This window comes from Bradyrhizobium tropiciagri (assembly GCF_018130505.1).
GTDB lineage: Bacteria > Pseudomonadota > Alphaproteobacteria > Rhizobiales > Xanthobacteraceae > Bradyrhizobium > Bradyrhizobium tropiciagri_B.
In genome coordinates, this window is record NZ_JAFCKH010000005.1 from 453176 (window position 1) to 508365 (window position 55190).

Below are 55190 nucleotides of genomic sequence, written 5' to 3' on the forward strand. Positions count from 1 at the left end.
GCAACTGCCGTTCGCGCTCGGCTACGTTTCGCTGATCGGCGCGCTTTTGGTGATGCCGACCACGCTGGTCACGGCGCCGCTCGGGGTGAGAGCCGCGCATGCATTGTCAAAGCGCGCGCTGGAGATGGCGTTCGGCGCGTATCTCTTCATCGTCGGCGGACGGTTTGTGATCAGTCTGTTGGGCGGCAAATAGCCCGTCGCGCGTAGCCCGGATGGAGCGAAGCGTAATCTGGGTCCAGTCTCTCCGCCGGCAAGAACCCCGGATTTCGCTTCGCTCCATCCGGGCTGCGGCACGTCAATCCGGCTTCAACCTGACCTCGCTATGTCGCCACCTACGGAGATCGCCTTGGCTTTCGAAGCGCCCCGCCTCGACCAGTTCCTGAATGCGCGCAGCGAAGATTTCGTGAGCAATTTCTAAGTCCAGCTCTTTGCTTCGCTTGCCCGCGTCCCCGACGACGCGGGCCATCTTTTGCCATCGAGGTACGATGCACGAGGTGACGATCTCATCGATCTGAACCTCGGAGACCGATGGTGGAAGTTGAACCTGGTCCCACGCGAGCGAGCTGCTGATTTCGGGGAATTCGTCATGCGGGACCAAATCGGGAAAGCGCTCATAAAGCGCGTCAAGCAGCTCGGAGTTGAGCCGGACGACAAGCTCATGGAGAGAGGCGGCATCCCCGTCCCGATCTCTGAGAACTTCCGCAGCGGCTCTTGCCTCGTCGAGTTCGAGCGCGGCGTTATACAGATAATCGGCAATCTCTTCGGCCTGCTCGCGATCCATGACACCTGCCCCAGTAGGTAGCCCGTAGCCCGGATGGAGCGAAGCGTAATCCGGGGCCGGTCTTTCCGCCCGCAAGAACCCCGGATTTCGCTTCGCTTCATCCGGGCTACGGAATTACTTCGCGTAGATATCCTTATACGTATCCCGCAGAATGTTCTTCTGCACCTTGCCCATCGCGTTGCGCGGCAGTTCGTCGACCACGAACACGCGCTTCGGCATCTTGAACTTGGCGAGCCGCCCGTCGAGCGCCTGCAGCACCGATGCCTCGCTGACAGCCGCGCCCTTGGTGCAGACCACGACGGCGGTGACGCCTTCGCCGAAATCGGCATGCGGCACGCCGATCACGGCCGACTCGATCACGCCGGGCATGGCGTCGATCTCGCTCTCGATCTCCTTCGGGTAGACGTTGAAGCCGCCCGAGATCACGAGGTCCTTGCCGCGGCCGAGGATGTGGACGTAGCCCTTGCCGTCGATCTTGCCGAGGTCGCCGGTGATGAAGAAGCCGTCGCCGCGGAATTCGGCCTTGGTCTTCTCCGGCATCCGCCAGTAGCCCTTGAACACGTTCGGGCCCTTGACCTCGATGACGCCGATCGTCTCCGGCGCAAGCACCTTGCCGGTCTCGGGGTCGGCGACCCGCACCGAGACGCCGGGCAGCGCGAAGCCGACCGCGCCGGGCACCCGGTCGCCGTCATAGGGGTTGCTCGTGTTCATGTTGGTCTCGGTCATGCCGTAGCGCTCCAGCACGGCATGGCCGGTGCGCGCGGACCATTCGCGATGGGTGTCGGCGAGCAGCGGCGCGGAGCCCGAGATGAACAGCCGCATGTGCTTCGTCGCCTCCTTGTTGAGGCCGGGGTTCTGCAGCAGGCGGGTGTAGAAGGTCGGCACGCCCATCATCACGGTGGCACGCGACATCAGCTTGATGATCAGGTCCGGATCGAACTTCGGCAGGAAGATCATCGAGGCGCGGGCGAACAGCGTCACGTTGCTCGCCACGAACAGGCCGTGGGTGTGGTAGATCGGCAGCGCGTGGATCAACACGTCCTTGTCGGTGAAGCGCCAGTAATCGACCAGCGAATACGAGTTCGATGCCAGATTGTCGTGCGACAGCATCGCGCCCTTGGAGCGGCCGGTGGTGCCCGACGTGTAGAGGATCGCGGCGAGATCATCATTGCCGCGTGGAACGGTCGCAAACTCCTTGCTCGCCTTGTCTGCGGCGTCCGTGAGCGAACCCTTGCCGGACGGGTCGAGCGTCTCGACCTTGGCGCCGACCTTGGCCGCGATCGCCTTGATGCCCTCCAGCTTGGAGGGATCGCAGACCACCAGCGACGGTTCGGCGTCGGTGATGAAGTATTCGAGCTCGTTCAGCGTGTAGGCGGTATTGAGCGGCAGATAGACCGCGCCGGCGCGCACGGTGGCGAGATACAGCACGAGGCCAGAGACTGACTTCTCGGTCTGCGCCGCGACGCGATCGCCGACCTTCACCCCGCGGTCCACCAGCACATTCGCCATCTGGCCGGCGCGCGCGATCAGATCGCCATACGTGATGCGGCTACCGTCGAGCTGCTCGATCGCAAGTCGGCCCGGGTCGTCGAGGCCGTCGAACAGGCGGGAAAACAGGTTGGCGTTGGTGGTCGTGTTCATGCAACATCCCCCGAGGGGCGAAAGGGCCGGTAAGAGTCCGGCTGGATTAGCAAAAACGCCCTTCGGAAAGCAACGGAGACAGATTGCATGACAAACAATGGGAAACGCGTGGCCTGGGTCACCGGCGGCGGCACCGGTATCGGCGAATCCGGGGCCGAGTTCCTGGCCGCGGACGGCTGGACGGTGGTGGTCTCCGGCCGCCGCAAGGAGGAGCTCGACCGCGTGGTGGGCAACATCACGAAAAAGGGCGGCAAGGCCGAGGCGATTGCGCTCGACGTCAGCAGCAAGGCCGACGTCACCAAGGCGGCGGACGCGATCGTCACCAGGCATGGCCGCATCGACCTGTTGGTCAACAGCGCCGGCATCAATGTTCCGAAGCGGAGCTGGGCCGAGATGGAGCTGGAAGGCTGGGACAAGCTGGTCGAGATCAACCTCAACGGCGTGCTCTACTGCATGCGTGCGGTGCTGCCGACGATGCGCAAGCAGAAGGACGGCTGCATCATCAACGTCGCCTCCTGGGCCGGCCGTCATGTCTCGAAGATGCCGGGCCCGGCCTACACCACGACCAAGCACGCGGTGCTGGCGCTGACCCATTCCTTCAACATGGATGAATGCGTCAATGGCCTGCGCGCCTGCTGCCTGTCGCCGGGCGAAGTCGCCACCCCGATCCTGAAACTGCGGCCGGTGGTGCCGAGCGAGGCCGAGCAGGCCAAGATGCTGCAGCCCGAGGATTGCGGCCGCACCATCGCCTTCGTCGCCAGCATGCCGGCGCGGGTCTGCATGAACGAGATCCTGATCAGCCCGACGCACAATCGCGGCTTCATCCAGACCCCGGCGAACCGGGACTAAGCTCTGCCTTCGTAGCCCGGATGGAGCGCAGCGTAATCCGGGACGGTGTCTCCACGGAGAAGCTATCCCGGATTTCGCTGCGCTTCATCCGGGCTACGGTTCACGGCTCACTCGATGATCTCGTTCAGCTCCTTGCCGGAATGCTCGGGCACGAACAGGAACACACCGATCGCCATCGCGATCATCAGCACGGGGATGCAGAGGAACGCCAGCGCGAACGATCCGGTGTGCTGCTGGAGCGCGATCGAGACGAACGGGAACAGCACGAAGCCGACGAAATAGGCGATCGCCCAGACCACGCCATTGGCGGCGCCGCGGATCCGGGTCGGGAACACTTCGGCGGTCAGCGTTGTGCTCGGGCCCCAGAAGCCGAGGAAGCCGAGGCACCAGAGCAGCCCGAACGTCCACAGCAGGACGCGATCCTCGGAATAGACCCAGAGCGTCATGAAGATCGCGCCCTCGATCAGCGTGATGATGAAGGCGCGGCGGCGGCCGATCCGGTCGATCAGCCAGCCGACCAGGCATAGTCCGACGAAGCCGCAGAGGCCGTAGAACACGTAGAACAGGCTGTATTCGGCCGTCGACCAGTGCTTCTCGGTCGAGAGATAGAGCGGCATCCAGGCGCCGACGGTGCCGTAGATGCAGGTCGAGGCGCAGGCCACGAACAGCGCGACCAGGGTCGCCGGCAGCACGTCGGGCATGAAGACCTGGCGGATGCCGACCGACTTCGCCTTGCCGAACCAGGCGCTATCGTCGGCGCTGACGGTGCCGCCACGCGCCAGCGTCTCCGCGATACGCCGCTTGCGGTCCTCCGCACGCACCCAATAGGGTGATTCCGGACAGGTGGAGCGGACATAGATCGCAAGCAGCGCGATCACGCCGGGTACCATGACTGCGACGCGCCAGCCGAAATTGGCGGCGACGAGCCCGGTGATGGCGCCGGCGAGCGTGGCGCCGAGGCACCAGGCCGATCGCGTGATGGTGATCACCCGCCCGCGCAGCCGCGCCGGCCAGGTTTCGGCCACCAGCATCGAGCCGAGCGACCATTCGCCATTGAGCGCGAAGAACAGCAGCGAGCGCGCGATCACGAAGACGGTGAAGGTCGGTGACAGCGCCGCGACCGGCATCAACAGCGAGAACATCGCGATGTTGACGGCGAGCAGTGTGCGGCGGCCGAAGCGGTCGGCGAGCCATGGCCAGAAATACAGGCCGGCGATGCCGACGAAGAGCGCGATCTGCATGCCTGAGCGATATTCAGGCAGGCTCAGCGAGAACTCCTTGATCACCATCGGCGAGACCAGCGCGAAGATCACGCCGTCCATGCCGTCGAAGCCCCAGCCGAGCGCGTTGGCGGTGGCGATGTGCCAGTGGGTTTTCGTGATCCCGGTGCTGCCGGCGACGGCGCGGTAATTGGCGTATTGCAGGTGGTGCTGCTCGAGCGGGCCGGTGTCGCCGGCCTGGTCCACCGCAGACGCGGCGTGTTGGTCCGCCGTCATGCTGCTCATGATCGCCTCCCATCGCAGCCGCCTTCTCTGAGGCGTGCCGCAACCTCAGGCTGAAGCAATTGCCGCATGTCGGCAAGCAAATTGCTCGCGGCGGTGCACTGTTCTTTCCGTCGAGTGGAATGCCGGTGCCGCGCGGGTACGCAAGGCATCATCAGCGGTTTCAGGAATCACAAAGAATTATTTCCGGAAACCGCGCGGGAAACTCCCCGTAGCTCGGCCAACGACGACGCATTCACCGACCACCGCGCCGTTGTTGCCCTTCATCGCCGGCGCAAAGCCGCCGGCAGCACCCTCTCTGGGAGACGAAACCATGTCGAAGCGTATTGCCACTCTCGCCGCCGCTGCCTTCAGCGCGCTCGCCATCACCGCCACCGTTATCGCGCCTGTGCGCGCCGAGGAGAAGACCGTGATGGTCGGCGGCGCCGCGATGTTCCCGTCCAAGAACATCATCCAGAACGCCGTCAATTCGAAGGACCACACCACGCTCGTCGCCGCGGTGAAGGCCGCCGGCCTGGTCAACACGCTGGAAGGCAAGGGCCCGTTCACGGTGTTCGCGCCGACCAATGCCGCGTTCGGCAAGCTGCCGGCCGGAACCGTCGACAATCTGGTCAAGCCCGAGAACAAGGGAACGCTGACCAAGATCCTGACCTACCATGTGGTGCCCGGCAAGCTCGAGGCGTCCGACCTCACCGACGGCAAGAAGCTGAAGACCGCCGAGGGCGAGGAGCTCACCGTGAAGAAGCAGGACGGCAAGGTCTGGATCGTCGACGCCAAGGGCGGCACCTCGATGGTGACGATCTCGAACGTCAACCAGTCGAACGGCGTCATCCATGTGGTCGACACCGTCCTGATGCCTGCGACGTAACACCGCCCCGCTACCTTTAGTCCCTGACCGGACGAGCGAAACGGCGAGCCGGGGCCCGCACCCCGGCTCGCATTTTTGTGACCGCCATAGGCGGCGTGCATTAAACTGATAGCCATCGGTCTGGTAACGGAACGCCGGTTCCGGGCGTATAAACCGGTAACGATCCCAAGCAGAGAATGCCCATGTCGAGTCTTGCCGTAAGCAACGACCATGCAGACGCCGCGACGCCGGCGAAGGCGATCCAGCCCGCCTGGGTCCGCGTGGTGCACTGGATCAACGCGCTCGCGATGATCCTGATGATCATGTCCGGCTGGCAGATCTACAACGCCTCGCCGCTGTTCAACTTCAGCTTCTCGCGCAGCATCACGCTGGGCGGCTGGCTCGGCGGCGCGCTGCTGTGGCACTTCGCCGCGATGTGGCTGTTGATGGTCAACGGCCTGATCTATCTCGCCCTCGGTTTTGCCACCGGCCGCTTCCGCAAGAAGCTGCTGCCGATCACTCCCGGCGGCGTGATCTCCGACACCAAGGCGGCGCTGACCTTCAAGCTGTCGCATGCCGATCTCAGCAAATACAATTCGGTGCAGAAGCTGCTCTATACCGGCATCATCGTCGTCGGAATCGTCATCGTGCTGTCCGGCCTGTCGATGTGGAAGCCGGTGCAGCTGCATTGGCTGGTGTCGCTGTTCGGCGGCTACGACGTCGCGCGTTACGTTCACTTCACCTGCATGGCGCTGATCGTCGCATTCCTTGTCATCCATGTCGCGCTCGCGGTGCTGGTGCCGAAGAGCCTGCGCGCCATGATCATCGGGCGCTGAGAGAGGAACTGATCATGGGCCGCCTCCGCAAACTTCTGATCCCCGGCGTCGACAAGAAACTGCTGGTTCGCGACGCCGTTAAGGTGATGCCGGATCCGACGCGTCGTCGTTTCCTCACCACGGGCGCAAGCCTCGGCGCGCTGACGCTGCTGACGGGCTGCGACGTGCTCGACTCATCTTCGGCCGAGGAGATGCTGAAGAAGGTGTCGAAATTCAACGACGCGGTGCAGTCCTGGATGTTCAATCCGAATGCGCTGGCGCCGACCTTCCCCGAGAGCATGGTGACAAAGCCGTTCCCGTTCAACGCCTATTACGATCTCGACGATGCGCCCGACATCGATGGCAAGGACTGGAAGCTCGAGGTGCGCGGTCTGGTCGACAACAAGAAGTCCTGGACCATCGACGAACTCTACCAGCTGCCGCAGGTCAAGCAGGTGACGCGGCACATCTGCGTCGAGGGCTGGAGCGCGATCGGCAGCTGGACCGGCACGCCGCTGCGCGATTTCCTCAAGCTGATCGGCGCCGACACGCGGGCGAAATATGTCTGGTTCCAGTGCGCCGACAAGGACGGCTACAACTCGCCGCTCGACATGGAGAGTGCGCTGCATCCGCAGACCCAGATGACGTTCAAATTCGCCGACCAGATTTTGCCGCGCGCCTATGGCTATCCGATGAAGATCCGAGTGCCGACCAAGCTAGGCTTCAAGAACCCTAAATATGTGATCTCGATGGAAGTCACCAACGACTACAAGGGCGGCTACTGGGAGGACCAGGGGTATAATTCGTTCAGTGGAAGCTAGCTCGCTGTCGTCCCGGCCTGCGCTGGGACGACAGCTACGGCCCGACCTTCCGTTGAAACGCCGACAGCACCGCACCGAGCGCCAGCATCGCCGCCGAGACGTTTAGCGCAAACGATAGGCTGCCGACGGCGTCGGTGATGGCGCCGACCACGATCGGGCCCAGCGTCTGGCCGATGCCGAAGGCGATCGTCATCGCGGCGATCGCGGTCGGCCAGGATTCCGGTGGGTAGTTGAAGCGGACGAAGGCGGTGGTGGAGCCGACCACCGCGAAGAAGGCGACGCCGAACACCAGCGCCGAGAAGGCGAGCAGCAGCGGCGAATGGCCGAAGATCGGCAGTGCGGCGCCGAGCGCATTCATGCCGAGGATGATCGTGGTGGCGAGCCCGCCGCGGTCGAGCGCCAGCACGCGCCGCCAGACCCAGGGCGTCACGAAGGCGCTGAGGCCGATCAGGCTCCAGAATGCGCTCTGTGCCGCCGCACCGCCGCCGCCGTCGCGGACATAGGCGATCATGAACGTCATGTAGGCGATGTAGCCGGCGCCGAACAGGAAGTAGCCGGCGAGATAGATCAGCACCGGCATGACCGCGAACTGCGTCCGCACGATGCTGCCGGCGGCGGCGCCGGCATGGAACGGCGCCAGCAGCAGCGGCGCCGTCATGATCGCGGAGAGCAAGGTCATCGCCCACCACACGATCCACCACGAGCCCGCGCCGAAGCCTTGCAGCACGAACGGGGCGATGAGGCCGGATGCCAGGATGCCGATGCCGGGCCCGGCATAGAACAGGCTGAGCAGGAAGTTGGCGCGTTCGGGACGCGACTGCGCGATGGTCGCGGCCAGCGCGCCGCCGCCGACGAAACCGATCGCAGCGGCAAAGCCGGCCAACAGGCGGGCGAAGCTCAGCACCGTGAAATTCCCTGACAGGGCGCACAGCGCCAGCGACAGCACGCAGGCCAGCGTCGACCATCGCACCGAGGTCGCAAGCCCGAAGCGCTGGATGATGCGCGAGGCCAGCAGTGCGCCGACCAGGTAGCCGGCGGCGTTGATCGTATTCATGAAGCCGGCGGCCGAATAGGACCAGGCCAGCGAGTCCCGCATGTCGGGCAGCACCAGCGAGTAGGCAAAACGGCCGATGCCGAGCCCGACGGTCGGTGCCAGCGACAGGATCAGGATCAGCTGCGCGGGATGCGGGTAGGACGGGGTTGGCGCTCTCACAATTCACTCCGGCAAGGCGGACATTCTGGCAGGCCACGGCGATCCTGCCCAGCGCTCAAGCAGCAACGGTGTCTTGCACATCAGGCAATCAGCACCAGCGCCACGCCGATCACGGTCAGCCCGGTTCCGAACACGATCCGTCTGGTGATCTGGATGTGCTTGAGCATGACCGCGCTCAGCAGCACCGTGACCAGCGGGTAGATCGCGGCGATCGGCGCCACCAGCGTGATCGGGCCGTGGCGGACCGCGGCGAACAGGCTGAGCGCGCTGAGCCCGTTGCTGATCCCGGTGAGCGCGAACCAGAAGCGGCCCTCGCGCGGCGCTTGCACGATGAAGCTACCGGTGCGGATCCGCTGTACGGTCAGCACCACCAGCGACGACATCACATAGCCGATCAGGCAGGCCCATAGCGGGCTCGGCCAGATCGCAAGTCCGAGTTTTGCAATAGGCGGTACGATGCCCCGTACCAGCGCGCTTGCCAGCGGCAGCAACAGCGCCCAGCTGCGCCAATGGCCGAGATCGCGCGGCCGCGTCACGGTGATGATTGCGGCTCCCGCCACCGCGACGATGAGGCCGATCAGCTGTTGCGGCTGCAACGGCTCCTGCAGCAGCAGCACTGCGGCGGTGACCGAGAACAGCGGCGCGAGATTGCCGAGGGTCGAGGTGATGACCGGGCCGAGCGCCCGGTTCGAGGCGAAAGTCAGCAGCGTCAGCGAGGCCGGGAAGAACAGGCCGATCGCCATGAAGATCGGCAGCGCTCGCCACACCACCGCCTCGCCCTGCAGGAGCAGCGGCGAGGCCAGCAGGAACAGCAGGGTGAAGGAGGGTACGCTGATCGCGGCGCCCGACAACGGCTCGACCGTGCGCAGGCCAAGCTGCGCCAGCGCCACCCCGGCGCCGAGGAGAATGGCCGAGGCGAAGGCGTAGACGATGGCTGCGGTCATGAGGTCCGTCTTGTTGGCTTCTTGGGGCGCGGATGGCTTTTCGGGCCATTTTGGCCCTGCGCGGGGTGCCTTGCCAATCGGTGCCGGGCGTTTTAGCACTCCGGCCGGATTTCCCTAGCTCGTCATGCTCGGGCTTGCCCCGGGCATCTGGATTGCCGGCGAAACTCCGGCAATGACAACAAACCGCACCTTCGAGGTAACGACCATGGCGACCCATAAACTGCTGCTTCTCCCCGGCGACGGCATCGGCCCCGAAGTGATGGGCGAGGTGCAGCGCCTGATCGACTGGCTGAATGCGCAGGGCATTGCGAAATTCGAGACCGAGCAGGGCCTGGTCGGCGGCTCCGCCTATGACGCCCACAAGGTGTCGATCTCCGAGGGTGACATGGCCAAGGCCACCGCGGCGGACGCCGTGATCTTCGGCGCGGTCGGCGGTCCGAAGTGGGACAGCGTTCCCTATGAACAGCGGCCCGAAGCCGGCCTGTTGCGCCTGCGCAAGGATCTCGGCCTGTTCGCCAATCTGCGCCCGGCGGTGTGCTACCCGGCGCTGGCGGAAGCCTCGAGCCTGAAGCGCGACGTGGTCGAGGGCCTCGACATCATGATCGTGCGCGAGCTTACCGGCGGCGTCTATTTCGGCGAACCGAAGACCATCACCGATCTCGGCAACGGCCAGAAGCGCGCGGTCGACACCCAGGTCTACGACACCTACGAGATCGAGCGCATCGGACGCGTCGCCTTCGACCTGGCGCGCAAGCGCAAGAACAAGGTGACGTCGATGGAGAAGCGCAACGTCATGAAGTCGGGCGTGCTCTGGAACGAGGTCATGACCCAGGTTCACGCGCGCGAATACAAGGACGTCACGCTGGAGCATCAGCTCGCCGATTCCGGCGGCATGAACCTCGTCAAGGCGCCGAAGCAGTTCGACGTCATCGTGACCGACAATCTGTTCGGCGACATGCTGTCTGACATCGCGGCGATGCTGACCGGCTCGCTCGGCATGCTGCCGTCGGCTTCGCTCGGCGAGATCGACGCCAAGACCAAGAAGCGCCGCTCGCTGTTCGAGCCGGTGCACGGCTCGGCGCCCGACATCGCCGGCAAGGGCCTCGCCAACCCGATCGCGATGATCTCCTCGTTCGGCATGGCGCTGCGCTACTCGTTCGACATGGGCGCGCTCGCCGACAAGGTCGACGCGGCGATCGCAGCCGTGCTCGCCAGCGGCCTGCGCACTGCCGACATCAAGTCGGAAGGCACCACGGCTGCCAGCACGACGCAGATGGGCGAGGCGATCCTGAAGGAATTGCAGAAGCTGCACGTGTGACGCCCACGCCGTCATTCCGGGGCATCGCGCAGCGATGAACCCTCAGGTGCGCAATTGCGCACCGAGAATCTCGAGATTCCGGGTCTGGTCCTTCGGACCATCCCGGAATGACAGCCAAAACAAAAATGGCCGGGCCCGGCCATTTTCGCGTCGGCAGATCGCCAAAAATATCAATACAGCGGGAAATTCCGCGGATAGCCGCCGAGATCGCCGGGCGGGCTGAGCGGCTGGCGATCGATCGGCTGGTTCTTGTTCTCGCGCGCGAACGAGGGATAGCCGACGTCCGCCGGGAAGGCGTAGTCGTTGAACTTGCGGTCGCCCGGCAGTACTTCGGTGCCGGCATCGAGCCACGAGCGGGTGGTGACGTAGACGCGGGTGCGCGGGCCCTGCTGGTAGACGCGGTTCGGACCCTGCGCGCCGTAATAGCGGCGGCCGTCGCGGTCGTACTGCTCCTGCTGCTTGCGCTTGCTCGGCGACTGCGCGCTGGCGGCGGTGACACTGAGCGCGGTTGCGGTGACGGCAGCCGCGGCAAGCAACACCACGAGCTTGTTCGCGGCAGGGAATTTCAAGGTCATCGCATCCTCGTCAGTACGGCCCCGGATCGGGGCTGGCGCGTTCGCCAAAATCACTTGGAACATATTGTAGCCGCGATGGGCGGGCCGTCACTAGGTCAATTGCGCCACACCGCCGGACATAATGCGGCGGGAAGCGCAAAAGTTTCATGAAAACCAGTACGTTGCCCAGGGCTCCGCCATGGTGTTGCCATCAAAAGGCGCCGCGCAGCCGCGGGTTCTCGCTGCCCATCACCCAGTCGGACGACAGCGCCGGCGCGCCGGAGGTAACGCAGTCGGTGCGCTTCAGCTCGGCATGGGCGAACAGCCCGGCCAGCCGCGGGTCATTGCCGGCCGCCAGCAGGGTCAGCCGGTTCAGCATGCAGGCGATCGCGGCGCGCTGGGCCGGCAGGCCGGCGCCCTGGCAGGTCCAGCCGGAGATCCGGATATCGGGCGCGTCGACCTGCTTGAGGAAGCCGAGGCAGGTGCGGCCACCGTCGCGCTGGGCCGGGCGCAGCAGCGTCACGCTGCCGAACTTGCTGTCGATGATCCCCGCCGCCTCGAGCTCGCGCGTGCCGCCTGGGTCGAGGCGCGCGGCGATCTCGGCGATCGCGGGACCCGCGGCCTCGCCGCCGGGACGGTAGATTTCCAGCTCGGCCGCCGGCGCGCCGGCGGCGTCGGCCCAACGGAGGACGTCCTTGCGGCCGCCCTCGGGATGCCGGAGCACTTCGTAAGTCTCTGGTTTATCTCGCGGATCGAGCCGGCTGATGGCGAAGGCCGGTGCCGGACGGCTGGCCGGGCTCCAGCCCGCGGCGGCGGCCGGCGCCGCCATTGCCGTTGCGTCCGGCAGTTGCTTCCATAGATAGTTGCCAAGGGCGACGAACAGCGCGAGCACGGCGACATAGGCGAACAGCCGGGAGAGCGTGGCGTAGACCTCGTCGACGAGGCCCGTCAGTGCCGACGCCATTCCCGTATGATGGGGTGCGGCCGGATCGGCCTGAAATAAACGCATTAAAACGCTCAAATGCACGCAACGTTGTCTTGACGGGCTTTCTCGCATAGAAGCGCTGCCTCTTCCCTTTCCGCTGCTAGCGGGGGAGCAGGCATTTTTCGTCGGAGAGTGAACGATGGGTTACAAAGTCGCGGTGGTCGGAGCGACCGGCAATGTCGGGCGCGAAATGCTCAACATTCTCGACGAACGCAAATTCCCCGCCGACGAGGTCGTCGTGCTGGCCTCGCGCCGCAGCGTCGGCATCGAGGTCTCCTATGGCGACCGCACCCTGAAGGTGAAGGCGCTCGAGCACTATGATTTCTCCGACGTCGACATCTGCCTGATGTCGGCCGGTGGCTCGGTCTCGAAGGAATGGTCGCCCAAGATCGGCGCCGCCGGCGCGGTCGTGATCGACAATTCCTCGGCCTGGCGCATGGACCCGGACGTGCCGTTGATCGTGCCGGAGGTGAATGCGGATGCCGCCGCGGGCTTCACCAAGAAGAACATCATCGCCAACCCGAACTGCTCGACCGCGCAGCTCGTCGTCGCGCTGAAGCCGCTGCACGACAAGGCGACCATCACCCGCGTCGTGGTCTCGACCTATCAATCGGTGTCGGGCGCCGGCAAGGATGCGATGGACGAATTGTTCTCGCAGACCAAGGCCGTCTACACCAATGACGAGCTGATCAATAAGAAATTCCCGAAGCGCATCGCCTTCAACGTCATCCCGCACATCGACGTCTTCATGGAAGACGGCTTCACCAAGGAAGAGTGGAAGATGATGGCGGAGACCAAGAAGATCCTCGATCCGAAGATCAAGCTCACCGCGACCTGTGTGCGCGTGCCGGTCTTCGTCGGCCATTCCGAGGCCGTCAACGTCGAGTTCGCCGATCCGATCAGCGCCGACGAAGCGCGCAACATCCTGCGCAACGCGCCAGGCTGCCTCGTGATCGACAAGCACGAGCCGGGCGGCTACGTCACGCCGTACGAGGCCGCCGGCGAGGACGCCACCTATATCAGCCGCATCCGCGAGGACGCGACGGTGGAGAACGGCCTGTCGTTCTGGTGCGTGTCGGACAATCTGCGCAAGGGCGCTGCGCTCAACGCCGTGCAGATCGCCGAAGTCCTGATCAACCGCAAACTGATCACCGCGAAGAAGCAGGCGGCCTGAGGCTTAACAGCCATGCGCCGATTGGCTCTGATGACTGCCCTGGTTGGTGCGGGTGTTGGTGGATTGGCAATGGCGGAAAGTCCGACAGACGCGCAGGTACGCGAGTATCTTGATCGATCCTACCCGTTCATCGAACAGAACGCCCCGCCGCCGGGACGCTGGACGTCGTATGAAAACAACCAGCCCGGACGAAAATGGACCGGCGCGTCGCGGTGGAGTGTTCGGCACGGCGAAGCGGTTGTTCGATGGAGCCTTGGAGAGCCTCACTATGTGACTGGCGCCAAATTGGCCGACGGCGCGCTCGTCAATGCCAGCCGAGTGGATAGCGACAATTGGCGCTATCAAGTCTCGGAAAAGCCGCGCCGTTGGGTGCATGGTACGATTGATATTGGTCCGGATCGCGTCGTCTTCACACCGGGGAAACAGCCGGGATATTCGACGCCTGTTCCGCACCAATATCCCGACCTCGAAGTCGATCTTGCCGGAGACGAGGCGCTTCGAGCACGCTTGCTGGATGAGGACTTCGCGGACGCATTGTACGCCTATTTGAAGAACCAGAGCTTCTTCAAGGAGGGCGGCGATCGAATCCAATCGATGGGGTTGTCCGGAACGGCGGGGATGGTTGCTAATCTGCGCGGGCAAGGCGACGTCTATACCGACTACTATCCGCATGGCGGCCGAGTTCCGCTCAGTGATCTTTCCCACGCCACACATCGCGAAATGGATGCTGAAGAAGCCGCGCGCGAAGCGGCGTTGACCGCTCGGTTCGTGGAGATCAAAGCCATCCTGGACCGGCTGGGATGGCGCCGCGCAACGCTCGAGGACCGAAAGTTTGCCGCAGTGGCCACGCGAAGCGATTTGGGGTCCTGGGAAGCGCGGCCGGAAGGGAGTGCGCCGGATTGGGCGGCAAGAATTCCGGCGCCTCGATTGTCGCCCCCCGGCGCAATCCGTCTTGTCGCGAAGCCCCGTAGTCAGATGACGGAGGCCGAACGCGCTCGTGACGAAGAAATCGCAAGTGGCACGTTGCGGAAACGGCTGCACTCGTTGGCGATGAGTGGACGGATATCTGAGATTGAGTATCGAGAGATGGTCGGCCGGATCGCCAACATTCCTTGACAATCAACCGTCGACTGTCATTTTCGAACGGCCGCATACGAACAGACGCTAGGGACCGGACCAGCAATGACGGAAGATCCGGTGACCTACCGGCCCAATCCGACCCTGAAGCGCGTCGAAACCGGGTTCGAGAGCCTGCTGTTCAATAGCCGATGGCTGATGGCGCCGTTCTATTTCGGTCTCGTCGTCAGCCTCGCGGCGCTGCTGCTGAAGTTCTGCATGGAGCTTTGGCACTTCATTCTGCATGTGCCTTACGCCAAGGAATCCGACATCATCCTCGGCGTGCTCACGCTGATCGACATCTCGCTGACCGGCAACCTGATCCTGATCGTGGTGTTTTCCGGCTACGAGAACTTCGTCTCCAAGATCGATCCGGCCGGGCATCCGGATTGGCCGGACTGGATGACCAAGGTCGATTTCGGCGGCCTGAAGCAGAAGTTGCTGGCCTCCATCGTCGCGATCTCGGCGATTCAGGTGCTGAAGGCGTTTATGAACATCGACACCGCGTTCGATCCGAGCAAGCTCGCCTGGCTGGTCGGCGTGCACCTGGTATTCGTGGTCTCGTCCTTCATGCTCGCGATCTCCGACCGTTGGGGTAGCGGCGGTCACGGCGGCGAATAGCCAAGGCACCGCGGCGAACGGAACAGCCGGTCCTTACGTTTCCTCCGGCGCCTCCTCTACACAATGTGCCAGCTTGCATCGACGGCGCCTGCGCTGGCGACGATGTGTGCGCCGCCGGTCTGGCCGTTATCCCAGATCGAGACGGCGCCATTGTCGTTGTGCCACAAAATGTCGCTTAATCCGTTGCCGTCGAAGTCTCCGGTGCCGGCAATATGCCAGCTAGCGGCGACGACGCCAGCGCTGGCGATGACGTGTGCGCCGCCGATCTGGCCGTTATCCCAGATCGAGACGGTGCCGTTGTCGTTGCGCCACAGGATATCGCTCTGTCCGTTGCCGTCGAAATCTCCGGTGCCGGCAATATGCCAGCTTGCAGCGACGACGCCGGCGCCGGCGATGACGTGTGCGCCGCCGATCTGGCCGTTATCCCAGATCGAGACGGTGCCGTTGTCGTTGGCCCAAAGGATGTCGCTGTGACCGTTGCCGTCGAAATCCCCGGTGCCGGCTATGTGCCAACCGGCCGGGACGATGCCTGCCGACGCGATGATATGTGCGCCGCCGATCTGGCCATTATCCCAGATGGAAACGGCGCCATTGTCGTTGTTCCACAGGACGTCGCTGTGGCCGTTGCCGTCGAAATCTCCGGTGCCGGCAAAGTGCCAGCCATTCGCGATGGTGCCGGCGGGTGCGATGAAATGCGCGCCGCCGATCTGGCCGTTATCCCAGATCGAGGCCTTGCCGTCGTCGTTGACCCACAGGATGTCGCTGCGGCCGTTGTCGTCGAAATCCCCGGTGCCGGCAAAGTGCCAACCATTTGCGATGGTGCCTGCCGGAGCGATGACGTGAGCGCCGCCGATCTGGCCATTGTCCCAGATCGAGGCCTTGCCGTTGTCGTTCACCCAGTTGATGTCGTCATGCAGGTTGCCGTCGAAATCATGCCGCGTGACGGGCGCGAACACGAAATTGCCGGCGGTAAGCGTGGTCTTGGTAACACCGAGAAGCGTGAGCGTCGTCCCGGCCCCCAGGTTCAAGACGGTATCGCTGCCGTTCTGGATCGCCACCGCGAGCACGTCGTTGAGGCTGTGCATCCCGGCGAATCCAGCCAGATTGATCCGGTCGGCGCCGATGGCGAAGTCGAGGATGGTATCGGTTCCGCCGCCGGGTCCGGCAACGAATGTGTCGTTGCCGAGCCCGCCGGTCAGCGTATCGGCGCCGGCTGCCCCGCCGAGCGTGTCGTTGCCGTCATTGCCGAGCAGCACATCGCTTCCGTCGCTGCCGAAGATGATGTCGTTACCGGCGCCGCCGTCGATCGCGAGCTTGACCGGGTTGATACCGAGGTTGGCGGCGTTGACGTAGTCGTTTCCACCCAGCGCATTGACTTGCAGCACATCGCTTGCCGCTTCGGCGCCGATGAGGTCGACCTGCGCCTGCATGCCGTTCAGCAGGATGTGCCCTGCGATCTGCGTGATCAGGATCTGGTCGCCGCCCGCGCTGCCGTTGACGATGACGGTGTCCACCGCGGCATCGCCGCCACCGCCCGAGGCCTGCAGGTCGATCGCGACCTTGGTGACATCGGTGCCGGCCAGATTGTTGATCGTGATCGTGTCGGCGCCGCCCAGCGCCTTGAAGGCGATGGTCTCGACGCCATCGAGGTCCATGGTGATGCTGGCGACGTCGCGGGTAAACCGAACCCGGCCGCCATTCGCCGAGATATCGATGCGTTCAGCGATGTTTGCGCCATTGAAATTCAGGGTGTCGAGGCCGCCCTGGCCCTCGACGATGTCGCTGCCGTCGCCTGGATTCCAGATGTAACTATCGTTGCCGTCGCCGAGCAGCGCGAGGTCGTTGCCACGGCCGCCAATCACGATGTCGTTGCCGGCGCCACCCAGAATGACATCGGCGCCGTCACCGCCGGTGATCGTGTCGTTGCCGTCGCCGCCGTCGATCGTGAGGTTTGTCAACGCGGCGATGCCGTTGCCTGCGGTGATCACATCGTCGTTGGCATTGCCATGAATGACGATGCTCTCGCTGCTGACATCGGCGTTGAACGGAACGGAATCGACCCGGCTCACCCTCACAAACGTGCCGTTGGCAGTGATTGTGTAGGTATTGGCGGCAGCGCTTCCTTCGAACGTGACCGCGTCGGCTCCGCCTTGCGCATTGATCTGGACGACATCGCTGGCCGATTCCATCCCGTCGATAGTGGTCTGCGCGGCCAGGCCATTGACGAGCAGTTGGGTGCCGTTCTGGACGACCGAGATCGCGTCGTTGCCGGCTGTGCCGTTGACGATGACGGTGTCGGCTGCGCCATCGCCGCCGCCACCGGTAGCCTGCAGATCGATTGCGACCCTGGAGACATTGGTGCCGGCAAGATCGTTGACAGTGAGGGTGTCGGCGCCGCCCAGCGCCTTGACGGCGATGTTCTCGACGCCGTTGAGGTCCATCGTGATGGAGGCGACGTCGCGGGTGAGGCGAACCCGGGAGCCGTTGGCGGAGATGTCGATGTGTTCGCTGATGTTCGCCCCGTTGAAACTCAGCGTATCGACGCCGCCCTGTCCCTCGATGGTGTCGCTGCCGTCGCCGGGATTCCAGATGAATGTGTCGTCGCTGCTGCCGCCGATCAGCACATCTTCGCCTTGGCCCCCGATGAACGCGGTGGACGGCATGGGTCCGTTGCTTTGATCGAGCAAGATGGTGTCGATGCCTGCGAGGCCCGAGGCTTGAATAAGGCTGGTGTTCGCTACCGTCGCGACGCCGCCGCTGATCGGGACCGCGCCGTTATTGATGATGATGGTCCCCGCCGCGTCGCGGCCGATGCTGATGGGGTTGTCGAGCGTATCGCCAACGATCGAGAGAATGCCGGATGCGAAGCTTGCCGTAATGGCCATGGTCGTATGCCTTCCGCGGAATGAACTTTGCGTCAGAAAAGCAATTGCTGCGCGGCCACCGGCCGTGCCGCACGCGACGGCATAGCCAACGCTGCCGCCCTGATCTCGAACGGATCAGCTCATAAAATATTGCATGCGCCGGTTCACACGTCCGTGCGCTACATCACTGTAGCGCCGCTTCGATCGTCGGATCAAGCAGACGTGATTTGCGGCTTCCCGGGATAACGGAGGAACCGAGGCTGAAGTGACGGAGCCGGCCTAGTCTTTTGCCATCTCGCTGATGCTGCGGAATTCCTTGGCGACCCGGTCGAGCACGAACAGCGAGCCTTCGGCGACGCCGAAATAGGCGCCGTGCAGCTGCATCTCGCCGCTCTCGACGCGTTCGCGGACGAACGGGAACGTCATCAGGTTCTCGAGCGAGCGGAACACCGCGGCCTTCTCGATGCGGGTCACGAACTCCTGCATGCTCTCGTGCTCGCGCTGCTCGACCACCTCGCCCGGCTTGATGAACATCTGCATCCACTTGCCGATGAAGTCGCCGGGCGTCAGCGGCTTGATCTTGTCGACGAAGGCGCGGATGCCGCCGCACTGGGCGTGACCCAGCACCACGACATTCTTCACCTTCAGGACGGTCACGGCATATTCCAACGCGGCCGAGACGCCGTGAGCGGCGCTGTCGGGCTGGTAGACCGGGACCAAATTGGCGACGTTGCGGACGACGAACAACTCGCCCGGACCGGCGTCGAAGATGACCTCGGGCGAGACGCGGGAGTCGCTGCAGCCGATCAGCATGGTTTCCGGGGACTGGCCGCGCTCGGAAAGTTCCCGGTAGCGCGACTGCTCGGTCGGCAGGCGTTGGGTGGCGAAGGCGCGGTAGCCGTCGATCAGCTGCTTCGGAAAGTGTTTCATGGCGTCTGGCTAACCACATGCTCATGTCCGGAACAAGACTTCCGGCGTCCGGCCTGAAATGATAGTGGCGGGGCTTGAAAAGTGGTGCCTTGTCAGTGCCTAAACAATGGACATTCGCCGCGCCCGAGCCCTTGAGGAGATCGCCATGACCCGTCCGCGCCGCAGCCTGCTGTTCATGCCCGGATCGAACGCGCGGGCGCTGGAGAAGGCCCGTACGCTGGCGGCCGACGGCATCATCCTCGATCTGGAGGATTCCGTTGCGCCCGACGCCAAGGCCGTGGCCCGCGAGCAGATCGCCAAGGCGGTCGTCGCCAAGGGGTTCGGCAAGCGCGAGGTGCTGATCCGCATCAACGCGCTCGACACACCGTGGTGGATCGACGACATCACCATGGCCGGCAAGGCGCAGCCGGACGGGATCCTGGTTCCCAAGATTTCGACTGTCGCCGACCTCAACGCCGTCGCCGACCGCCTGAGCGACGTCGGTGCGCAGACCTCGATCCGGGTCTGGGCCATGATCGAGACCGCGCGCGCGGTGCTCGATGCCGACAAGCTGGCCGCGGCATCGAAGGATTCCGAGACACGCCTCGCCGGCTTCGTGTTCGGGCCGAACGACATCGCACGCGAGACCCGGATCCGGATGAAGCCCGGCCGCGCCGCGATGATCCCGATGATCACGCATTGCATCCTGGCGACCCGCGCGCATGGGCTGGAAATCCTCGACGGACCCTACAGCGACATCAGCAATATCGACGGCTTTGCCGAGGAATGCGCGCAGGGCCGTGATCTCGGCTTCGACGGCAAGACGCTGATCCATCCGAGCCACATCGACGCCTGCAACGCGATCTTCACGCCGCCGGAGGCCGAGGTCGCCGAGGCGCGCAAAATCATCGCCGCGTTCGAGCAGCCGGAAAATGCCTCGCGCGGCGCGATCCAGCTCGACGGCCGGATGGTGGAACGCCTGCACGCCGAGATGGCGAGGCGCACGATCGCAATCGCGGATGCGATCGCCGCGATGGGGCATTGAACTATCGGGATGCCTGCTTCCCTTCTCCCCTTGTGGGAGAAGGTGGCGCGAAGCGCCGGATGAGGGGTTCTCGCCACTCGCGAGATGCGTCCGCGCGGAGAGAACCCCTCACCCGGCTTCGCTTCGCGAACCCACCCCCTCCCACAAGGGGAGAGGGTGGGACCGCGTCAGCTCCCGAATTTCTCCGCCGCCCATGCGTAGAGGCTGCCCTTGATCGGCGCTTCCTTGCCGCGGCCCTTCGGCGAGATGTGCAGGCCGATGATCGCGGGATCATTCAGAAACTGCGCATAATCCGACGGCTCGAAGAACAGCTTCGGCTCGGCGTGCACGGCATAGTATGATCGCTTCGGCAACGCGTGCTGCAAACGGCCTTCGCGGCGCGCCAGTGCGGTGAGGGCCGCGGGACCGTAGATCGCAATCCTGATATCGGCGAGGCGGTTCGATCGGCGGCGAAGCTGGCGCATCAGGAAAGTCAGGCGATGGCGGAGCGCGAGCCAATCCGGCGTCAGTTCCTCCTGCTCCATCAAATCCTCGAATGCACGCACGATCGGATCGTGCGGCGGCAGATACAGCACGGAGTTGCCGAGCTGCCGCGACCGCTCCCAGGCGAAGTAAGGTTTTGCCGGATCGATCTCGACCGGCTTCAACAGCAGCACGTCGGCATCGAGCCAGACGCCGGCGCGCTGCGCCATCAGTTTCATGCGGAAGAAATCGCTGAACTGCAGGATGGTCCAGTCGCGCCACGAGCCGTCGGGCTCTGGCGGCCGCAGCTTCTCGGCGAACGCATGCGGCAGCACGGCCTCGGCTTCGGCATTGCCGATGCCGTCAGGCAGGCCCGGAAGCGGGTCGAAGCTGTAGACCGTGACCTTGTGGCCGGCCGCCAGCTGCGAGCGCAGGCAGGTCCGGCGCAACGCATCCATCGGCCCATGCCAGAAGGTGACGATCTCAGGCAGCATGCGGCCAGCTATAAGCAGTTTTGCGGCGACGGCAAACGGGCAAAGAAAAACCCCGGCGCCTGATGGCACCGGGGTCTTGGTGAACGGATGAGCTTCAGGCCCAGGCGCGCTCCTTGAGCTTGGCCTCATAGGTATCGATCGAGGTCTTCTTCTCCATCGTCAGGCCGATGTCGTCGAGGCCGTTGATCAGGCAGTGCTTGCGGAACGGATCGATCTCGAACTTCACCTTGCCGCCGTCGGGACCACGGATCTCCTGGTTGGGGAGGTCGATGGTCAGCGTCGCGTTGGCGCCGCGCTCGGCGTCGTCGAACAGCTTGTCGAGGTCTTCCTGCGACACGCGGATCGGCAGGATGCCGTTCTTGAAGCAGTTGTTGTAGAAGATGTCGCCGAACGAGGTCGAGATCACGCAGCGGATGCCGAAGTCGAGCAGCGCCCAGGGCGCGTGCTCGCGGCTCGAGCCGCAGCCGAAATTGTCGCCGGCGACCAGCACCTTCGCGCTGCGATAGGCGGGCTGGTTGAGCACGAAATCCGGGTTCTCGCTGCCGTCATCCTTGTAGCGCTGCTCGGAGAAGAGCCCCTTGCCAAGGCCGGTGCGCTTGATGGTCTTGAGGTACTGCTTCGGAATGATCATGTCGGTGTCGACATTGATGATCTTCAGCGGCGCCGCAACGCCTTCCAGCGTAGTGAACTTGTCCATCGGAGCACTTCCCGGTCGAAATGAGGGATAGGGGCTGGATATCTATCGCGAATGTGACAGCGGTAAAAGGGCGAATTCTGCAGGGCTAGCCCGCAGCGGCCTCGATCGCCTCCATATCGGCGTCGGACAGCCCGAAATGGTGGCCGATTTCGTGGATCAGGACGTGGCGGACGATGTGGCCGAGGCTCTCGTCGTGCTCGGCCCAGTAGTCCAGGATCGGCCGGCGGTAGAGCCAGACCATGTTGGGCAGCCGGGCCACGTCGCCATGGCTCTGCTGCGGCAGGCCGACGCCGTGGAACAGGCCGAGCAGGTCGAACTCGCTCTGCGCCTGCATCTCGTCCAGCACCTCATCGGTCGGAAAATCGTCGACCCGGATGATCACGCCCTCGCACAGGGTCCGGAAGGTCTTCGGCAAGCGCTCGAAAACCTCGTGCGCCATGGCTTCCATTTCGGCCAGCGAGGGGGCTTTGGCTGTGGTCCACATGACACTCCTTTAGCGCGAGTGCGGTCGGCCGCGCCAGCGCGGTTGACCTCGGCGGCGCAATGGGAGACCGTGCGGCCGATAACGGGGTGTTGGGTGGCGCAAATGAAACGGATCGTGGCGGCAGCGCTGTTGGCGGCATCGGTCGGGCTCTCGCTTCCGGCTGCGGAAGCGCAGGCACAGAGCGCGCAGGCCGGCGTCCGCGTGGCCCAGGCCGCGCCCGAGCGGGTCGTCGAGCGCCGCCGGCTGCGCCGCATTCCGATCTACCGGCCCGATCACTGGGAACCGGATGTGATCCCGCGCTACAACCCCGGTCCCAACGCCGTGCGCGATTGCACCGCCACTTATGTGCAGGAGCATCGGCCGAGCGGTACCGTGATCACGCCGCGCATGAACTGCTTCTGGCGGCCGGGCTAGCGCACTCTCGAACGCACTGAATGCTTCTCGTGTGAACGCGCAAAATCGTGCGCTCGCGCGGGAACAAGACGCGGCTGCGCGGCATTCATCATCGTGGCGCAGTCATTCATTCCCCATTCACGTCATCCGCATTCAGCTTGCGATCTGCGTCGCGGCAACGGGATCGATTCGATCGCGGATCGTCGTTGCGAGACGTGACATCTTAGGAATCGAGGAGACGAAACATGAAGGTGATGAAGGTTCTGGGGCTTGCCGCCGTCGGTGCGGTGCTTGCGCTCGCTGCACCGGCCGAGCGCGCGCAGGCGTTCTCGCTTGCGACTCCGGGTGCGGCGGCAACGGTTCAGAACGAGCCGAACCAGATGACCACCGAAGTGCGCTATGGGCGCGGATGGCACCGCGGCTGGCATCGCGGACATCACCGTGGTTGGCATCGCCGCCACTGGCGGCACTGATCGCGCGGCGTTTCAGCGCAGTTGAGACACAGGCCTGTGAGCAGCGGGCCTGTTGTCGTTTGCAGCCATCAAAGCGGCAGATTTGAGCGCGCGAGATGCCGCTCATCGCAATCTGCCAGGAGTTGATCATGATGAGATGGATCGGTGTTACCGCGGTCGCAGGCGCGTTCGCATTGGCGGCGCCTGCATCGGCAACAGCTGCGTCACCGGCCAGGCCGCCAGCAGCCGCGCAACAACGGCACGCAGGCACGGTGACGGATTTCAGCGCGCAGCACCATCATCGCCGCTACCATCACCAACATCATTACCGCGGCTACCGGCCGTATGATCGGCCCTATTCCTACTACCGGCCCTACGAGCCCTATTATTACGGACGGCCCACTTACTACCGGCCCTATCCGTATGCCGTGCCGGCACCATTCACGTTCGGCATCGGCTTCGGTCCGATCTGGTGACGCGCGCCGTCGCGTTGCGCTCGGTGTGAGAGACAGCAGCCGTCCTTCCTGAACGCGTCGAACAGGCGCGCGCCGGTGAAAGTTGAAACGACAGCGAGCGCCACGCGGCGCCCGTTTTTGTTTGATCCATGCGGTGAGGCCTAGTCCCGGTCGGTGAGCTTCCAGGGCTTGACCTTCCACGGCGTCAGATTTTCCAGCCGCCATTGCGTCCAGCGCTCCGGCGGCCAGTGGCTGAGGCGCGAGGTCTCCTTGACGACCGGAAGCGGATCGACGATGCGCGGCGCTGCCGCGCGTCGGCGCCTCTGCCGCGTCGCCTCGCTGATCATATCGACGAAATCGGATTTGTCCGCCACGGCCGGCTCCTCGCGGGACTTGTCTTCGCAAGGCGCCAGTGTGCGTGCCGGCCGTTAACGACCCGTTTCCGCAACGGCTCGAGCTTGAGACAAGAGCCGTTGCATTTTCGGGCGCAAACCGCGCTGGCTTTTTACCGCCAGTCGCGGACGTCGACGAAGTGGCCGGCGATCGCGGCGGCCGCGGCCATTGCGGGCGACACCAGATGGGTGCGGCCCTTGAAGCCCTGGCGGCCCTCGAAGTTGCGGTTCGAGGTCGAGGCGCAGCGCTCTTCCGGCTTCAGCTTGTCCGGGTTCATCGCGAGGCACATCGAGCAGCCGGGCTCACGCCAGTCGAAGCCGGCCGCAATGAAGATCTTGTCGAGGCCTTCGGCTTCCGCCTGCTCCTTCACGATGCCCGAGCCCGGCACGATCATCGCGTTGACATGGGCGTTGACGGTCTTGCCCTCGGCGATCTTTGCCGCAGCGCGCAGGTCCTCGATGCGGCCGTTGGTGCAGGAGCCGATGAAGACGCGGTCGAGCTTGATGTCGGTGATCTTCGTCCCTGCGGTCAGGCCCATATATTTCAGCGCGCGATGCTTGGAGAGGCGCTTGGCCTCGTCGGCGATCTTGTCCGGATCAGGCACGAAGCCGGTCACCGAGATGACGTCCTCGGGGCTGGTGCCCCAGGTGACGATCGGCGGCAGCTTGGCCGCGTCGAGCCGGATCTCGTGGTCGAAATGCGCGCCCTCGTCGGAGCGCAGCGTTTCCCAGTAGCGCATCGCGGCATCCCAGGCGGCGCCCTTCGGCGACTTCGGACGATCGCGCAGGAAGTCGAACGCCTTCTGGTCGGGCGCGACCAGGCCGGCGCGCGCGCCGCCTTCGATCGACATGTTGCAGACCGTCATGCGGCCTTCCATCGTCAGCGCACGGATCGCCTCGCCGGCATATTCCAGCACATAGCCGGTGCCGCCGGCGGTGCCGATCTCGCCGATGATGGCCAGGATGATATCCTTGCCGGTGACGCCGTCCGGCAACTTGCCGTCGACCACCGCGCGCATGTTCTTGGCCTTCTTCTGGATCAGCGTCTGCGTCGCCAGCACGTGCTCGACCTCGGAGGTGCCGATGCCGTGGGCGAGTGCGCCGAACGCGCCATGCGTCGAGGTGTGGCTGTCACCGCAGACGATGGTGGTGCCGGGCAGCGTGAAACCCTGCTCCGGGCCGATGACGTGGACGATGCCCTGACGCTTGTCGAACTCGTTGTAGTACTCGATGCCGAACTCCTTGGCGTTCTCCGCCATCACCCGCATCTGCTCGATGCTTTCAGGGTCGGGGTTCGGCTTGGAACGGTCGGTGGTCGGGATGTTGTGGTCGACGACGGCCAGCGTCTTCTCCGGCGCGTGCACCTTGCGGCCCGAGGCGCGCAGGCCTTCGAACGCCTGCGGCGAGGTCACCTCGTGCACCAGATGGCGATCGATGTAGAGCAGGCAGGTGCCGTCCTCGGCTTCGTGCACCAGATGGTCGTTCCAGATCTTGTCGTACAGCGTGGTCGGTTTGGACATGAGCTTGAGCTCCAGAAGAAATTCGGTGGTGAATGGCTTGAGCGCGGGTCGGCGCGCGGCAGGCGAGCGTGTCCAGGCAGCGTTACGCTGCGCGCGTAAGCTCTGATGTCGCCGACGTCGCGAAACGTCCGAAGAACCGGCCGGGCAGCCGCGAGTGATCGTCGATCACGACGCGCTGGCAGGGCTGGCTGGCTTGATCCGGAACCATTCTAAATTTCTAACACAGGGCTCGCGCCCGCGACAATCGATCGATGCGCGGGGCTGTAGGTGAGATAGGTATGCCGCAACAAAAAAGCGCGGGGCTGGCCCCGCGCTTTCGGTCACATCCCGTGGGAAGGAACGAATTACTCGCCGACGGCGGTCTGACGGTCCTGCTTCTCGACGATGCGGGCCGACTTGCCGCGCAGGCTGCGCAGGTAATAGAGCTTGGCGCGACGAACTTTGCCGCGACGCACCACCTTGATCGAGTCGATCATCGGCGACATCACCGGGAACACGCGCTCGACGCCTTCGCCGTAGGAGATCTTGCGGACGGTGAAGCTCTCGTTGAGGCCCTGGCCGGAGCGGCCGATGCAGACGCCCTCATAGGCCTGCACGCGGGTGCGCTCGCCTTCGACCACCTTCACGTTGACGATCACGGTGTCGCCGGGGCCGAATTCCGGAATGGTCTTGGTGGCGGCGAGCTTGTCGAACTGCTCTTTTTCGAGCTGCTGAATCAGGTTCATCTGAAATTCTCCATCGGCGGCGCGCCCAGCCTGCGCGGGCTGCGCAAACGTCCTTCTATCCTGCGCGTGTGCGGATTAGGCCGCCCCTATAAGGCAAAGCGGCGGGTTTGTCACCCGTCTGTCGTGTTTTTTGTACCTCGCCCGAGAGGTTTTTGGCCGGCCTTCCGGGTCCAGAGGTCGGGGCGACGGGCCGCCGTCAGAGCCTCGGACTGGGCCAGCCGCCAGGCGGCAACCTTGGCGTGATCGCCGGAAATCAGGATTTCCGGGATCGGTCGGCCCTCGAACTCCTGCGGACGGGTGTATTGGGGGTATTCCAGTAGTCCTTCCGAGAAGCTCTCCTCGGTTCCGGAGGCTTGTTTGCCCATCACCCCCGGCAGCAGCCGCACGCAGGCGTCGATCAGCGCCATCGCGGCGATTTCGCCCCCGGACAGCACGTAATCGCCGATCGAGACCTCCTCGAGCGCGCGGGCCTCGATCACCCGCTGGTCGATGCCCTCGAAGCGGCCGCAGACGATCAGCGGGCCCGGCCCGGCCGCAAGCGCGGTGACCTGCGCCTGGGTCAATGGCCGACCGCGCGGGCTCATCAGCAGCCGCGGGCGCTCAGGCGCAATGCCGGCGGCGTCGATCGCAACCGCCAGTACGTCGGCGCGCAGCACCATGCCCGGGCCGCCGCCGGCCGGCGTGTCGTCGACGCTGCGGTGCTTGTCGGTCGCCGACGCCCGGATGTCGCGCGCCTCCAGCGTCCAGAGGCCGCCGGCCAGCGCCTTGCCGGCCAGGCTCACGCCGAGCGGTCCCGGAAACATGTCCGGAAACAGCGTCAGCACGGTCGCGCGCCAGGGTGTCGGCTGAGATGTCATGGCCTTTGGTTACGGCACCACGGCCGTGAGGTCGAGGCTTTGCATGTAGCCCGGATGGAGCGAAGCGTAATCCGGGACCCGGATTTCGCTGCGCTGCATCCGGGCTACGAGATCACGCAGCCGACGGATCGTCGCCGTCGACTTCCTGTGGCAGCTCGATCACGACGCGGCCGCCGGCGAGATCGACGGTCGGCACCACGGCATTGGTGAAGGGCAGCAGCATGGTCGCGCCCTGCGGCGGGGCGATCTCGATGATGTCGCCGGCGCCGAAATTATGGATCGCGATCACCCTGCCGAGCGGCTGCTCCGCCGTCGTCACCGCGGCGAGCCCGATCAGGTCGGTGTGGTAGTATTCGCCGTCGTCGGTGTCCGGCAGCCGATCGCGCGGAACATAGAGCTCGAGGCCGTTGAGGCGCTCGGCGTCATCGCGCGTGGCGACGCCTTTCAGCGTTGCCACCAGGTGATCCTTGGCCTCGCGGACATGCGTGACCTCGAACTGGCGCGTGCCGTCCTTGGTCGTCAGCGGGCCGTAATCCTTCACGGCCAGCGGGTCTTCGGTGAAGGTCCAAAGCCTGACGGCGCCGCGCACGCCATGCGCAGCGCCGATACGGGCGACACAGACCGGTGCAGCCACCGTAGCAGCCGTTCAGCTTATGCCTTGGCGGCGGCTTCGGCCTGCGCCTTGCGCTCCTTGCGCGGCACGGCCTTCTCGGGGTTGTTGCGCGCGGTGCGCTTCACGATGCCGGCGGCGTCGAGGAAGCGGGTCACGCGATCCGACGGCTGCGCGCCCTTGGCGAGCCAGGCCTTCACCTTGTCCATGTCGAGCTTGAGGCGGGCCTCGTTGTCCTTCGGCAGCAGCGGGTTGAAGTGGCCGAGACGCTCGATGAAGCGGCCATCGCGCGGGAAGCGCGAGTCGGCGACGACGACGTGATAGACCGGACGCTTCTTGGTGCCTGCGCGAGCAAGGCGGATAACAACGGACATTCAGTTCTCCTTCAAAGTACGGTTTGTTCGGTTGATCGGTATTCCGCGTCGCGCCGGCCGCATGCGGACCATCGCGACGAATTCTCATTTCTTTTTGCCCGGGAAGCCGCCGAGGCCCGGCAGCATCGGCTTGCCGCTGAGGCCGGTCAGCCCCGGCACGTTCGGCAGGCCGCCACGCAGGCCGGGCGGAAGGTCCTTCGGCAGATTGGGCAGGCCGCCGCCAGCGCCGCCCTGCATCTTCTCGGCCATCGCCTTCATCTCTTCGGCCGAAGGCGGCTTCATGCCGCCGCCAAAACCCATCGCCTGCGCGATGCCGGCCAGCGGGCCGCGCTTGCCGCTTCCCATGGCCTTCATCATGTCCGCCATGTTCCGGTGCATCTTCAGCAGCTTGTTGACCTGCTCGACGCTTTGGCCGGAGCCGGCGGCGATGCGCTTCTTGCGGCTGGCCTTCAAGAGGTCGGGGTTCTTGCGCTCCTGCCGCGTCATCGAATCGATGACCGCGACCTGGCGCTTCAAAATCTTGTCGTCGATCCCGGCGGCGGCGATCTGGTTCTTCATCTTGGCGATGCCGGGCATCATGCCCATCAGGCCGCCGATGCCGCCCATGTTCGCCATCTGCTGCAGTTGCTCGCGCATGTCGTTGAGGTCGAACTGACCCTTGCGCATGCGCTCGGCAGTGCGCGCGGCCTTCTCGGCGTCGATATTCGCCGCCGCCTTCTCGACCAGGGAGACCACGTCGCCCATGCCGAGGATGCGGCCGGCGATCCGGTTCGGATGGAAATCCTCCAGCGCATCGGTCTTTTCGCCGGTGCCGAGCAGCTTGATCGGCTTGCCGGTGACCGCGCGCATCGACAGCGCGGCGCCGCCGCGGCCGTCGCCGTCGACACGGGTCAGCACGATGCCGGTGAGGCCGACGCGCTGGTCGAACGAGCGCGCGAGGTTGACCGCGTCCTGGCCGGTGAGGCTGTCGGCGACCAGCAGCACTTCATGCGGATTGGCGGCGGCCTTGATGTCGGCCGCCTCCTTCATCATGTCTTCGTCGAGCGTGGTGCGGCCGGCGGTGTCGAGCAGCACGACGTCGTAGCCGCCGAGCTTGCCGGCCTCGAGCGCGCGCCGCGCGATCTGCGGCGGCATCTGGCCGGCGACGATCGGCAGCGTCGGAATGTCGAGGTCGCGGCCGAGCACCGCGAGCTGCTCCATGGCGGCCGGGCGATAGACGTCGAGCGAGGCCATCAGCACCTTGCGCTTGTCGCGCTGGACCATGCGGCGTGCGAGCTTCGCGGTGGTGGTGGTTTTGCCGGAGCCCTGCAGACCGACCATCATGATCGGCACCGGCGGCACGGAATTGATGTCGATGGTCTGGCCGTCGGAGCCGAGCGTGGCGACGAGCTCGTCATGGACGATCTTCACCACCATCTGGCCCGGCGTCACCGACTTGACGACGGTGGCGCCGATCGCCTGCTCGCGGACCTTGTCGATGAAGCTGCGGACCACTTCGAGCGCGACGTCGGCCTCGAGCAGCGCGCGGCGCACCTCGCGCATCGCGGCATCGACGTCCTTCTCGGTCAGCGCGCCGCGCCCCGTCAGACGATCGAGAATGCCACCAAGCCGTTCCGACAGATTGTCGAACAATGCCGTTGTCCTTCGTAGTGAATTCAAACACTTTCGCGCCCGAGGGCGCATCGCGCTGTCGGGCGTTGACCTCCGGCCTCCAGGACCGGTCGGCGGGTCGAAAAGACGGATCTTTCCGAGAAAGTGGCCGCGTTAAACGCTGCGGGGGCCGGAAAGTCAAGGCAAGTTTGGCTGCAATTTCCCGGGCTCTGGCGCTAAGGTACTGAGTTTGTGGAGTTTTGCCGTACAAGTTCCGTATCCGGCCGTGCCACCCATATAACCGGAGCCTGCCTCCTGTCGGGAAACCGCTTGCCCATCAGCCGCCGCCGCGTCCTTGCAGCCTTGACCGGAGCCGCCGCGGCGATCGGCGTGCCCTCGATCTGGATGTCCTCCATGAAAACCTATGACGGCCCCGTCTCCGATCACTTCGACGGCCTGCATTTCTTCGATCCCGACGGATCGCCGCCGAGGTCGCTCGCCGAGGTGCTGCGCTGGCAGTTCGGTGGCGGCCGCAAGCGATCGGACTGGCCGGACTGGGTGCCGAGTCCTTATGCCGACTCGCCGCCGCCGCGGGTCGACGGGGCCGGTGTGCGGTGCTCGTTCGTCGGCCATGCGAGCTGGCTGATCCAGACGGCCGGCCTCAACATCCTCATCGATCCGGTGTGGTCGATGCGCGTCTCGCCGGTCAGTTTCGCCGGACCGAAGCGCCACAACGATCCCGGCATCGCCTTCGACAAGCTGCCGAAGATCGACGTCGTGCTGGTGTCGCACGGCCATTACGACCATCTCGACCTTGCGACGCTGTCGAAGCTTGCCGCGACGTTCGCGCCGCGCGTGGTCACGCCGCTCGGCAATGATGTGACGATGCGCGCGGCGGATGAAGCAATCAAGGCCGAGGCGTTCGACTGGCATCAACGCGTTGAGCTCGGAGGCGGCGTTGCCGTGACGCTGGTGCCGACGCGGCATTGGTCGGCGCGCGGGCTGTTCGACCGCAACAAGGCGCTGTGGGCGAGCTTCGTGCTGGAGACGCCGGCCGGCAAGCTCTACATCGTCTGCGATTCCGGCTACGGCAACGGCGTACATTTCCGCCGTGTTGCCGAGGCGCACGGCCCGCTGCGGCTCGCGATCCTGCCGATCGGCGCCTACGAGCCGCGCTGGTTCATGCGCGACCAGCACATGAATCCGGAAGACGCAGTGAAGGCGCTGGCCGATTGCGGCGCCGCGCAGGCGCTGGCGCATCACCACGGCACGTTCCAACTGACTGATGAGGCAATCGATGCGCCGGTGATCGCGCTCGGCGAGGCGCTGGACGCAGCCAAGGTGCCGCGGGAGAAGTTTTTGACGCTGAAGCCCGGACAGGTGTTCGAGATCTAGGAGAAAAGCAGCCCGGATGGAGCGCAGCGCAATCCGGGGCCGATCTCTCCACGGATAGACCTTCCCGGATTTCGCTTCGCTCCATCCGGGCTACGCCTGCTGAGGCCCGGGCAGGAATTCGAAAATCTAACCGTCGTCCCGGCGAAGGCCGGGACCCATAACCACAGGGTCTAGTTTTGTGATGGCTGGGGCCCCAGCCGAACGCTCCAACTAAAAACGGTGGTAATGGGTCCCGGCCTTCGCCGGGACGACGGAGAGACTACTTGCCCTTGATCGCCCAGGACACGCTGACCGTCACCGACAGCGTCTCCTCGCCCTGTGCGACGGGCGCGCCGGAGGCCGCCATCGGTGTGGCCATCTTGCTGCGATACATCGGTACGGGCGCGCTGCCTTCCTCGGAAATGCTGATGGGCTCGCCGAGCGTGACGCCGGCGGCTTTCGCGTAGATGTCGGCCTTGCGGCGCGCATCGGCGACGGCTTTCTCGCGCGCCTCGTCGAGCACCTTGGAGGCCTGCGACACCACGAAATTGATGCCGCCGATCTCGTTGGCACCGGCGCCGACCAGCGTGTCGATCACGCCGGCGACCTTGCTGACGTCACGCACCTTGATGGTGACGCGGTTGCTGGCGCGATAGCCGTTGATCGTGCTCGGGCCCGACGAGATGCCGGCAGCGTATTTCGGCTGCAGCGACAGCCGCGACGTCTGGTAGTCCTTGTCGTCGAGACCGGCGCCCTTCAGCGCGGCGAGCACCTTTGCCATCGCCGCGTTGTTGGCTTCGGCTGCTTCGCGCGCCGTCTTCGCGTCGCTCGTCACTCCGCCGTCGATCATGGCCTGGTCCGGCGCCACCGAGACGGTGGCTTCGCCGGTGACCGAGATCGCGGGCGGCGGCACCTGCGCGAGCGCAGGTGCCGCGAGCAGCGAAAGCGCGAGGGTGGCGAGCGGCAGGGTCAGTTTCATGGCTCTCACTTCAGTGGCACGTAGACGTTGATCACCAGCTTGTCTTCCGCGGTCTTCAGCGGATCGGTGATGTATTCCTCGATGAAGGTGTCCTTGGCCTCGAGCTTCTTGTCGTCGAGGTGATTGGTGATCGCCTCATAGGTGTTGTCCATGTTGTCGTAGGAGCCGCGATGGACGAACTTGAGCGCCTTACCGTCCGGCGAGGTGCCCATGCTCATGCTCTTGCCGAGGTTCTTGACGTCCTGATCGACCGGTATCTCGGCGATGAAGGTGAAGCCGGTGTCGTCGGTCGAGGTGTAGACAATCATCGGATTGCCGGCCGGCTTGACGCTCTCCTTGCCGAGCTGCGCGGTGAGCTGCTTGAACGCCTCGATCAGGGCGTCGAACGCCGAATCCCAATTGGCATTGCCCTTCAGCATCACGACCTTCTTCGGCTCCAGCGTGAACGGCTCGCCGAACGGGTCGGCGGCCTGCACCGGCGCGGCCGGCGGCGGGGTCGGGGTCTGGGATGCGGCGGGGCTGTCGGCCGGTGACTTGGTTTCGGCCGGCGGCGGCACTGGAGTCGGCGTTGCCGCCGGCGCGGGCGCCGGGCTCGCCGCGGGGGCAGGCGAGGGCGAGGCGGTCGGCGACTGGGCGGATGCCGGGCTTGCCAGTGCCATCGCGGCCAAAGACAGCGCGACCATCGCCGCGCGGAACGTGCTGATACGGTTCATTCGGTCTTCTCCATCCCCAACCTCAAAACGGCCGCTTGAGCTGTCCCGGCGCACGGTCCGCGAGGTGCGACACTCCTAACATGCAAGTTCTGCTTTCGTCCCATGACAGATGCGTCATGCGGCCATTCAGACTGGCCAATCAGCTACCACTCGCCATATAACCGGGCAGAAATTGGGAAAATCGATGAGCGCGCTCGCCAATCACGCATTCGCCAAGATGAACGGCATCGGCAACGAGATCGTCGTCGTCGACCTGCGCGATTCCAAGGCGTCGGTGACGGCTGAGGAGGCGCGCGCGGTCGCCTCGCCCGCCGGCGTGCCCTATGACCAGTTGATGGTGCTGCAGCCGCCGCGGTTCGAGGGCACCGAGGCGTTCATCAAGATCTACAACAGTGACGGCTCGGAGGCCGGCGCCTGCGGCAACGGCATGCGCTGCGTGGTGCGGCGGATCTTCGAGAAGACCGGCCAGACCACGGCGACCTTCGAGACCCGCGCCGGCCTGCTCAATTGCTGGCAGGGGCCCGCGCCCGATCTCTACACCGTCGACATGGGCGCGCCGAAGTTCGGCTGGAAGGACATTCCGCTCGCCGAGGAATTCCGCGACACCCGCTACATCGAGCTGCAGGTCGGGCCGATCGACAATCCGGTGCTGCATTCGCCGTCGGTGGTCTCGATGGGCAATCCGCACGCGATCTTCTGGGTCGACGACGTCACCGCCTACGATCTCGAGCGCTTCGGGCCGCTGTTGGAAAATCATCCGATCTTCCCCGAGCGCGCCAACATCACGCTCGCCCACATCGTCGATCGCGACCACATCACGATGCGCACTTGGGAACGCGGCGCCGGCCTGACCCGGGCCTGCGGGTCGGCGGCCTGCGCGACGGCGGTCGCCGCGGCACGGCTGAAGCGCGCCAACCGTATCGTCGAGATGACGCTGCCCGGCGGCAAGCTCGGCATCGAGTGGCGCGAGCGCGACGACCACGTGCTGATGACCGGCACCGCCGATTTCGAGTACGAAGGTCGCTTTGATCCGGCGCTGTTCGCCAGCGTCGCTTGATTCCCATGGGTGTCGATGTCGTCACCTTTGGCTGCCGCCTCAATGCATTCGAATCCGAAGTGATCCGGCGCGAGGCGGAGCGGGCGGGGCTCGACGACACCATCGTCATCAATAGTTGCGCGGTCACCAACGAGGCGGTCGCGCAGGCTCGGCAGTCGATCCGCAAGCTGAAGCGCGAGCGCCCCTCGGCGCGCATCGTCGTCACCGGCTGCGCGGCGCAGACGCAGGCCGGCATGTTTGCGGAGATGGCCGAGGTCGACCGCGTCGTCGGCAATGACGAGAAGACGCGCGGCGAAGCCTGGCGCGCGACGCGCACCGCATTCGACATCGGCGCGAGCGAGAAGGTCGCGGTCGCCGACATCATGGCGGTGACCGAGATGGCGCCGCATCTCGTCGACGGTTTCGAGCGCGGCCTGCCGCGGGTGTTCGTCCAGGTGCAGAACGGCTGCGACCATCGCTGCACCTTCTGCATCATTCCCTATGGCCGCGGCAATTCGCGCTCGGTGCCGATGGGCGCGGTGGTCGATCAGGTCCGCACGCTTGTCGAGCGCGGCCATGCCGAGATCGTGCTGACCGGCGTCGATCTGACGAGCTACGGCGCCGATTTACCTGGCGCGCCGAAGCTCGGCCAGTTGACCCGGCAGATCCTGCGCCATGTGCCGGAGCTGAAGCGGCTGCGCATCTCGTCGATCGATTCGATCGAGGCCGACCGCGACCTGCTCGACGTGATCGCCGATGACGCGCGGCTGATGCCGCATCTGCATCTGTCGCTGCAGTCCGGCGACGACATGATCCTCAAGCGGATGAAGCGGCGGCATTCGCGCCGGGACGCGATCGAGTTCTGCGTGCAGGTGCGCCGGCTAAGGCCGGATATCGCGCTCGGCGCCGATATCATCGCGGGCTTCCCGACCGAGACCGAGGAGATGTTTTCGCGCTCGCTCGATCTGGTCGAGCAATGCGGTCTCACCTTCCTGCATGTATTTCCCTACTCGAAGCGCCCGGGAACGCCGGCCGCGCGGATGCCGCAGGTTGCCGGCGGCGCGATCAAGGAACGCGCGAAGCGCCTGCGGGCGGCGGGTGAAGTCGCGCTGCGGCGGCGGCTCGCCGCGGAGGTCGGCGCAACACGCAACGTGCTGATCGAGAGCGAGAGGCAAGGGCGTACCGAGCATTTCCTGCCCGTCGCGATCGATGGTGATCTGCCCGGCATGGTGCGGGAGCACGTCGTCACTGGTCATGACGGTGCCCGTCTCACGGTGTGAGCAACCAAAAGTCTAGCGCTTGCCCGGCGGCGGAGATTGCGACGCGCGGACCTGCCAGAATCGTAGCAGGCGGTCGGCGTTGCCGGATGTCAGTCGCGTGAACTGGCTCTTGGCATTGGCCAGCTCAGCCGGTCCCATGGCTCCGGTCGAGTAGCGGCATTCCATGATCGCCGCGGTGGTTTCCCAGCTCAGCCCGGCGGCGCGGCAAGGCACCAGCAGGCCTTCGCTGCGCAGGCTTTGCATCAGCGGGCGGATCACCTCGACGCTCGATTGCGCCAGATAGGCCAGCGCAACCACGGTCTCCTCATACTTCCGCTGTTTGGCGAAGTTGAGCAGCACGGCTTCGTCGAGCTCGCCGCTGTCCTTGAGCTTGGCGACGTGGCGCTTCGCCGCGGTGAAATCGCGGACCCGCGACATGTCGCGCTCGACGCCGGCCGCAACCGCGGCGATCGCGTGACGGATTTCCTCGAACAGATGCGGCGGAGCCCGCTCCAGCAGACGAGCGCGAACCTCTTCGGTGGCGTCGTGCAGAAGTTGCAGGCGGAGCTCCGACGGCAGGTCGGCGCGGATGCCGGTCTCGACCGCGAGGTCCGGATCGTATTCCGCCTGGGCGAGGATGACGACGAAGCCGCTCGGCGACACTTTTGCACCGGGATTGTTGACCACGCGCCGGCTCACGCTGACGAAGCGGCGCGCCAGCAGCGCGTCGGTGACGGCTTCCTTCAGCCACCAGCGGCCGGCGACGGCAAGCAGATGCTGCTCGCTCTTGGTCTGCGCGATCTCGACCAGGTCCTCGGTGCTCAGGCGCGAGGATTCCTGCAGCATCGGCCGCGCGATCCTGATCTCGTCATTGCTGGCAAGGCGGCGCACCAGCGCGGGCGGCGCCTGCTTGACCGGCGCCAGCTGCTCGCTGATCTCGGCCAGCGCCATTTTCGCGCTGAGATCGGCGAGGGCGCGCAACTCGATGGTCTTGACCAGCCGCTCGAGCACGTTGTCGAACAGCTCGATCTGCTCGGCGTTGAAGCTGCCGGCGGAGGTGAGGAACAGGTCGGTGACGCGCTTCGCCGTCGCCATGCATTTTTCGGCCGAGCCGGCGCGGATCGCGGCTTCGACTTCGTCGACAATGGCTTGTCCGGCATTCTGCATTGCTCGTCCTGAGCCCGTCGCGGCGCCTGTTTCTAGGCCGGCTTGCAGGACTACAGGATCGGGCTGAACGTTCGGTAAAGGATAATGGTCCGTAAAAGTCCGGGGTCTATTCGCCGTTCCAGCCGCAGGCCGTGAGCCGCTCCCGCATGTGGTCCGGCGCCGGCGCGACGACGTGCACCGGGTCCTTGTTGCGGGAGATCGGGATGCCGATTTCGCGCGAATGCAGATGCAGGATCGGCTCGCCGAAGCGCGGGCCGTTGCCGTAGATGTTGTCGCCGACGATCGGCCAGCCGGAGGCGGCCGAATGCACCCGCAGCTGATGGGTGCGGCCGGTGACCGGCTCCATCGCTAGCCAGGCCAGTCCGTTGCTCCGCCCCAGCACCTTCCAGTTGGTGACCGCCTTCTGCCCGTCCGGATCGGGCTTCTGCCACCAGCCGCGCTCGGCGTTGAGCCGGCCGAGCGGCATGTCGATGGTGCCTTCGTCCTCCGCAGGCCCACCCTCGACGACGGTCCAGTAGGTCTTGGAAATCTTGCCGTGCTTGAACAGCAGCCCGAGCGAGGCGGTCGCCTTGCGATGGCGTCCCAGGACGAGGCAGCCGGAGGTGTCCTTGTCGAGTCGATGCGCCAGCACCGGCGGCCGCGGCAGGCCGAACCGCAGCCCGTCGAACGACGCTTCGAGGTTGGGCCCGCCCTTGGGGCCGCGATGCACCGGCAGCCCGGCCGGCTTGTCGATGACCAGCATCAGCCCGTCGCGGTGGAGCACCCGCGCCTGGATTTGTTCAGGGGTCAATGAGGGAACATCGATCAATTCGTCGAGACTTTCGTTTGTGGGGCGAAACGGCTAACACAGCCGCGCCATGAACGATACCACTGCGGAACAACCCAAAAAGAGCTGGTGGCAGCGGCTGACCAGCGGTCTGAAGCGCACCTCGGGCGCGCTCGGGACCGCGGTCGCCGATCTCGTCACCAAGCGCAAGCTCGATCGCGCCATGCTCGATGACATCGAGGATGTGCTGCTGCGCGCCGATCTCGGCACCGAAGTGTCGGTCCGGATCGCCGATGCGGTCGGCAAGGGCCGCTACGACAAGGCGATCTCCGCCGACGAGGTCAAGTCGGTGGTCGCGACCGAGGTCGAGAAGGTGCTGGCGCCGGTGGCGAAGCCGCTTCAGATCGATGCGTCGAAGCAGCCATTCGTCGTCCTGGTCGTCGGTGTCAACGGGTCCGGCAAGACCACGACGATCGGCAAGCTGGCCGCGAAGTTCGCGGCCGAGGGCCGCAAGGTGATGCTCGCCGCCGGCGACACGTTCCGTGCCGCGGCGATCGAGCAGCTCAAGGTCTGGGGTGAGCGCACCAAGGCGCCGGTCATCGCCGGCGCCCAGGGTTCCGATTCGGCGAGCCTCGCCTTCACGGCGCTGACCTCCGCCAAGGAGCAGCAGCGGGACGTGCTCCTGATCGACACCGCTGGCCGGCTGCAGAACAAGTCCGAGCTGATGAACGAACTCGAAAAGGTCGTGCGCGTGATCAAGAAGGTCGACGCGTCGGCGCCGCACGCGGTGCTGCTCGTGCTCGACGCCACGGTGGGACAAAATGCGCTGTCGCAGGTCGAGGCGTTTCATCGTACGGCAGGCGTCACCGGCCTCGTGATGACCAAGCTCGACGGCACCGCCCGTGGCGGCATCCTGGTCGCGCTGTCGGAGAAGCACAAGCTGCCGGTGCATTTCATCGGCGTCGGCGAAGGCGTCGAGGATCTCGCGCCGTTCACGGCGAAGGATTTTGCCAAGGCGATTGCCGGGATCGATTGATGGACAAGACGCAGCCGCATCCGCTGTTCAAGCTGGCGACCGAGATCGGTCCGCTGCTGGTGTTCTTTGTCGTGAATGCGAAATACCATTTGTTCGCGGCAACCGGCGCATTCATGGTGGCAATCGTCGCGGCGATGATCGCCTCCTACGTGGTGACGAAGCATGTGCCGATCATGGCGATCGTGACCGGCGTGATCGTGCTGGTGTTCGGCACGCTGACGCTGGTGCTGCACGACGAGACCTTCATCAAGGTCAAGCCGACCATCATCTACGGCCTGTTCGCGGCCGTGCTGGGCGGCGGGCTGCTGTTCGGCCGCTCCTTCATCGCCATCATGTTCGACCAGGTGTTCAACCTGACGCCGCAGGGTTGGCGCATCCTCACGCTGCGCTGGGCGCTGTTCTTTGCCGGCATGGCGGTTCTCAACGAGATCGTCTGGCGCACGCAGTCGACCGATTTCTGGGTGAACTTCAAGGTATTCGGCGTGACGCCGATCACCATGGTGTTCGCCATCGCCCAGATGCCGCTGACCAAGCGCTATCACCTCGAGCCGGCCTCGCTGGAGGCCAGCGAGGCCGACGCGGGGGATGTGCGGAAGGGGTAGACGCTCTGCTCCCTCGCCCCGCTCTTGCGGGGAGAGGGTCGGGGTGAGGGGTCTCTCCACGAAGAGAGTCGAAATTGGGCACGCACCTCGCACGGCCCCTCACCCGAAATTCCCGCTTCGCGCGAATTTCGACCTTCTCCCCGTAAAGAACGGGGAGAGGTGAAGGGCTGCGGTTAGCTTCCCGCCGCCAGCGCCTTCTCGATCTCGGCCTTCAGCACGGTGTTGATGTTGTCAGGCGTCACCGGGCCGACCAGCTTGTAGACGATCTTGCCTTCGCGCCCGACCACGAAGGTCTCGGGCACGCCGTAGACGCCCCATTCGATCGAGGCGCGGCCGTTGCCGTCGACGCCGACGATGCCGAACGGATTGCCGTAGCGGCCGAGGAAGCGGCGGGCGTTTTCCGGCGCGTCCTTGTAGTTGATGCCGATGATCTGGAAGCGCTTGTCCTTGCCGAGGTCGGTCAAGAGCGGCGCTTCGTCGTGGCAGGGCACGCACCAGGACGCCCAGACATTGACGATGCTGACCTTGCCCTTGAACACGGCGGGGTCGAGACCGGGAACAGCCGCGCCGTCCCTGGTCAGGCCGTCGAGCGCGGGCAGCGGCGTCTGCGGCGCCGGCCGGCCGATCAGCGCCGACGGGATTTTCGAGGGATCACCGCCGTAGAGCCGTAGCAGGAACAGGCCGGCGAGCGCGAGAAACACCAGCAGCGGCAATGCCACTAGCCAGCGCCGGGCCTGCGGCGGCGGATTTGTCACTTGCTCGCTCATCGTACATCCACCGCGCTGCGGCCGGAGCGGCGCGTCACGCCGCTTGCCTCGATCTCCCGCAATCGGGCTTGTTGCCGGCGATAGTCGGCGGCGATCCAGACGATCAGCAGCAGCACCACTGCCGTGACCAGCGCATAGGACGTGACGATAAAGGAGGCGTAGGGTCCGAGCGACATCACGTTACGCCGCTCCCATTTCTTTGGCTTCGCCGATCACCGCCGTGCGGCTGGCCTGCATCATCTGCAGGCTGCGCACGCGGCGGCGCAGGATCTCGTTGCGCATCGCCGCGAGGTGCAAGGTGATGAACAGCAGCGAGAACGCGATCGCCATCACCAGCAGCGGCCACAGGAACGCCTTGTCGAGCGTCGGTCCGCCGGCGCGGAACACGGAGGCCGGCTGGTGCAGCGTGTTCCACCAGTCGACCGAGAATTTGATGATCGGGATGTTGATCGCGCCGACCAGCGTCAGCACCGCGGCGGCCCGCGCGGCGCGCGACGGATCCTCGACCGCGCGCCACAGCGCCATCAGGCCGAGATACATCAGGAACAGGATCAGCACCGAGGTCAGCCGCGCGTCCCACTCCCAATAGGTGCCCCACATCGGCCGGCCCCATAGCGAGCCGGTGACCAGCGCGAGGAAGGTGAAGGCGGCGCCGATCGGGGCGGCTGACTTGGCCGCGACATCAGCCAGCGGATGCCGCCACACCAGCGTGCCGAGCGCGGCGATGCTCATGACGCCCCAGACGAACATCGACAGCCACGCATTCGGGACGTGGATGAACATGATCTTGACCGTGGCGCCCTGCTGGTAGTCATCCGGCGCCATCGCCGACTGGTAGAGCCCGATCGCGAGCAGGATCGCGGTCGCGCCCGCCAGCCAGGGCAGGATCCGTGTGGTCAGCGCCAGGAATCTGGTCGGGTTGGCGAGATCGGTCAGCGTCATGGCACCCGTGATAGTCGTCTGATGTGTCGCAGGCAATTGGCCGATTTCCTCTCGTCGAGAATTGATCCGTGACCTCAGTCCAGCCCGTGCCGCAGGCTCGCGGCGGCGGCAAATGGGCCGATCACCAGGCTGATCAGCGACAGCGCGCAGAGGATCGAGAATGGTGTTCCAAACGATACGGGCCCCGATATCGCCGCCTGCGAGGCCGCAACGCCGAAGATAAGCACCGGAATCGACAGCGGCAGCACCAGCACCGCCAGCAGCAGCCCGCCTCGGTGCAGGGTGACGGCCAGCGCCGCGCCGATCATGCCCGTGAATGTCAGCGCCGGAGTTCCCGCCAGCAAGGTCAGCGCGACCGCAAGCGTCGCGGTGCCGTCGAGATTGAGCAGCAGCCCGAGCACCGGGGTCGCAACGATCAGCGGCAGTCCGGCGGCGAGCCAATGCGCCAGCGCCTTGGCGGCGCAGGCGAGTTCCAGCGGCGTCCGGCTCATCACGATGAGGTCGAGCGAGCCGTCCTCGTGATCGGCCGTGAACAGGCGGTCGAGCGTCAACAGGCTCGCCAGCAGCGCACCGAGCCAGAGGATGGCCGGACCGAGCCGCGACAGCAGCGCAAGGTCGGGCCCGACCGCGAACGGCATCAGCACGGTGACGGTCAGGAAAAACAAAACGCCGATCAGCGCCCCGCCGCCGACACGCAGCGCGATCCTGATGTCGCGGCGGATCAATGCAGAGAGCGCGCTCATCCCGCGCCCCCCATCCGGAGGTCGCGAGCCTCGATCCCCAGCGGCAGGTGGGTTGCCGCGACCACGATGCCGCCGCGCGCGAGATGCTCTCGCATCAATCCGACGAACAGCTCCTGCCCGGCCGTATCCAGCGCCGAGGTCGGCTCGTCCAGCAGCCAGACCGGCCGCCGTACCGAGAGCAGGCGTGCGATCGACAGGCGGCGGCGCTGGCCGGCAGAGAGGTAGGCCGCGGGCAGATGGGTGGCGTGATCGAGCGCCACGGCCGCCAGGCATTTGCCTGTGTCCCGCGGCTCGCCGCCGAGGAATTCGTGCCAGAACGCAAGGTTCTCAAGCACGGATAGCGCGGGCTTCAGCGCGTCGCGGTGGCCGAGATAATGGGCCTGTTCGGGCAGGCTCAGCTCGGCATCGCCGCCTTCCAGCGCCAACGTGCCCTCCGCCGGCATCAGCAGCCCGGCGATGACGCGCAGCAGCGAGGTCTTGCCCGAGCCGTTGGGGCCGGTGATCGCGAGCGCCTCGCCGGAGGCGGCCGAAAAATCCAGCCCGGAAAACACCTCGCGCCCGCCGCGCACGCATTTCAGATTTTGCCCCGAGAGCCGCATGCTTCTCCTTGTCACAGCCCTCTGAAATCTTTCGCTACCGTGCGAGAATTTTTGGGTCGCGCAACGCTGGCGCACGCTAGTCGGTGTGGCGGCGCTTCTAGAAAGGTTCTATAAGCCCGGAACTTGATGCAGCACACAATCGGCGGCCGCAAGCCACCCAGGCTTGTCCTCCTAGCCAGCGCGCCGCCGGTGTTTAGTTACCCTTTCTGGGTATAAACTAAGAATTGGGATCCCTCGCATGACCTCGCTCGACAGCTTCAAATGCCGCAAGACCATGAAGGTCGGCGCCAAATCCTACGTCTATTACAGCCTGCCGCAGGCAGAGAAGAACGGACTGAAGGGCATTTCGAAGCTGCCATATTCGATGAAGGTTCTGCTTGAGAACCTGTTGCGCAACGAGGACGGCCGCACCGTCAAGAAGGAAGACATCGTCGCGGTGTCGAAGTGGCTGAAGAAGCGCCAGCTCGAGCATGAAATCGCCTTCCGCCCGGCTCGCGTGCTGATGCAGGATTTCACCGGCGTGCCGGCCGTGGTCGATCTCGCGGCGATGCGCAACGCGATGCAGAACCTCGGCGGCGATGCCGAGAAGATCAACCCGCTGGTGCCGGTCGATCTCGTCATCGACCACTCGGTGATCGTCAACTTCTTCGGTGACAACAAGGCGTTCGGCAAGAACGTCGTCGAGGAATACAAGCAGAACCAGGAGCGCTACGAGTTCCTGAAGTGGGGCCAGAAGGCGTTCTCGAACTTCTCGGTGGTGCCGCCCGGCACCGGTATCTGCCACCAGGTCAACCTCGAATATCTCGCGCAGACGGTGTGGACCAAGAAGGAGAAGATGACGGTCGGCAGGAAGACCGGCACCTTCGAGGTCGCCTATCCGGACTCGCTGGTCGGCACCGATTCGCACACCACGATGGTCAACGGCCTCGCCGTGCTCGGCTGGGGCGTCGGCGGCATCGAGGCGGAAGCCTGCATGCTCGGCCAGCCGCTGTCGATGCTGCTGCCTGAAGTGGTCGGCTTCAAGCTCAAGGGCCAGCTCAAGGAAGGCGTCACCGCGACCGACCTCGTGCTCACCGTCACCCAGATGCTGCGCAAGCTCGGCGTGGTCGGCAAGTTCGTCGAGTTCTTCGGCCCGGGCCTCGATTATCTCTCGGTCGCGGACAAGGCGACCATCGGCAACATGGCGCCCGAATACGGCGCGACCTGCGGTTTCTTCCCGGTTGATGCCGCGACCATCGATTACCTGAAGACCTCGGGCCGCAAGGCCGATCGCGTCAAGCTGGTGCAGTCCTACGCCAAGGCGCAGGGCCTGTTCCGCACCGCGAAGTCGACCGATCCGGTCTTCACCACCACGCTCACCCTCGACCTCGCCGACGTCGTGCCGTCGATGGCCGGTCCGAAGCGCCCCGAGGGTCGTATCGCGCTGCCGGCAGTGTCGACCGGTTTCGCCACCGCGTTGGCCAGCGAGTACAAGAAGCCCGACGCTGACGGGAAGCGCTTCGGCGTCGAGGGCCGCGACTTCGATCTCGGCCATGGCGACGTCGTGATCGCCGCGATCACCTCCTGCACCAACACCTCGAACCCGAGCGTGCTGATCGGCGCCGGCCTGCTGGCCCGCAAGGCAGCCGCCAAGGGCCTGAAGGCCAAGCCGTGGGTGAAGACTTCGCTGGCGCCGGGCAGCCAGGTGGTGGCGGAGTATCTCGCCAATTCCGGCCTGCAGGCCGATCTCGACAAGGTCGGCTTCAACCTGGTCGGCTTCGGCTGCACCACCTGCATCGGCAACTCCGGCCCGCTGCCGGAAGACATCTCGAAGTCGATCAACGAGAACGGCATCGTTGCCGCCGCCGTGCTGTCGGGCAACCGCAACTTCGAGGGCCGCGTCTCGCCGGACGTGCAGGCGAACTACCTCGCTTCGCCGCCGCTGGTGGTCGCGCATGCGATCGCCGGCACGGTGACCAAGGACCTCGCGGTCGAGCCGCTCGGCGTCGGCAAGGACGGCAATCCGGTATTCCTGAAGGACATCTGGCCGACCGCCAAGGAGATCAACGCCTTCATGAAGAAGTACGTCACCGCGACGATCTTCAAGAAGAAGTATGCCGACGTGTTCAAGGGCGACACCAACTGGCGCAAGATCAAGACCACCGAAAGCGAGACCTATCGCTGGAACATGAGCTCGACCTATGTGCAGAACCCGCCCTACTTCGAAGGCATGAAGAAGGAGCCGGACCCGATCGTCGACGTGGTCGATGCGCGGATCCTAGCGATGTTCGGCGACAAGATCACCACCGACCACATCTCGCCGGCCGGTTCGATCAAGCTGACCTCGCCCGCCGGCAAGTTCCTCAGCGAGCACCAGGTGCGTCCGGCCGACTTCAACCAGTACGGCACGCGCCGCGGCAACCATGAAGTGATGATGCGCGGCACCTTCGCCAACATCCGCATCAAGAACTTCATGCTGAAGGGCGCAGACGGCAATATTCCGGAAGGCGGATTGACCAAGCACTGGCCCGACGGCGAGCAGATGTCGATCTACGACGCCGCGATGAAGTATCAGGAAGAGAGCGTGCCGCTGGTGGTGTTCGCCGGCGCCGAATACGGCAACGGTTCGTCGCGCGACTGGGCCGCGAAGGGCACGCGCCTGCTCGGCGTGCGCGCGGTGATCTGCCAGAGCTTCGAGCGCATCCATCGCTCCAACCTGGTCGGCATGGGCGTGCTTCCGCTCACCTTCCAGGACGGCACGTCGTGGTCGTCGCTCGGCCTGAAAGGCGACGAGAAGGTCACGATCCGCGGGCTGCAGGGCGACCTGAAGCCGCGCCAGACGCTGACGGCGGAGATCGTCACCAGCGATGGCGGCAAGAAGGACGTCCCGCTGCTCTGCCGCATCGATACGCTCGACGAGCTCGACTACTATCGCAATGGCGGCATCCTGCACTACGTGCTGCGCAAGCTCGCGGCCTGAGGCCGTTCGTTGGAGCATGGTCTTGAACCGTGCTCCAACGCGGATTTGTGATCAGACCCTCACCGCTTAGTGAGTAGCGACCAAAAAGAAGGCGGCCTATGACAAAGGCCGCTTTCTCGCGTTCTGGGGCACGCAGTTAAGGGACACAACTTCATGCTCCGTACAAATACGGATGGAAATCATCACGACTGGTTCGCAGTATGACAGCGATGATGGCCTATAATCGTATCTCGCGATGGTCCAGCGCGCTTGGCATCTGCGCAATCGTCGCGATCATCCGCCCCGCTCACGCCGATCCGCGTGCTGTCGTCGAACTCTTCACTTCGCAGGGATGCTCGTCCTGTCCGCCCGCGGACAAGATCATCGGTGAGCTTGCGAAGGACCCCAACGTCATCGCGCTGAGCATGCCGATCGACTATTGGGACTATCTCGGCTGGAAGGACACGCTGGCCGATTCCCGCTTCAGCGCGCGCCAGAAAGCCTATTCGCACATGCGCGGCGATCGCGACGTCTACACGCCGCAGGCTGTGATCAACGGTTCGATGCATGTGATCGGCAGCGATCGCAGCAGCATCGAGAGCGCGATCAGGGACACCGACAGGAGCACCGGCGTGATGTCGGTGCCGGTGACGATGACGCTGACTGGCAAGCAGATCAACGTTTCGGTGGCCGCAGCCAAGGCGCCGACCGCGGCGCGCGGCGAGGTGTGGATCTGCTCGGTCTCGAAGGCGGTGCCGATCCAGATCCAGCGCGGCGAGAACCGCGGCCGTGAGATCACCTACCACAATGTGGTGCGCAACCTCCTGAAGGTCGGTGACTGGAACGGTTCGTCGGGAAGCTGGACCGTGCCGCTGGAGAACATCTCGCGCGACGGCGTCGACGCCGCGGCCGTCTATGTCCAGGACGGCAATCGCGACAAGCCGGGCGCGATGCTCGGCGCCGCGTTCACGTCGCTTCACTAACGCGTCGCGGCACAAGCCGCGCCTGGTCGATCGCTGAGTCCTTGCAGACTCGCGGTCGCGTCCTTCGACATCAACTGAAGCGAAATCGGCTGGCTTGCGCGCGGGCGTATCGTCCGCGAGCCCCATCGGGAAACGTTGGTCCCGAAAAACAAAAAGGACCAACTTTCGTTGGCCCAGTGTTGGGGATCTTGTCCCCCTGCGTACAGGCCCGATCCCGACGGCCCCGGGGGGCTGGGGGCTGAGGAATCCGGAACCGAAAGGACCGGGCCAACGCAGGATTATCTTTTCGCAGGGCAGCGGGGCGGGCGATGGGCGGAAGTGGGGCAGCAATATGATTCTTGCTAACGTTCCCGTGACCCCTTCAGGGATAAGCGCTTTTTGGGACAATCGGTGCACGCGGCAGGGATCGAGGCCCGGTTGCGTTGCGAATGGCCTCTTGCGGCTCCCCGCGCTTAGCGCGATCATGTCACTCTCGTGACGATCCCGAAATGGGACTGCGGGTGAGAATCGTCACCGGGATGACAGGAGGCGCTCGATGAGTTTGATCTCGGAGGACACCGATCCGAGCGGGAGCCGCGCGGTGGCGCGTCCCGCCACCGCGGCTGCCCAGCCCAACCGTGTGACGTTCAACCGGATTGAGCTCAACCGTATTCTCAATCTCTATGGCCGGATGGTCGCCGACGGCGAGTGGCGCGACTATGCGATCGACTTCCTGAAGGACCGCGCCGTGTTCTCGGTGTTTCGCCGCGCGTCCGAAATGCCGATCTACCGGATCGAGAAGGATCCGCGGCTCGCGCGCAAGCAGGGCATGTACAGCGTGATCTCGGCGACCGGCCTGATCCTGCGCCGCGGCCACGAGCTCGAGCGCGTGCTGCTCGTGATCGATCGGAAGCTGTCGCTGGTGTAGGCTGGTTAGCTCTGCACCCGTAGCCCGGATGCAGCGCAGCGAAATCCGGGGCGGTCTTTCCGCGGATGGCCTGTCCCGGATTGCGCTTCGCTCCATCCGGGCTACGCGTTCCCGCTAATCCGCCGGCAGCGTTGCTGCGCCTTCGCCGAGCGCGCGCTGCATCATTACCGTGTCGAGCCAGCGGCCGAACTTCAGGCCGACATTCGGGTGCGTGCCGATCATTGCGAAGCCGCAGCGGCGGTGCAGCCCGATCGAGCCGGCATTGGCGGAATCGCCGATCACCGCGATCATCTGGCGGAAGCCGCGGCTCTCGCATTCGACGATCAGGCGCTGCAACAGCTTGAAGCCGATGCCGCGGCGATGCACCGCGGGATCGAGGTAAACCGAGTTTTCGACCGTGAAGCGGTAGGCCGGCCGCGGCCGATAGGGGCCGGCATAGGCATAGCCGGCCACGCGACCGTCCAGCACGGCGACGAAGTACGGGAAGCCGCCGTCGATCAGCGCCCGGTAGCGGCGCGTCATCTCGGCGAGGTCCGGGGGCACCAGCTCGAAGGTCGCAGTGCCGAAGCGCACCGCCTGCTCGTAGATCGCCGTGATGGAGGGAAGGTCCGCCTCGGCAGTGGACCTGATTTCCGGATCGGACATTTCAGGATCGGACATGGCGCGACACTATTTTGCCCCGCCCAAAAGAAAAGCCCCGGCCGCTTGGCCGGGGCTTGGGATTTGAACGGCTCGCCTGAAGCGCTTAGTCGCGCTGGCCGAGCAGCTGCAGCAGCAGCGTGAACAGATTGATGAAGTTCAGGTAGAGCGACAGCGCACCAGTGATTGCCGCGCGCTCTGCCATCACGCCGCCTTGCGAGGCGTAGCCGTAGATGTAGTCGTTCTTCAGCCGCTGGGTGTCCCAGGCGGTGAGGCCCGCGAACACCAGCACGCCGACGACCGACACGATGAACTGCAGCGCCGAGCTCGCCAGGAACAGGTTGACCAGGCTCGCGATGATGATGCCGATCAGGCCCATGAACAGGAACGAGCCCATGCCGCTCATGTCACGCTTGGTGGTGTAGCCGTAGAGGCTGAGCGCACCGAACGTAGCCGCGGTGATGAAGAACACGCGCACGATCGAGGTGTGCGTGTACACCAGGAAGATCGACGACAGCGAGATGCCCATCAGTGCCGAGAACACCCAGAACAACAGCTGGGCGGTCGCAGGCTGCAGGCGGTTGATGCCGGCCGAGATGACGAACACCATCACCAGAGGGGCGAGGATGAACAGCCACTTCAGCGGGCTGACGAACATCGCATAGCCGAACTGCGTCAGCGGCACCTTGCCGAAGTGCGCGACGGCGCTGGACGGATCGGCTACGGCTGCCAGATAGACGCCGAGCGCGGCGAAGCCGGTGATGGCGAGGCCGATGCTCATGTAGTTGTAGATGCGCAGCATGTAGGCGCGCAAACCGGCGTCGACGGCCACAGCGTCGACCCGACCGGCGGCCCGGCCGAAGGGAGAATTATAGTTGCGGTCAAGGTCCGACATGGTCGAATTCCCGTGGTTGGTCCCGGTGTAGCGCAAGGGATTTGCGGCGCCGGTGTAAATCTATCTCGGATGGCGTGACTTAAGGAAGATTAATTCCATGTCATCAAGGCGGCCATCCGACCCGTTTGACATGTGGGAAACTACCATATTCCGCGCAAGCTTCCACGCGCGGCTGAATGTCGCTCTAATCAAGGATTTATAGGGAAATGCGGCACGCGCGCCGCTACAAATTGTCACAAATTCCGCAGCACCGAGGCGGGTTTCTGATTGAGCGCGAGCAGTGTTCCCGCCAGTCCGAGGCCGACGGTGACGACGAGGGCCGCGACCACCACCAGCGCCGCGCTGCCGGCCTGCCAGACGAAGCTCAGCGTCATCAGCCGGGTGACGATCAGCCACGCCGCGATCGAGCCGGCGATCACCCCGAACACGGCGGTTGCAAGGCCGATCATCAGATACTCCAGCGCGTAGGCGCCGAGCAGCCGCGCCCGCGTGGCGCCGAGCGTCTTGAGGATGACGGCGTCGTAGACACGGTGGCGGTGACCGGCGGCGAGCGCGCCGCCGAGCACGAGGATCGCCGAGATCAGCGTCACGGCGCTGGCGCCGCGGATCGCCAGCACGAGGTTGTTGACCACGCTGCCGACCGTCTCCAGCGCCTCTCGGACCCGCACGCTGGTCACCATCGGGAAGGCGTCGGCGACCTGCTTGATGATGCGGGCATCGCCGGCCGCGTCCGGATTTACCTCGGTCAGGGTCGCGACATGGCTGTGCGGCGCACCCTTGAAGGCGTTCGGCGAGAACACCAGCACGAAGTTGATGCCGAGCCCCTGCCAGTCGATGTTGCGCAGATTGGCGATTTTGGCGTGGATGTCGCGGCCGAGCACGTTGACGACGACCTCGTCGCCGATCTTCAGCGAGAGCCCGTCGGCGATCTTCTTCTCCATCGAGACCAGCGGCGGCCCGCTGTAGTCCGGCCCCCACCATTCACCCTCGACGATCTTGGAGCCCTTGGGAACCTCGCCGGTGTAGGTCAGGCCGCGGTCGCTCTGCAGCACCCATTCCGAATCGACTGACGGCTTGAGCTGGTCGGCCTTGACGCCGCGGGCGGCGACGATCCGCCCGCGCAGCATCGGTACGTCCTCGATGGTGGAATCCGGGGAGATTTTCTTCAGGTAGGCGCCGAACTGGTCGGCTTCGGTGGAGGGGATGTCGATGAAGAAGAACGACGGCGCGCGGTCCGGCAGCGCCGCGAGGAACTGGCGGCGCAGATTGCCGTCGATCTGGGTGATGGTGACGAGCACGGCGAGCCCGAGGCCGAGCGACAGCACCACCGACGGCGTCAGTGCGCCGGGCCGGTGGATGTTGGCGATCGCGAGCCGCAGCATGGTCATGCGGCTGCGCGGCAGCCGCCGGGCTATCGCCATCAGGATCTCGGCAACCCCGCGCAGCAGCAGGAACACGGCGATCGAGGACACCACGAAGACGGAAGCCACCCGCTTGTCGTAGGCGAGCCCGATCGCGACTGCGATCAGCAGCACGATCACGACACCCATCAGCGCGAGGTAGCTCCAGCGCGGGCGGTGCCACTCGCTCGACACGGTCTCGCGGAACAGCGCCGCCACCGGCACGTCGTGCACCCGGCCGAGCGGCCACAGCCCGAAGGCGAGCGCCGTGAGCTGGCCGTAGAGGAAGGAGAACGCAAGCTCGCCCGGATGCAGCGCCGGCACCACCGGCAGCGGCAGCAGCTTGCCGAACAGGCCGACGATCGCGAACGGCAGCGCGGCGCCGAGCGCAAGCCCGATCACCGAGCCGATCCCGGCCAGCACCACCACCTGCGTGAGATAGATCGTGAAGACATCGCGCCCGGTGGCGCCGAGCGCCTTGAACGAGGCGATGACGTCGCGGCGGCGGTCGATATGGCTCTTCACCGCGTTGGCGACGCCGACGCCGCCGACCAGCAATGCAGCGAGGCCGACCAGGGTCAGGAACTGGGTGAAGCGGTTGATGCTGCGTTCCAGTTGCGGCGAGGCGTTGCTGCGACTGCGGACCTCCCAGCCGGCTTCCGGCGCGGCACTGCGCGCGCCGTCGATCAGCGCGGTGGTGGCGCGATCGTCGTTGCCGCCGTCGGGCAGTTTCACCCGGTAGATCCAGCGCACCAGGCTGCCCGGCTGCAGCAGGTCGGTGGCGCGCAGGCTGGCTTCGCTGACCAGGAAGCGCGGGCCGAGGCCGACGCCGCCGGCCAGCTTGTCCGGCTCGGCCACCACGACGCTGCGGATCTGGTAGGTCGCGCTGCCCACGGTGACGCGGTCGCCGAGCTTCAGGTCGAGCCGCGCCAGCAGCGTGGAATCGGCCGCCGCGCCATAGGCGCCGTCGCGCTCGGCCAGCAGATCGGCGATCGGCATGTTCGGCTCGAGCGTGAGTTCGCCGAGCATCGGGTATTTGTTATCGACCGCCTTGAGCTCGACCAGCGCCAGCTTGGCGTCGCTGCTGCGGACCATCGCGCGCAAAGTCGTTGCGACCGAGACCTCGCCGCGCGTGCGCAGGAACGCGACCTCCTCGGGCTTTGCCTCGCGCGAGATCAGCGAGAACGCGACGTCGCCGCCGAGCAGCGTGCGGCCCTCGCGCGACAGGCCGTCGCCGAGGCTGGCCGCGACCGAGCCGACGCCGGCGATCGCCATCACGCCGAGCGCGATGCAGGCGATGAAGACGTAGAAGCCACGCAGGCCGCTGCGCAGTTCGCGCAGCGCGTAGCGGAAGGCAAGCGACGACGCGCGGCTCTGCACCGCGACTTCGGACGCAATGCTCATGTTGCGGACGGCCCTTCGATGCGGCCGGAGCGCAGCCGCACCACGCGGTCGCAGCGCTGCGCGAGCGCGAGGTCGTGCGTCACCAGCACCAGGGTCATGCCGCGTTCGGCGTGCTTGGTGAACAAGAGATCAACGATCTGCTTGCCGGTCGTCTCATCGAGGTTTCCGGTCGGCTCGTCGGCGACGAGGATCGCGGGATCGGGCGCGAGTGCGCGCGCGATCGCAACGCGCTGCTGCTCGCCGCCGGAAAGCTGCGTCGGATAGTGATGCAGCCGCTCGCCGAGGCCGACCGATTGCAGCTCCTGCGCGGCGCGCGCCGCGGCATCTGCATTGCCGGCGAGTTCGAGCGGCACCGCGACGTTCTCCAGCGCCGTCATGGTCGGGATCAGATGGAACGACTGGAAGACGATGCCGACCTGGCGGCCGCGGAAGCGCGCCAGCGCATCTTCGTCGAGGGCATTGAATGCGGTGCCGCCGACGACCACTTCTCCACTGTCTGGACGTTCCAGCCCCGCCATCACCATCAGCAGGGTCGACTTGCCCGAACCCGACGGGCCGATCAGGCCGATGGCTTCACCCGCTGCCACACGAAGGCTGATATCTTTGAGGATATGAACCCGTGCTGCACCGCTGCCGAGCGAGAGGTTGACGTTCTTGACGGAGATGGTGTCCGGCTCGACGTCGTTCAGTGAAGAGGATTCGATGAGACTGTCCATGGTTCGGTCATATGGCACTTCCGCGGTTGCGGTCGAGAGCCGGTTGCGAATCTTCGTGCACATACTCGTGTTGCTTATGGGCTTGATGACGGCTGCAAATGCGCAGACCGCGGATTCGGTGAAGCCTATCAAGATGGTGGTCCTGGGCGACTCCTTAAGTGCCGGCTACGGCCTGCCGGCCGCCGCGGCGTTCCCGGTCCGCCTGCAAAAAGCCTTGGAAGCCAAGGGGATAAAGGTCGATATGGTCAATGCCGGGGTGTCCGGCGATACCACCTCGGGGGGCCGCGAGCGGCTCGACTGGTCGGTGCCCGACGGAACCGACGCCGTGATCGTCGAGCTCGGCGCCAATGACGCCCTGCGCGGCGTCGATCCCGCGGTGACGCGCGCCGCGCTGTCCGACATCATCACAAAGTTGAAGGCGCGCAAGATCGCCGTGCTCCTGTGCGGCATGCTCGCGCCGCCGAATTACGGCAGCGATTACGCGGCGAAGTTCAACGCGATCTATCCCGATCTTTCGAAATCGCTCGGCGTGCCGCTCTATCCGTTCTTTCTCGACGGCGTTGCCGCCGACGCCAAGCTCAACCAGGCCGACGGCATGCATCCGACCGCCGCGGGTGTGGATATCGTCGTGAAGAATATCCTGCCCAGCGTGGAGGCATTTCTCGGCACATTATCGGCGCAACGCAGCTGAAACGCAGGCATTGCGCCACACGATGCCTGTGGGTTTACGACCTGTTAACGCCTTATGCTTCGCAGAGTCATATATCTCGGGTACAAAAGAGACGTCGGTGATTCGTCACCGGGGTTAGTTAGACGGCGCGGGCTCCCAAAACTCGCGCCACTGCATCGAGGATTATAGCGATGCCGCGTCTGTTCACTGGACTGGAAATTCCGGCCGAGATTGGCCAGACCCTCTCCAACTTGCGTGGCGGCCTTCCCGGCGCACGTTGGATCGATCCCGAAAATTATCACGTCACCCTGCGCTTCATCGGCGATATCGACGGCCTCTGGGCCAACGAGATCGCATCGATGCTGTTTCGGGTGAACCGCAAGCCGTTCGAGGTCAAGCTGAAAGGCCTGCAGAGCTTCGGTGGACGCAAGCCGCGCGCGGTGGTTGCTTCCGTCGAGCCGAGCCGGCCGCTGATCGAATTGCAGGCCGAGCTCGAGCGGATGATGCAGCGGATGGGGCTCAATCCCGAGGGCCGAAAATTCACGCCACATGTCACGCTCGCGCGTCTGCATGACGCATCGAGCCAGGACGTCGCGGATTATCTGTCCGTGCGCGGCTACTTCCCGAGCCGCACCTTCACGGCAGACCGCTTCGTGCTGTTCTCGTCGCGCGCGTCGACCGGCGGCGGTCCCTATGTGGTCGAGGATTCCTACGCGCTCTGCGCGTGAGCCTCTTCACCTCGCCCCGCTTGCGGGGAGAGGTCGGATCGCATCGAAGATGCGATCCGGGTGAGGGGGTACAGGTCTATCGATAGACCACGTCGGGCGGTGAGAGCCCCTCACCCCGACCCTCTCCCCGCAAGCGCGGGGCGAGGGGGAGCAAACTGCATGCCCCATCGCCGAAATTCACGGCTTGCAATTTGCCGCGCAGTAGGGCCGTAAGGTGGGCCCATGCTGTCCACCTCGCCCAGTTCCTTTCTCGAGCACTACAGGGCCCTGGTCGCCTCCGGCGCGATCGAGGCTGATCCGGCGCAGGCGCGCGCCGCAGAGGCATTCGGCGCGGTCGAGGAGCGGCTCGCGAGCTACAAGCCGCAGCGCAAGCAGAGCCTGTTCGGCCGTCTGTTCGGCGGCGACAAGGACGACGGGCCGCCGCGCGGCCTCTACGTCCATGGCGAGGTCGGCCGCGGCAAGACCATGCTGATGGATCTGTTCTTCCAGCAGAGCCCGGTCGAGCACAAGCGCCGCGCGCATTTCCACGAATTCATGGCCGAGACGCATGAGCGCATCTTCGGCTATCGCCAGCAGATCGCGCGCGGCGAGATCGCAGATAGCGACGTGATCGCGCTCACCGCGCAGGCGATCTTCGACGAGGCCTGGCTGCTCTGCTTCGACGAATTCCACGTCACCGACATCGCCGACGCGATGATCCTCGGGCGTCTGTTCGCCAAGCTGTTCGAGCTCGGCACCGTCGTGGTCGCGACCTCGAACGTGGCGCCGGACGATCTCTACAAGGGCGGCCTCAACCGCGCGCTGTTCCTGCCGTTCATCGCGCAGATCACCGATCACATGGATGTGCTGCGGCTCGATGCGCGCACCGACTTCCGGCTCGAAAAACTGTTCGGCGTGAAGATGTGGCTGGTGCCGGCGGATGAAGCGGCCGACGCCGAGCTCGACGCGGCCTGGCGCAAGATGACCGGCAACGCGCCGTGCAAGTCGCGCGACATCGCGATCAAGGGGCGCGTGCTGCACGTGCCGTGCTCGTCGCACGGCGTCGCGCGCTTCGGCTTCGCCGATCTTTGCGAGAAGCCGCTTGCCGCGTCCGACTATCTCAGGCTCGCGCATGACTACCATACGATCCTGGTCGACCACATTCCGGTGATGGACTACGCCGAGCGCAACGCCGCCAAGCGCTTCATCTCGCTGATCGACACGCTCTATGACAATGCCGTGAAGCTGATGGCTTCGGCGGCGGCCGATCCGGTGTCGCTGTACCTTGCCGACGAAGGCGTCGAGGCAATGGAGTTCAAGCGCACATCCTCGCGCCTGATCGAGATGAGTTCGGAATCCTATCTGGCATTGCCTCACGGCCGGAAGGATTCATCGGCCAGCGGTTCGTCGACCGGCCTGGTCGAAACCTAGCAAACGTCATTCCGGGGCGCGCGTAGCGCGAACCCGGAATCCAGCAGTTGCGGATCGAGATTCCGGGTTCACCGCTCCGCGGTGCCCCGGAATGACGAGTGCCCTGGCATGCCTGATCGAATTCGAGGCAGGGCCGCCGATCGGGCAGGCCCTGACTTGCAGGCCCTGACTTGCAGGCCCTGACTTGAATGGATCATTCGAAAGGGATAACCACCCTTGCAACCGACTTCCCTCCCTCCTGCAGCAGTTCAAAGGACTGATTTCCCATGGCACGCGACAAGATTGCACTGATTGGCTCCGGACAGATCGGCGGAACGCTGGCGCACCTCGTCGGACTCAAGGAACTGGGAGACGTCGTGCTGTTCGACATCGCCGAGGGCGTGCCGCAGGGCAAGGCGCTCGACATCGCGCAGTCCTCGCCGGTCGACGGCTTCGACTCCAACCTGGTCGGCGCCAATTCCTATGACGCGCTCGACGGCGCCAAGGTCTGCATCGTCACCGCGGGCGTGCCGCGCAAGCCCGGCATGAGCCGTGACGATCTGCTCTCCATCAACCTCAAGGTCATGGAGCAGGTCGGCGCCGGCATCAAGAAGTACGCGCCCGACGCCTTCGTCATCTGCATCACCAACCCGCTCGACGCGATGGTGTGGGCGCTGCAGAAGGCTTCCGGCCTGCCGCACAAGAAGGTGGTCGGCATGGCCGGCGTGCTCGACTCGGCGCGCTTCCGCTATTTCCTGGCCGACGAATTCAACGTCTCGGTCGAGGACGTCACCGCTTTCGTGCTCGGCGGCCACGGCGACACCATGGTGCCGCTGACCAAGTACTCCACCGTCGCCGGCATTCCGCTGCCCGACCTCGTCAAGATGGGCTGGACCTCGCAGGCCCGCATCGACGAGATCGTCGACCGCACCCGCAACGGCGGCGCCGAGATCGTCAACCTGCTCAAGACCGGCTCCGCCTTCTACGCGCCGGCCGCTTCCGCGATCGCGATGGCCGAGAGCTACCTGAAGGAC

At 65.1% G+C, this 55190-nt stretch carries 57 protein-coding genes (2 of these 57 running past the window's edge); 25 read left to right on the forward strand and 32 right to left on the reverse strand.

Annotation, left to right across the window (positions count from 1 at the left end; all coding sequences use genetic code 11):
- Nucleotides 1-193, forward strand: the 3' portion of a protein-coding gene (locus tag JQ633_RS15770) for a sulfite exporter TauE/SafE family protein (protein ID WP_211985947.1). The gene continues 668 nt to the left of window position 1, outside the view; only the last 193 of its 861 coding nucleotides appear in the window; its start codon lies off the left edge, out of view; it ends in the stop codon at nucleotides 191-193.
- Nucleotides 194-295: 102 nt separating this feature from the next.
- On the opposite strand, the gene JQ633_RS15775 is transcribed toward JQ633_RS15770, so the two are convergent.
- Together JQ633_RS15775 and JQ633_RS15780 are read right to left on the reverse strand one after the other, a co-directional pair.
- Nucleotides 296-781, reverse strand: coding sequence for a DUF3658 domain-containing protein (locus JQ633_RS15775; protein ID WP_211985948.1), 486 nt, complete (start codon nucleotides 779-781; stop codon nucleotides 296-298).
- A 114-nt stretch (nucleotides 782-895) separates the two neighbouring features.
- Entirely contained in the window at nucleotides 896-2422 is a 1527-nt protein-coding gene (locus JQ633_RS15780) for a malonate--CoA ligase (RefSeq protein WP_211985949.1), read from the reverse strand.
- Between the two features lie 87 nt (nucleotides 2423-2509).
- Here JQ633_RS15780 and JQ633_RS15785 point away from each other — a divergent pair, with 87 nt between their 5' ends.
- Nucleotides 2510-3271 carry an SDR family oxidoreductase gene (locus JQ633_RS15785; RefSeq protein ID WP_211985950.1) on the forward strand — a complete coding sequence of 254 codons (762 nt, stop codon included), beginning with the start codon at nucleotides 2510-2512 and terminating at the stop codon, nucleotides 3269-3271.
- A 107-nt stretch (nucleotides 3272-3378) separates the two neighbouring features.
- On the opposite strand, the gene JQ633_RS15790 is transcribed toward JQ633_RS15785, so the two are convergent.
- Entirely contained in the window at nucleotides 3379-4776 is a 1398-nt protein-coding gene (locus JQ633_RS15790) for an MFS transporter (protein ID WP_211985951.1), read from the reverse strand.
- 310 nt (nucleotides 4777-5086) lie between these two features.
- Here JQ633_RS15790 and JQ633_RS15795 point away from each other — a divergent pair, with 310 nt between their 5' ends.
- From JQ633_RS15795 to JQ633_RS15805, 3 genes are all read left to right on the forward strand, one after another.
- Nucleotides 5087-5641 carry a fasciclin domain-containing protein gene (locus tag JQ633_RS15795; RefSeq protein ID WP_211985952.1) on the forward strand — a complete coding sequence of 185 codons (555 nt, stop codon included), beginning with the start codon at nucleotides 5087-5089 and terminating at the stop codon, nucleotides 5639-5641.
- 182 nt (nucleotides 5642-5823) lie between these two features.
- The gene (locus tag JQ633_RS15800; protein ID WP_211985953.1) at nucleotides 5824-6456 is read left to right on the forward strand and encodes a cytochrome b/b6 domain-containing protein; all 633 of its coding nucleotides are present in this window, start codon (nucleotides 5824-5826) and stop codon (nucleotides 6454-6456) included.
- A 14-nt stretch (nucleotides 6457-6470) separates the two neighbouring features.
- Nucleotides 6471-7256 (forward strand): molybdopterin-dependent oxidoreductase, encoded by a 786-nt coding sequence (locus tag JQ633_RS15805; protein WP_211985954.1) that lies wholly within the window; start codon nucleotides 6471-6473, stop codon nucleotides 7254-7256.
- Nucleotides 7257-7290: 34 nt separating this feature from the next.
- Here JQ633_RS15805 and JQ633_RS15810 read toward each other — a convergent pair whose 3' ends face one another.
- Both JQ633_RS15810 and JQ633_RS15815 read right to left on the reverse strand, forming a co-directional pair.
- Nucleotides 7291-8469: a YbfB/YjiJ family MFS transporter gene (locus tag JQ633_RS15810; RefSeq protein WP_211985955.1), complete on the reverse strand. Its 1179-nt coding sequence runs from the start codon at nucleotides 8467-8469 to the stop codon at nucleotides 7291-7293.
- Nucleotides 8470-8549: 80 nt separating this feature from the next.
- Nucleotides 8550-9413, reverse strand: a complete 864-nt coding sequence (locus JQ633_RS15815; protein WP_211985956.1) for a DMT family transporter — start codon at nucleotides 9411-9413, stop codon at nucleotides 8550-8552.
- A 205-nt stretch (nucleotides 9414-9618) separates the two neighbouring features.
- On the opposite strand from JQ633_RS15815, the gene leuB reads away from it, so the two are divergent.
- Nucleotides 9619-10731 (forward strand): 3-isopropylmalate dehydrogenase, encoded by a 1113-nt coding sequence (leuB, locus tag JQ633_RS15820; RefSeq protein ID WP_211985957.1) that lies wholly within the window; start codon nucleotides 9619-9621, stop codon nucleotides 10729-10731.
- A 170-nt stretch (nucleotides 10732-10901) separates the two neighbouring features.
- Here the strand turns inward: leuB and JQ633_RS15825 are convergent, their stop codons facing one another.
- Nucleotides 10902-11306, reverse strand: a complete 405-nt coding sequence (locus JQ633_RS15825) for a hypothetical protein (RefSeq protein WP_211985958.1) — start codon at nucleotides 11304-11306, stop codon at nucleotides 10902-10904.
- Nucleotides 11307-11496: 190 nt separating this feature from the next.
- Nucleotides 11497-12294, reverse strand: a complete 798-nt coding sequence (locus JQ633_RS15830; RefSeq protein ID WP_211985959.1) for a hypothetical protein — start codon at nucleotides 12292-12294, stop codon at nucleotides 11497-11499.
- Between the two features lie 115 nt (nucleotides 12295-12409).
- Here JQ633_RS15830 and JQ633_RS15835 point away from each other — a divergent pair, with 115 nt between their 5' ends.
- From JQ633_RS15835 to JQ633_RS15845, 3 genes are all read left to right on the forward strand, one after another.
- The gene (locus JQ633_RS15835; protein ID WP_211985960.1) at nucleotides 12410-13444 is read left to right on the forward strand and encodes an aspartate-semialdehyde dehydrogenase; all 1035 of its coding nucleotides are present in this window, start codon (nucleotides 12410-12412) and stop codon (nucleotides 13442-13444) included.
- A gap of 30 nt (nucleotides 13445-13474) precedes the next feature.
- Nucleotides 13475-14560, forward strand: coding sequence for a hypothetical protein (locus tag JQ633_RS15840; protein ID WP_211985961.1), 1086 nt, complete (start codon nucleotides 13475-13477; stop codon nucleotides 14558-14560).
- A 66-nt stretch (nucleotides 14561-14626) separates the two neighbouring features.
- Nucleotides 14627-15181, forward strand: coding sequence for a TIGR00645 family protein (locus JQ633_RS15845; RefSeq protein WP_211985962.1), 555 nt, complete (start codon nucleotides 14627-14629; stop codon nucleotides 15179-15181).
- 56 nt (nucleotides 15182-15237) lie between these two features.
- Here the strand turns inward: JQ633_RS15845 and JQ633_RS15850 are convergent, their stop codons facing one another.
- Together JQ633_RS15850 and JQ633_RS15855 are read right to left on the reverse strand one after the other, a co-directional pair.
- Nucleotides 15238-18066 carry a beta strand repeat-containing protein gene (locus JQ633_RS15850; protein WP_211985963.1) on the reverse strand — a complete coding sequence of 943 codons (2829 nt, stop codon included), beginning with the start codon at nucleotides 18064-18066 and terminating at the stop codon, nucleotides 15238-15240.
- Between the two features lie 258 nt (nucleotides 18067-18324).
- Nucleotides 18325-18975, reverse strand: coding sequence for a carbonic anhydrase (locus tag JQ633_RS15855; protein ID WP_211985964.1), 651 nt, complete (start codon nucleotides 18973-18975; stop codon nucleotides 18325-18327).
- A gap of 145 nt (nucleotides 18976-19120) precedes the next feature.
- Between JQ633_RS15855 and JQ633_RS15860 the strand changes: the two genes are divergently transcribed.
- Nucleotides 19121-19999, forward strand: a complete 879-nt coding sequence (locus tag JQ633_RS15860; RefSeq protein ID WP_211985965.1) for an HpcH/HpaI aldolase/citrate lyase family protein — start codon at nucleotides 19121-19123, stop codon at nucleotides 19997-19999.
- A gap of 167 nt (nucleotides 20000-20166) precedes the next feature.
- Here JQ633_RS15860 and JQ633_RS15865 read toward each other — a convergent pair whose 3' ends face one another.
- The 3 genes from JQ633_RS15865 to JQ633_RS15875 form a co-directional block, all read right to left on the reverse strand.
- Nucleotides 20167-20955, reverse strand: a complete 789-nt coding sequence (locus JQ633_RS15865) for a hypothetical protein (protein ID WP_211985966.1) — start codon at nucleotides 20953-20955, stop codon at nucleotides 20167-20169.
- Nucleotides 20956-21049: 94 nt separating this feature from the next.
- Nucleotides 21050-21652, reverse strand: coding sequence for a 3-isopropylmalate dehydratase small subunit (gene leuD / locus JQ633_RS15870; protein WP_211985967.1), 603 nt, complete (start codon nucleotides 21650-21652; stop codon nucleotides 21050-21052).
- Nucleotides 21653-21737: 85 nt separating this feature from the next.
- Nucleotides 21738-22136 (reverse strand): metallopeptidase family protein, encoded by a 399-nt coding sequence (locus JQ633_RS15875; protein WP_211985968.1) that lies wholly within the window; start codon nucleotides 22134-22136, stop codon nucleotides 21738-21740.
- A 102-nt stretch (nucleotides 22137-22238) separates the two neighbouring features.
- Between JQ633_RS15875 and JQ633_RS15880 the strand changes: the two genes are divergently transcribed.
- The 3 genes from JQ633_RS15880 to JQ633_RS15890 all read left to right on the forward strand — a co-directional run bounded on the left by JQ633_RS15880 (nucleotide 22239) and on the right by JQ633_RS15890 (nucleotide 23457).
- Nucleotides 22239-22550, forward strand: coding sequence for a hypothetical protein (locus JQ633_RS15880; protein ID WP_211985969.1), 312 nt, complete (start codon nucleotides 22239-22241; stop codon nucleotides 22548-22550).
- 224 nt (nucleotides 22551-22774) lie between these two features.
- Nucleotides 22775-23002, forward strand: coding sequence for a hypothetical protein (locus tag JQ633_RS15885; RefSeq protein WP_211985970.1), 228 nt, complete (start codon nucleotides 22775-22777; stop codon nucleotides 23000-23002).
- A 128-nt stretch (nucleotides 23003-23130) separates the two neighbouring features.
- Entirely contained in the window at nucleotides 23131-23457 is a 327-nt protein-coding gene (locus tag JQ633_RS15890; protein WP_211985971.1) for a hypothetical protein, read from the forward strand.
- 140 nt (nucleotides 23458-23597) lie between these two features.
- Here JQ633_RS15890 and JQ633_RS15895 read toward each other — a convergent pair whose 3' ends face one another.
- From JQ633_RS15895 to ffh, 7 genes are all read right to left on the reverse strand, one after another.
- Nucleotides 23598-23810: a hypothetical protein gene (locus JQ633_RS15895; RefSeq protein ID WP_211985972.1), complete on the reverse strand. Its 213-nt coding sequence runs from the start codon at nucleotides 23808-23810 to the stop codon at nucleotides 23598-23600.
- Nucleotides 23811-23941: 131 nt separating this feature from the next.
- Nucleotides 23942-25348 carry a 3-isopropylmalate dehydratase large subunit gene (gene leuC, locus JQ633_RS15900; protein WP_211985973.1) on the reverse strand — a complete coding sequence of 469 codons (1407 nt, stop codon included), beginning with the start codon at nucleotides 25346-25348 and terminating at the stop codon, nucleotides 23942-23944.
- Nucleotides 25349-25692: 344 nt separating this feature from the next.
- Nucleotides 25693-26073: a 50S ribosomal protein L19 gene (rplS, locus tag JQ633_RS15905; RefSeq protein ID WP_166213254.1), complete on the reverse strand. Its 381-nt coding sequence runs from the start codon at nucleotides 26071-26073 to the stop codon at nucleotides 25693-25695.
- A 110-nt stretch (nucleotides 26074-26183) separates the two neighbouring features.
- The gene (gene trmD, locus JQ633_RS15910; RefSeq protein WP_211985974.1) at nucleotides 26184-26930 is read right to left on the reverse strand and encodes a tRNA (guanosine(37)-N1)-methyltransferase TrmD; all 747 of its coding nucleotides are present in this window, start codon (nucleotides 26928-26930) and stop codon (nucleotides 26184-26186) included.
- A gap of 112 nt (nucleotides 26931-27042) precedes the next feature.
- Nucleotides 27043-27564 (reverse strand): ribosome maturation factor RimM, encoded by a 522-nt coding sequence (gene rimM / locus JQ633_RS15915; RefSeq protein ID WP_211985975.1) that lies wholly within the window; start codon nucleotides 27562-27564, stop codon nucleotides 27043-27045.
- A 17-nt stretch (nucleotides 27565-27581) separates the two neighbouring features.
- Nucleotides 27582-27914, reverse strand: a complete 333-nt coding sequence (rpsP, locus tag JQ633_RS15920; protein ID WP_211985976.1) for a 30S ribosomal protein S16 — start codon at nucleotides 27912-27914, stop codon at nucleotides 27582-27584.
- 84 nt (nucleotides 27915-27998) lie between these two features.
- Nucleotides 27999-29546, reverse strand: a complete 1548-nt coding sequence (gene ffh, locus JQ633_RS15925) for a signal recognition particle protein (protein ID WP_211985977.1) — start codon at nucleotides 29544-29546, stop codon at nucleotides 27999-28001.
- Between the two features lie 288 nt (nucleotides 29547-29834).
- Here ffh and JQ633_RS15930 point away from each other — a divergent pair, with 288 nt between their 5' ends.
- Nucleotides 29835-30899, forward strand: a complete 1065-nt coding sequence (locus tag JQ633_RS15930) for an MBL fold metallo-hydrolase (protein ID WP_211985978.1) — start codon at nucleotides 29835-29837, stop codon at nucleotides 30897-30899.
- Between the two features lie 259 nt (nucleotides 30900-31158).
- On the opposite strand, the gene JQ633_RS15935 is transcribed toward JQ633_RS15930, so the two are convergent.
- Entirely contained in the window at nucleotides 31159-31857 is a 699-nt protein-coding gene (locus tag JQ633_RS15935; protein WP_211985979.1) for an SIMPL domain-containing protein, read from the reverse strand.
- 5 nt (nucleotides 31858-31862) lie between these two features.
- Nucleotides 31863-32570 carry a GyrI-like domain-containing protein gene (locus tag JQ633_RS15940; RefSeq protein WP_211985980.1) on the reverse strand — a complete coding sequence of 236 codons (708 nt, stop codon included), beginning with the start codon at nucleotides 32568-32570 and terminating at the stop codon, nucleotides 31863-31865.
- 184 nt (nucleotides 32571-32754) lie between these two features.
- Here JQ633_RS15940 and dapF point away from each other — a divergent pair, with 184 nt between their 5' ends.
- Both dapF and mtaB read left to right on the forward strand, forming a co-directional pair.
- On the forward strand, nucleotides 32755-33627 hold the full coding sequence (gene dapF, locus JQ633_RS15945) for a diaminopimelate epimerase (RefSeq protein ID WP_211985981.1): 873 nt from the start codon (nucleotides 32755-32757) through the stop codon (nucleotides 33625-33627).
- Between the two features lie 5 nt (nucleotides 33628-33632).
- On the forward strand, nucleotides 33633-34886 hold the full coding sequence (gene mtaB, locus JQ633_RS15950) for a tRNA (N(6)-L-threonylcarbamoyladenosine(37)-C(2))-methylthiotransferase MtaB (RefSeq protein ID WP_211985982.1): 1254 nt from the start codon (nucleotides 33633-33635) through the stop codon (nucleotides 34884-34886).
- 12 nt (nucleotides 34887-34898) lie between these two features.
- Here mtaB and JQ633_RS15955 read toward each other — a convergent pair whose 3' ends face one another.
- Nucleotides 34899-36032, reverse strand: coding sequence for a DUF2336 domain-containing protein (locus JQ633_RS15955; RefSeq protein WP_211985983.1), 1134 nt, complete (start codon nucleotides 36030-36032; stop codon nucleotides 34899-34901).
- Nucleotides 36033-36138: 106 nt separating this feature from the next.
- A complete protein-coding gene (locus tag JQ633_RS15960; protein WP_211985984.1) occupies nucleotides 36139-36840 on the reverse strand; it encodes an RluA family pseudouridine synthase in 702 nt (233 codons plus the stop codon).
- A gap of 49 nt (nucleotides 36841-36889) precedes the next feature.
- On the opposite strand from JQ633_RS15960, the gene ftsY reads away from it, so the two are divergent.
- Together ftsY and JQ633_RS15970 are read left to right on the forward strand one after the other, a co-directional pair.
- Nucleotides 36890-37834 carry a signal recognition particle-docking protein FtsY gene (ftsY, locus tag JQ633_RS15965; RefSeq protein ID WP_211985985.1) on the forward strand — a complete coding sequence of 315 codons (945 nt, stop codon included), beginning with the start codon at nucleotides 36890-36892 and terminating at the stop codon, nucleotides 37832-37834.
- Nucleotides 37834-38436, forward strand: coding sequence for a septation protein A (locus JQ633_RS15970; protein WP_211985986.1), 603 nt, complete (start codon nucleotides 37834-37836; stop codon nucleotides 38434-38436). Before ftsY ends, JQ633_RS15970 begins: the two co-directional genes overlap by 1 nt.
- Nucleotides 38437-38609: 173 nt before the next feature.
- Here the strand turns inward: JQ633_RS15970 and JQ633_RS15975 are convergent, their stop codons facing one another.
- The 5 genes from JQ633_RS15975 to ccmA form a co-directional block, all read right to left on the reverse strand.
- The gene (locus JQ633_RS15975; protein ID WP_211985987.1) at nucleotides 38610-39203 is read right to left on the reverse strand and encodes a DsbE family thiol:disulfide interchange protein; all 594 of its coding nucleotides are present in this window, start codon (nucleotides 39201-39203) and stop codon (nucleotides 38610-38612) included.
- The gene (ccmD, locus tag JQ633_RS15980; RefSeq protein ID WP_211986077.1) at nucleotides 39200-39379 is read right to left on the reverse strand and encodes a heme exporter protein CcmD; all 180 of its coding nucleotides are present in this window, start codon (nucleotides 39377-39379) and stop codon (nucleotides 39200-39202) included. The genes JQ633_RS15975 and ccmD overlap by 4 nt, the downstream gene beginning before the upstream one ends.
- 4 nt (nucleotides 39380-39383) lie before the next feature.
- Complete coding sequence (locus JQ633_RS15985) at nucleotides 39384-40145, reverse strand: heme ABC transporter permease (RefSeq protein ID WP_211986078.1); 762 nt, start codon at nucleotides 40143-40145, stop codon at nucleotides 39384-39386.
- Between the two features lie 74 nt (nucleotides 40146-40219).
- Nucleotides 40220-40888: a heme exporter protein CcmB gene (ccmB, locus tag JQ633_RS15990; protein WP_211985988.1), complete on the reverse strand. Its 669-nt coding sequence runs from the start codon at nucleotides 40886-40888 to the stop codon at nucleotides 40220-40222.
- On the reverse strand, nucleotides 40885-41487 hold the full coding sequence (gene ccmA, locus JQ633_RS15995; protein WP_211985989.1) for a heme ABC exporter ATP-binding protein CcmA: 603 nt from the start codon (nucleotides 41485-41487) through the stop codon (nucleotides 40885-40887). The genes ccmB and ccmA overlap by 4 nt, the downstream gene beginning before the upstream one ends.
- A gap of 238 nt (nucleotides 41488-41725) precedes the next feature.
- On the opposite strand from ccmA, the gene acnA reads away from it, so the two are divergent.
- From acnA to JQ633_RS16010, 3 genes are all read left to right on the forward strand, one after another.
- Nucleotides 41726-44446 carry an aconitate hydratase AcnA gene (gene acnA / locus JQ633_RS16000; RefSeq protein ID WP_211985990.1) on the forward strand — a complete coding sequence of 907 codons (2721 nt, stop codon included), beginning with the start codon at nucleotides 41726-41728 and terminating at the stop codon, nucleotides 44444-44446.
- A 200-nt stretch (nucleotides 44447-44646) separates the two neighbouring features.
- Nucleotides 44647-45408: a DUF1223 domain-containing protein gene (locus JQ633_RS16005; protein ID WP_211985991.1), complete on the forward strand. Its 762-nt coding sequence runs from the start codon at nucleotides 44647-44649 to the stop codon at nucleotides 45406-45408.
- Nucleotides 45409-45943: 535 nt separating this feature from the next.
- Nucleotides 45944-46315 carry a DUF2794 domain-containing protein gene (locus JQ633_RS16010; protein ID WP_211985992.1) on the forward strand — a complete coding sequence of 124 codons (372 nt, stop codon included), beginning with the start codon at nucleotides 45944-45946 and terminating at the stop codon, nucleotides 46313-46315.
- A 114-nt stretch (nucleotides 46316-46429) separates the two neighbouring features.
- On the opposite strand, the gene JQ633_RS16015 is transcribed toward JQ633_RS16010, so the two are convergent.
- From JQ633_RS16015 to JQ633_RS16030, 4 genes are all read right to left on the reverse strand, one after another.
- Entirely contained in the window at nucleotides 46430-46960 is a 531-nt protein-coding gene (locus JQ633_RS16015) for a GNAT family N-acetyltransferase (RefSeq protein ID WP_211986079.1), read from the reverse strand.
- Between the two features lie 100 nt (nucleotides 46961-47060).
- Nucleotides 47061-47849, reverse strand: a complete 789-nt coding sequence (locus JQ633_RS16020) for a Bax inhibitor-1/YccA family protein (protein WP_211985993.1) — start codon at nucleotides 47847-47849, stop codon at nucleotides 47061-47063.
- Nucleotides 47850-48082: 233 nt separating this feature from the next.
- Entirely contained in the window at nucleotides 48083-50653 is a 2571-nt protein-coding gene (locus JQ633_RS16025; protein WP_211985994.1) for an ABC transporter permease, read from the reverse strand.
- Complete coding sequence (locus JQ633_RS16030) at nucleotides 50650-51369, reverse strand: ABC transporter ATP-binding protein (RefSeq protein ID WP_211985995.1); 720 nt, start codon at nucleotides 51367-51369, stop codon at nucleotides 50650-50652. Before JQ633_RS16030 ends, JQ633_RS16025 begins: the two co-directional genes overlap by 4 nt.
- 55 nt (nucleotides 51370-51424) lie before the next feature.
- On the opposite strand from JQ633_RS16030, the gene JQ633_RS16035 reads away from it, so the two are divergent.
- The 4 genes from JQ633_RS16035 to mdh form a co-directional block, all read left to right on the forward strand.
- Entirely contained in the window at nucleotides 51425-52060 is a 636-nt protein-coding gene (locus JQ633_RS16035; protein WP_211986080.1) for an arylesterase, read from the forward strand.
- 170 nt (nucleotides 52061-52230) lie between these two features.
- On the forward strand, nucleotides 52231-52767 hold the full coding sequence (gene thpR, locus JQ633_RS16040) for an RNA 2',3'-cyclic phosphodiesterase (protein ID WP_211985996.1): 537 nt from the start codon (nucleotides 52231-52233) through the stop codon (nucleotides 52765-52767).
- Between the two features lie 222 nt (nucleotides 52768-52989).
- Nucleotides 52990-54177: a cell division protein ZapE gene (zapE, locus tag JQ633_RS16045; protein ID WP_211985997.1), complete on the forward strand. Its 1188-nt coding sequence runs from the start codon at nucleotides 52990-52992 to the stop codon at nucleotides 54175-54177.
- 266 nt (nucleotides 54178-54443) lie between these two features.
- On the forward strand, nucleotides 54444-55190 hold the 5' portion of the coding sequence (gene mdh, locus JQ633_RS16050) for a malate dehydrogenase (protein ID WP_211985998.1). The gene runs 222 nt beyond the window's last position; the window shows 747 of its 969 coding nt (coding positions 1-747); the start codon lies at nucleotides 54444-54446; the stop codon falls past the right edge of the window.

Bases quoted from the DNA above. Each gene is read 5' to 3' on its own strand.
- JQ633_RS15775 (WP_211985948.1), bottom strand. From the start codon at position 781: ATGGATCGCGAGCAGGCCGAAGAGATTGCCGATTATCTGTATAACGCC.
- JQ633_RS15780 (WP_211985949.1), bottom strand. From the start codon at position 2,422: ATGAACACGACCACCAACGCCAACCTGTTTTCCCGCCTGTTCGACGGC.
- JQ633_RS15785 (WP_211985950.1), top strand. From the start codon at position 2,510: ATGACAAACAATGGGAAACGCGTGGCCTGGGTCACCGGCGGCGGCACC.
- JQ633_RS15790 (WP_211985951.1), bottom strand. From the start codon at position 4,776: ATGAGCAGCATGACGGCGGACCAACACGCCGCGTCTGCGGTGGACCAG.
- JQ633_RS15795 (WP_211985952.1), top strand. From the start codon at position 5,087: ATGTCGAAGCGTATTGCCACTCTCGCCGCCGCTGCCTTCAGCGCGCTC.
- JQ633_RS15800 (WP_211985953.1), top strand. From the start codon at position 5,824: ATGTCGAGTCTTGCCGTAAGCAACGACCATGCAGACGCCGCGACGCCG.
- JQ633_RS15805 (WP_211985954.1), top strand. From the start codon at position 6,471: ATGGGCCGCCTCCGCAAACTTCTGATCCCCGGCGTCGACAAGAAACTG.
- JQ633_RS15815 (WP_211985956.1), bottom strand. From the start codon at position 9,413: ATGACCGCAGCCATCGTCTACGCCTTCGCCTCGGCCATTCTCCTCGGC.
- leuB (WP_211985957.1), top strand. From the start codon at position 9,619: ATGGCGACCCATAAACTGCTGCTTCTCCCCGGCGACGGCATCGGCCCC.
- JQ633_RS15825 (WP_211985958.1), bottom strand. From the start codon at position 11,306: ATGACCTTGAAATTCCCTGCCGCGAACAAGCTCGTGGTGTTGCTTGCC.
- JQ633_RS15830 (WP_211985959.1), bottom strand. From the start codon at position 12,294: ATGCGTTTATTTCAGGCCGATCCGGCCGCACCCCATCATACGGGAATG.
- JQ633_RS15835 (WP_211985960.1), top strand. From the start codon at position 12,410: ATGGGTTACAAAGTCGCGGTGGTCGGAGCGACCGGCAATGTCGGGCGC.
- JQ633_RS15840 (WP_211985961.1), top strand. From the start codon at position 13,475: ATGACTGCCCTGGTTGGTGCGGGTGTTGGTGGATTGGCAATGGCGGAA.
- JQ633_RS15845 (WP_211985962.1), top strand. From the start codon at position 14,627: ATGACGGAAGATCCGGTGACCTACCGGCCCAATCCGACCCTGAAGCGC.
- JQ633_RS15850 (WP_211985963.1), bottom strand. From the start codon at position 18,066: ATGGCCATTACGGCAAGCTTCGCATCCGGCATTCTCTCGATCGTTGGC.
- JQ633_RS15855 (WP_211985964.1), bottom strand. From the start codon at position 18,975: ATGAAACACTTTCCGAAGCAGCTGATCGACGGCTACCGCGCCTTCGCC.
- JQ633_RS15860 (WP_211985965.1), top strand. From the start codon at position 19,121: ATGACCCGTCCGCGCCGCAGCCTGCTGTTCATGCCCGGATCGAACGCG.
- JQ633_RS15865 (WP_211985966.1), bottom strand. From the start codon at position 20,955: ATGCTGCCTGAGATCGTCACCTTCTGGCATGGGCCGATGGATGCGTTG.
- leuD (WP_211985967.1), bottom strand. From the start codon at position 21,652: ATGGACAAGTTCACTACGCTGGAAGGCGTTGCGGCGCCGCTGAAGATC.
- JQ633_RS15875 (WP_211985968.1), bottom strand. From the start codon at position 22,136: ATGTGGACCACAGCCAAAGCCCCCTCGCTGGCCGAAATGGAAGCCATG.
- JQ633_RS15880 (WP_211985969.1), top strand. From the start codon at position 22,239: ATGAAACGGATCGTGGCGGCAGCGCTGTTGGCGGCATCGGTCGGGCTC.
- JQ633_RS15885 (WP_211985970.1), top strand. From the start codon at position 22,775: ATGAAGGTGATGAAGGTTCTGGGGCTTGCCGCCGTCGGTGCGGTGCTT.
- JQ633_RS15890 (WP_211985971.1), top strand. From the start codon at position 23,131: ATGATGAGATGGATCGGTGTTACCGCGGTCGCAGGCGCGTTCGCATTG.
- leuC (WP_211985973.1), bottom strand. From the start codon at position 25,348: ATGTCCAAACCGACCACGCTGTACGACAAGATCTGGAACGACCATCTG.
- rplS (WP_166213254.1), bottom strand. From the start codon at position 26,073: ATGAACCTGATTCAGCAGCTCGAAAAAGAGCAGTTCGACAAGCTCGCC.
- trmD (WP_211985974.1), bottom strand. From the start codon at position 26,930: ATGACATCTCAGCCGACACCCTGGCGCGCGACCGTGCTGACGCTGTTT.
- rpsP (WP_211985976.1), bottom strand. From the start codon at position 27,914: ATGTCCGTTGTTATCCGCCTTGCTCGCGCAGGCACCAAGAAGCGTCCG.
- JQ633_RS15935 (WP_211985979.1), bottom strand. From the start codon at position 31,857: ATGAAACTGACCCTGCCGCTCGCCACCCTCGCGCTTTCGCTGCTCGCG.
- JQ633_RS15940 (WP_211985980.1), bottom strand. From the start codon at position 32,570: ATGAACCGTATCAGCACGTTCCGCGCGGCGATGGTCGCGCTGTCTTTG.
- dapF (WP_211985981.1), top strand. From the start codon at position 32,755: ATGAGCGCGCTCGCCAATCACGCATTCGCCAAGATGAACGGCATCGGC.
- mtaB (WP_211985982.1), top strand. From the start codon at position 33,633: ATGGGTGTCGATGTCGTCACCTTTGGCTGCCGCCTCAATGCATTCGAA.
- JQ633_RS15955 (WP_211985983.1), bottom strand. From the start codon at position 36,032: ATGCAGAATGCCGGACAAGCCATTGTCGACGAAGTCGAAGCCGCGATC.
- ftsY (WP_211985985.1), top strand. From the start codon at position 36,890: ATGAACGATACCACTGCGGAACAACCCAAAAAGAGCTGGTGGCAGCGG.
- JQ633_RS15970 (WP_211985986.1), top strand. From the start codon at position 37,834: ATGGACAAGACGCAGCCGCATCCGCTGTTCAAGCTGGCGACCGAGATC.
- JQ633_RS15975 (WP_211985987.1), bottom strand. From the start codon at position 39,203: ATGAGCGAGCAAGTGACAAATCCGCCGCCGCAGGCCCGGCGCTGGCTA.
- ccmD (WP_211986077.1), bottom strand. From the start codon at position 39,379: ATGTCGCTCGGACCCTACGCCTCCTTTATCGTCACGTCCTATGCGCTG.
- JQ633_RS15985 (WP_211986078.1), bottom strand. From the start codon at position 40,145: ATGACGCTGACCGATCTCGCCAACCCGACCAGATTCCTGGCGCTGACC.
- ccmB (WP_211985988.1), bottom strand. From the start codon at position 40,888: ATGAGCGCGCTCTCTGCATTGATCCGCCGCGACATCAGGATCGCGCTG.
- ccmA (WP_211985989.1), bottom strand. From the start codon at position 41,487: ATGCGGCTCTCGGGGCAAAATCTGAAATGCGTGCGCGGCGGGCGCGAG.
- acnA (WP_211985990.1), top strand. From the start codon at position 41,726: ATGACCTCGCTCGACAGCTTCAAATGCCGCAAGACCATGAAGGTCGGC.
- JQ633_RS16005 (WP_211985991.1), top strand. From the start codon at position 44,647: ATGACAGCGATGATGGCCTATAATCGTATCTCGCGATGGTCCAGCGCG.
- JQ633_RS16010 (WP_211985992.1), top strand. From the start codon at position 45,944: ATGAGTTTGATCTCGGAGGACACCGATCCGAGCGGGAGCCGCGCGGTG.
- JQ633_RS16015 (WP_211986079.1), bottom strand. From the start codon at position 46,960: ATGTCCGATCCGGAAATCAGGTCCACTGCCGAGGCGGACCTTCCCTCC.
- JQ633_RS16020 (WP_211985993.1), bottom strand. From the start codon at position 47,849: ATGTCGGACCTTGACCGCAACTATAATTCTCCCTTCGGCCGGGCCGCC.
- JQ633_RS16025 (WP_211985994.1), bottom strand. From the start codon at position 50,653: ATGAGCATTGCGTCCGAAGTCGCGGTGCAGAGCCGCGCGTCGTCGCTT.
- JQ633_RS16030 (WP_211985995.1), bottom strand. From the start codon at position 51,369: ATGGACAGTCTCATCGAATCCTCTTCACTGAACGACGTCGAGCCGGAC.
- thpR (WP_211985996.1), top strand. From the start codon at position 52,231: ATGCCGCGTCTGTTCACTGGACTGGAAATTCCGGCCGAGATTGGCCAG.
- zapE (WP_211985997.1), top strand. From the start codon at position 52,990: ATGCTGTCCACCTCGCCCAGTTCCTTTCTCGAGCACTACAGGGCCCTG.